54 protein-coding genes and 1 pseudogene (1 of these 55 only partly in view) are annotated in these 56374 nt (G+C 59.3%); 33 read left to right on the top strand and 22 right to left on the bottom strand.

Annotated elements, in window-relative coordinates:
- Positions 1 to 267 carry the 3' end of a DUF899 domain-containing protein gene (locus tag JFU37_RS01320; RefSeq protein ID WP_201112073.1) on the top strand. It extends 498 nt beyond the left edge of the window, so only the last 267 of its 765 coding nucleotides appear in the window; its start codon lies off the left edge, out of view; it ends in the stop codon at positions 265 to 267.
- Positions 268 to 370: 103 nt separating this feature from the next.
- Here the strand turns inward: JFU37_RS01320 and JFU37_RS01315 are convergent, their stop codons facing one another.
- Complete coding sequence (locus JFU37_RS01315) at positions 371 to 973, bottom strand: hypothetical protein (RefSeq protein ID WP_201112071.1); 603 nt, start codon at positions 971 to 973, stop codon at positions 371 to 373.
- Between the two features lie 383 nt (positions 974 to 1356).
- Between JFU37_RS01315 and katG the strand changes: the two genes are divergently transcribed.
- A complete protein-coding gene (gene katG / locus JFU37_RS01310) occupies positions 1357 to 3612 on the top strand; it encodes a catalase/peroxidase HPI (RefSeq protein WP_201112069.1) in 2256 nt (751 codons plus the stop codon).
- 129 nt (positions 3613 to 3741) lie between these two features.
- Here the strand turns inward: katG and JFU37_RS01305 are convergent, their stop codons facing one another.
- Positions 3742 to 4830: a helix-turn-helix transcriptional regulator gene (locus JFU37_RS01305; RefSeq protein WP_201112067.1), complete on the bottom strand. Its 1089-nt coding sequence runs from the start codon at positions 4828 to 4830 to the stop codon at positions 3742 to 3744.
- 102 nt (positions 4831 to 4932) lie between these two features.
- On the opposite strand from JFU37_RS01305, the gene JFU37_RS01300 reads away from it, so the two are divergent.
- Positions 4933 to 5802, top strand: coding sequence for a hypothetical protein (locus JFU37_RS01300; RefSeq protein ID WP_201112065.1), 870 nt, complete (start codon positions 4933 to 4935; stop codon positions 5800 to 5802).
- 96 nt (positions 5803 to 5898) lie between these two features.
- On the top strand, positions 5899 to 6261 hold the full coding sequence (locus JFU37_RS01295) for a hypothetical protein (RefSeq protein WP_201112064.1): 363 nt from the start codon (positions 5899 to 5901) through the stop codon (positions 6259 to 6261).
- 95 nt (positions 6262 to 6356) lie between these two features.
- Here the strand turns inward: JFU37_RS01295 and JFU37_RS01290 are convergent, their stop codons facing one another.
- On the bottom strand, positions 6357 to 7319 hold the full coding sequence (locus JFU37_RS01290) for an isopenicillin N synthase family dioxygenase (RefSeq protein ID WP_201112063.1): 963 nt from the start codon (positions 7317 to 7319) through the stop codon (positions 6357 to 6359).
- A 415-nt stretch (positions 7320 to 7734) separates the two neighbouring features.
- On the opposite strand from JFU37_RS01290, the gene hutH reads away from it, so the two are divergent.
- The 10 genes from hutH to JFU37_RS01240 all read left to right on the top strand — a co-directional run bounded on the left by hutH (position 7735) and on the right by JFU37_RS01240 (position 18037).
- The gene (gene hutH / locus JFU37_RS01285) at positions 7735 to 9264 is read left to right on the top strand and encodes a histidine ammonia-lyase (RefSeq protein WP_201112062.1); all 1530 of its coding nucleotides are present in this window, start codon (positions 7735 to 7737) and stop codon (positions 9262 to 9264) included.
- 96 nt (positions 9265 to 9360) lie between these two features.
- Positions 9361 to 10557, top strand: a complete 1197-nt coding sequence (locus JFU37_RS01280; RefSeq protein ID WP_201112060.1) for an alpha-hydroxy acid oxidase — start codon at positions 9361 to 9363, stop codon at positions 10555 to 10557.
- 4 nt (positions 10558 to 10561) lie between these two features.
- On the top strand, positions 10562 to 11938 hold the full coding sequence (locus JFU37_RS01275) for an FAD-binding oxidoreductase (RefSeq protein ID WP_201112059.1): 1377 nt from the start codon (positions 10562 to 10564) through the stop codon (positions 11936 to 11938).
- Between the two features lie 128 nt (positions 11939 to 12066).
- Entirely contained in the window at positions 12067 to 12903 is an 837-nt protein-coding gene (locus tag JFU37_RS01270) for a transporter substrate-binding domain-containing protein (RefSeq protein WP_201112058.1), read from the top strand.
- Positions 12904 to 12978: 75 nt separating this feature from the next.
- Complete coding sequence (locus JFU37_RS01265; protein ID WP_090322620.1) at positions 12979 to 13638, top strand: amino acid ABC transporter permease; 660 nt, start codon at positions 12979 to 12981, stop codon at positions 13636 to 13638.
- The gene (locus JFU37_RS01260; protein ID WP_201112057.1) at positions 13635 to 14306 is read left to right on the top strand and encodes an amino acid ABC transporter permease; all 672 of its coding nucleotides are present in this window, start codon (positions 13635 to 13637) and stop codon (positions 14304 to 14306) included. The genes JFU37_RS01265 and JFU37_RS01260 overlap by 4 nt, the downstream gene beginning before the upstream one ends.
- Before the next feature lie 140 nt (positions 14307 to 14446).
- Positions 14447 to 15247 (top strand): amino acid ABC transporter ATP-binding protein, encoded by an 801-nt coding sequence (locus JFU37_RS01255; protein WP_201112636.1) that lies wholly within the window; start codon positions 14447 to 14449, stop codon positions 15245 to 15247.
- Positions 15244 to 16380, top strand: coding sequence for a histidinol-phosphate transaminase (gene hisC, locus JFU37_RS01250; RefSeq protein ID WP_201112056.1), 1137 nt, complete (start codon positions 15244 to 15246; stop codon positions 16378 to 16380). Before JFU37_RS01255 ends, hisC begins: the two co-directional genes overlap by 4 nt.
- Positions 16380 to 17117, top strand: a complete 738-nt coding sequence (gene hutC / locus JFU37_RS01245) for a histidine utilization repressor (protein ID WP_201112055.1) — start codon at positions 16380 to 16382, stop codon at positions 17115 to 17117. Before hisC ends, hutC begins: the two co-directional genes overlap by 1 nt.
- 560 nt (positions 17118 to 17677) lie before the next feature.
- Positions 17678 to 18037, top strand: a complete 360-nt coding sequence (locus tag JFU37_RS01240) for a DUF6124 family protein (protein WP_201112054.1) — start codon at positions 17678 to 17680, stop codon at positions 18035 to 18037.
- A 132-nt stretch (positions 18038 to 18169) separates the two neighbouring features.
- Here the strand turns inward: JFU37_RS01240 and sorB are convergent, their stop codons facing one another.
- Complete coding sequence (gene sorB, locus JFU37_RS01235) at positions 18170 to 18817, bottom strand: SorB family sulfite dehydrogenase c-type cytochrome subunit (RefSeq protein WP_201112053.1); 648 nt, start codon at positions 18815 to 18817, stop codon at positions 18170 to 18172.
- A 10-nt stretch (positions 18818 to 18827) separates the two neighbouring features.
- Positions 18828 to 20069, bottom strand: coding sequence for a SorA family sulfite dehydrogenase catalytic subunit (gene sorA, locus JFU37_RS01230; RefSeq protein WP_201112052.1), 1242 nt, complete (start codon positions 20067 to 20069; stop codon positions 18828 to 18830).
- A 611-nt stretch (positions 20070 to 20680) separates the two neighbouring features.
- On the opposite strand from sorA, the gene acnB reads away from it, so the two are divergent.
- Positions 20681 to 23281 carry a bifunctional aconitate hydratase 2/2-methylisocitrate dehydratase gene (gene acnB / locus JFU37_RS01225; protein ID WP_201112051.1) on the top strand — a complete coding sequence of 867 codons (2601 nt, stop codon included), beginning with the start codon at positions 20681 to 20683 and terminating at the stop codon, positions 23279 to 23281.
- Between the two features lie 296 nt (positions 23282 to 23577).
- On the opposite strand, the gene JFU37_RS01220 is transcribed toward acnB, so the two are convergent.
- Entirely contained in the window at positions 23578 to 25560 is a 1983-nt protein-coding gene (locus JFU37_RS01220; protein WP_201112050.1) for a methyl-accepting chemotaxis protein, read from the bottom strand.
- A gap of 312 nt (positions 25561 to 25872) precedes the next feature.
- On the bottom strand, positions 25873 to 26787 hold the full coding sequence (locus JFU37_RS01215; RefSeq protein WP_201112049.1) for a LysR family transcriptional regulator: 915 nt from the start codon (positions 26785 to 26787) through the stop codon (positions 25873 to 25875).
- 135 nt (positions 26788 to 26922) lie between these two features.
- Here JFU37_RS01215 and JFU37_RS01210 point away from each other — a divergent pair, with 135 nt between their 5' ends.
- The 11 genes from JFU37_RS01210 to JFU37_RS01160 all read left to right on the top strand — a co-directional run bounded on the left by JFU37_RS01210 (position 26923) and on the right by JFU37_RS01160 (position 36631).
- Positions 26923 to 27621, top strand: a complete 699-nt coding sequence (locus JFU37_RS01210; RefSeq protein ID WP_201112048.1) for a CoA transferase subunit A — start codon at positions 26923 to 26925, stop codon at positions 27619 to 27621.
- 35 nt (positions 27622 to 27656) lie between these two features.
- Positions 27657 to 28322, top strand: coding sequence for a CoA transferase subunit B (locus tag JFU37_RS01205; RefSeq protein WP_201112047.1), 666 nt, complete (start codon positions 27657 to 27659; stop codon positions 28320 to 28322).
- A gap of 186 nt (positions 28323 to 28508) precedes the next feature.
- Positions 28509 to 29528: an AbrB family transcriptional regulator gene (locus JFU37_RS01200; protein WP_201112045.1), complete on the top strand. Its 1020-nt coding sequence runs from the start codon at positions 28509 to 28511 to the stop codon at positions 29526 to 29528.
- Between the two features lie 251 nt (positions 29529 to 29779).
- A complete protein-coding gene (locus JFU37_RS01195; RefSeq protein WP_201112043.1) occupies positions 29780 to 30370 on the top strand; it encodes an amino acid synthesis family protein in 591 nt (196 codons plus the stop codon).
- A 43-nt stretch (positions 30371 to 30413) separates the two neighbouring features.
- The gene (locus tag JFU37_RS01190) at positions 30414 to 31247 is read left to right on the top strand and encodes an alpha/beta fold hydrolase (RefSeq protein WP_201112041.1); all 834 of its coding nucleotides are present in this window, start codon (positions 30414 to 30416) and stop codon (positions 31245 to 31247) included.
- Positions 31244 to 32725 carry an aldehyde dehydrogenase gene (locus JFU37_RS01185; RefSeq protein ID WP_201112039.1) on the top strand — a complete coding sequence of 494 codons (1482 nt, stop codon included), beginning with the start codon at positions 31244 to 31246 and terminating at the stop codon, positions 32723 to 32725. The genes JFU37_RS01190 and JFU37_RS01185 overlap by 4 nt, the downstream gene beginning before the upstream one ends.
- A 12-nt stretch (positions 32726 to 32737) precedes the next feature.
- Positions 32738 to 33223 carry a flavin reductase family protein gene (locus JFU37_RS01180; RefSeq protein ID WP_201112037.1) on the top strand — a complete coding sequence of 162 codons (486 nt, stop codon included), beginning with the start codon at positions 32738 to 32740 and terminating at the stop codon, positions 33221 to 33223.
- A 139-nt stretch (positions 33224 to 33362) separates the two neighbouring features.
- The gene (locus JFU37_RS01175) at positions 33363 to 34838 is read left to right on the top strand and encodes an NAD-dependent succinate-semialdehyde dehydrogenase (protein ID WP_201112035.1); all 1476 of its coding nucleotides are present in this window, start codon (positions 33363 to 33365) and stop codon (positions 34836 to 34838) included.
- The gene (gene pcaC / locus JFU37_RS01170; RefSeq protein WP_096510322.1) at positions 34835 to 35224 is read left to right on the top strand and encodes a 4-carboxymuconolactone decarboxylase; all 390 of its coding nucleotides are present in this window, start codon (positions 34835 to 34837) and stop codon (positions 35222 to 35224) included. The genes JFU37_RS01175 and pcaC overlap by 4 nt, the downstream gene beginning before the upstream one ends.
- Positions 35225 to 35312: 88 nt before the next feature.
- The gene (locus JFU37_RS01165; protein WP_201112033.1) at positions 35313 to 36065 is read left to right on the top strand and encodes a GntR family transcriptional regulator; all 753 of its coding nucleotides are present in this window, start codon (positions 35313 to 35315) and stop codon (positions 36063 to 36065) included.
- Positions 36066 to 36067: 2 nt separating this feature from the next.
- Entirely contained in the window at positions 36068 to 36631 is a 564-nt protein-coding gene (locus JFU37_RS01160) for an NUDIX hydrolase (protein ID WP_090185190.1), read from the top strand.
- 132 nt (positions 36632 to 36763) lie between these two features.
- Here the strand turns inward: JFU37_RS01160 and JFU37_RS01155 are convergent, their stop codons facing one another.
- On the bottom strand, positions 36764 to 37174 hold the full coding sequence (locus JFU37_RS01155; protein WP_201112031.1) for an SRPBCC family protein: 411 nt from the start codon (positions 37172 to 37174) through the stop codon (positions 36764 to 36766).
- A 428-nt stretch (positions 37175 to 37602) separates the two neighbouring features.
- On the opposite strand from JFU37_RS01155, the gene JFU37_RS01150 reads away from it, so the two are divergent.
- Together JFU37_RS01150 and JFU37_RS01145 are read left to right on the top strand one after the other, a co-directional pair.
- Positions 37603 to 38706 carry an RHS repeat-associated core domain-containing protein gene (locus tag JFU37_RS01150; protein WP_201112029.1) on the top strand — a complete coding sequence of 368 codons (1104 nt, stop codon included), beginning with the start codon at positions 37603 to 37605 and terminating at the stop codon, positions 38704 to 38706.
- 111 nt (positions 38707 to 38817) lie between these two features.
- Positions 38818 to 38991, top strand: a pseudogene (locus tag JFU37_RS01145) (LysR family transcriptional regulator); the annotation flags it as partial.
- Between the two features lie 55 nt (positions 38992 to 39046).
- Here JFU37_RS01145 and JFU37_RS01140 read toward each other — a convergent pair.
- Positions 39047 to 39640 (bottom strand): DinB family protein, encoded by a 594-nt coding sequence (locus JFU37_RS01140; RefSeq protein WP_201112027.1) that lies wholly within the window; start codon positions 39638 to 39640, stop codon positions 39047 to 39049.
- A 203-nt stretch (positions 39641 to 39843) separates the two neighbouring features.
- Between JFU37_RS01140 and JFU37_RS01135 the strand changes: the two genes are divergently transcribed.
- Positions 39844 to 40158: a DUF2388 domain-containing protein gene (locus JFU37_RS01135; RefSeq protein ID WP_201112025.1), complete on the top strand. Its 315-nt coding sequence runs from the start codon at positions 39844 to 39846 to the stop codon at positions 40156 to 40158.
- 43 nt (positions 40159 to 40201) lie between these two features.
- Here JFU37_RS01135 and JFU37_RS01130 read toward each other — a convergent pair whose 3' ends face one another.
- Positions 40202 to 41134 (bottom strand): pyridoxal-phosphate dependent enzyme, encoded by a 933-nt coding sequence (locus tag JFU37_RS01130; protein WP_201112023.1) that lies wholly within the window; start codon positions 41132 to 41134, stop codon positions 40202 to 40204.
- Positions 41135 to 41237: 103 nt separating this feature from the next.
- Positions 41238 to 42029 carry an SDR family NAD(P)-dependent oxidoreductase gene (locus JFU37_RS01125; RefSeq protein WP_201112021.1) on the bottom strand — a complete coding sequence of 264 codons (792 nt, stop codon included), beginning with the start codon at positions 42027 to 42029 and terminating at the stop codon, positions 41238 to 41240.
- A 123-nt stretch (positions 42030 to 42152) separates the two neighbouring features.
- Here JFU37_RS01125 and JFU37_RS01120 point away from each other — a divergent pair, with 123 nt between their 5' ends.
- Both JFU37_RS01120 and JFU37_RS01115 read left to right on the top strand, forming a co-directional pair.
- A complete protein-coding gene (locus JFU37_RS01120) occupies positions 42153 to 43091 on the top strand; it encodes a GlxA family transcriptional regulator (RefSeq protein WP_201112019.1) in 939 nt (312 codons plus the stop codon).
- A 127-nt stretch (positions 43092 to 43218) separates the two neighbouring features.
- Entirely contained in the window at positions 43219 to 43878 is a 660-nt protein-coding gene (locus JFU37_RS01115) for a methyltransferase family protein (RefSeq protein ID WP_201112017.1), read from the top strand.
- 121 nt (positions 43879 to 43999) lie between these two features.
- Here the strand turns inward: JFU37_RS01115 and JFU37_RS01110 are convergent, their stop codons facing one another.
- The gene (locus tag JFU37_RS01110; RefSeq protein ID WP_201112015.1) at positions 44000 to 44668 is read right to left on the bottom strand and encodes an HAD-IA family hydrolase; all 669 of its coding nucleotides are present in this window, start codon (positions 44666 to 44668) and stop codon (positions 44000 to 44002) included.
- A gap of 150 nt (positions 44669 to 44818) precedes the next feature.
- Positions 44819 to 45220 carry a response regulator gene (locus JFU37_RS01105; RefSeq protein WP_201112013.1) on the bottom strand — a complete coding sequence of 134 codons (402 nt, stop codon included), beginning with the start codon at positions 45218 to 45220 and terminating at the stop codon, positions 44819 to 44821.
- Between the two features lie 270 nt (positions 45221 to 45490).
- Between JFU37_RS01105 and JFU37_RS01100 the strand changes: the two genes are divergently transcribed.
- A complete protein-coding gene (locus JFU37_RS01100) occupies positions 45491 to 46366 on the top strand; it encodes a LysR substrate-binding domain-containing protein (protein ID WP_201112011.1) in 876 nt (291 codons plus the stop codon).
- 116 nt (positions 46367 to 46482) lie between these two features.
- Here the strand turns inward: JFU37_RS01100 and JFU37_RS01095 are convergent, their stop codons facing one another.
- The 7 genes from JFU37_RS01095 to JFU37_RS01065 all read right to left on the bottom strand — a co-directional run bounded on the left by JFU37_RS01095 (position 46483) and on the right by JFU37_RS01065 (position 53011).
- Positions 46483 to 47847, bottom strand: coding sequence for an MFS transporter (locus JFU37_RS01095; RefSeq protein WP_201112009.1), 1365 nt, complete (start codon positions 47845 to 47847; stop codon positions 46483 to 46485).
- Between the two features lie 166 nt (positions 47848 to 48013).
- Entirely contained in the window at positions 48014 to 49447 is a 1434-nt protein-coding gene (locus JFU37_RS01090; protein ID WP_201112007.1) for an NAD-dependent succinate-semialdehyde dehydrogenase, read from the bottom strand.
- Positions 49444 to 50478 (bottom strand): aldo/keto reductase, encoded by a 1035-nt coding sequence (locus JFU37_RS01085; RefSeq protein ID WP_201112005.1) that lies wholly within the window; start codon positions 50476 to 50478, stop codon positions 49444 to 49446. Before JFU37_RS01085 ends, JFU37_RS01090 begins: the two co-directional genes overlap by 4 nt.
- Positions 50479 to 50488: 10 nt before the next feature.
- Positions 50489 to 51001, bottom strand: coding sequence for a formaldehyde-activating enzyme (fae, locus tag JFU37_RS01080; RefSeq protein WP_008043405.1), 513 nt, complete (start codon positions 50999 to 51001; stop codon positions 50489 to 50491).
- A 248-nt stretch (positions 51002 to 51249) separates the two neighbouring features.
- Positions 51250 to 51537, bottom strand: coding sequence for a pentapeptide MXKDX repeat protein (locus tag JFU37_RS01075; RefSeq protein WP_201112003.1), 288 nt, complete (start codon positions 51535 to 51537; stop codon positions 51250 to 51252).
- Positions 51538 to 51608: 71 nt separating this feature from the next.
- Positions 51609 to 52394, bottom strand: a complete 786-nt coding sequence (locus JFU37_RS01070; RefSeq protein ID WP_201112001.1) for a molybdopterin-dependent oxidoreductase — start codon at positions 52392 to 52394, stop codon at positions 51609 to 51611.
- Complete coding sequence (locus tag JFU37_RS01065) at positions 52391 to 53011, bottom strand: cytochrome b/b6 domain-containing protein (protein ID WP_201111999.1); 621 nt, start codon at positions 53009 to 53011, stop codon at positions 52391 to 52393. The genes JFU37_RS01070 and JFU37_RS01065 overlap by 4 nt, the downstream gene beginning before the upstream one ends.
- A 262-nt stretch (positions 53012 to 53273) precedes the next feature.
- Between JFU37_RS01065 and JFU37_RS01060 the strand changes: the two genes are divergently transcribed.
- Complete coding sequence (locus tag JFU37_RS01060) at positions 53274 to 54215, top strand: class I SAM-dependent methyltransferase (RefSeq protein WP_201111997.1); 942 nt, start codon at positions 53274 to 53276, stop codon at positions 54213 to 54215.
- A 576-nt stretch (positions 54216 to 54791) separates the two neighbouring features.
- Here the strand turns inward: JFU37_RS01060 and JFU37_RS01055 are convergent.
- The gene (locus JFU37_RS01055; protein WP_201111995.1) at positions 54792 to 55481 is read right to left on the bottom strand and encodes a GNAT family N-acetyltransferase; all 690 of its coding nucleotides are present in this window, start codon (positions 55479 to 55481) and stop codon (positions 54792 to 54794) included.
- 267 nt (positions 55482 to 55748) lie between these two features.
- Entirely contained in the window at positions 55749 to 56051 is a 303-nt protein-coding gene (locus JFU37_RS01050; protein ID WP_201111993.1) for a hypothetical protein, read from the bottom strand.
- Between the last annotated feature and the right edge of the window lie 323 nt (positions 56052 to 56374).

Raw genomic sequence — 56374 nt, 5'->3', positions numbered from 1 at the left:
GGCCACGCCATGGACGCCACGCAGGTCCCGGAGCCCGTCACCCGCTTTGCAGCCACCTGCGGCACCGACGCGCCCACCTACTCGCGTGACCGACCGGGCTTGAGTGCGTTTGTGCTTGAGGAGGGTGTGGTTTACCACACCTATTCCACCTATGCGCGGGGGCTGGACGGGTTATGGAGCATGTACCAATGGCTTGATCGGGCTCCCTTGGGGCGCAATGAATCGGGACCGTGGTGGCGGCGACATGATGAGTATGGCGCGGGTTGATTTGAATACAGATGGATCAAAAGATCGCAGCCTTCGGCAGCTCCTACAGGGTTTATCACATTCCCATGTAGGAGCTGCCGAAGGCTGCGATCTTTTGATCTTTTTAGCCTCCCCACCGCATGTCGAGGCTTGCCAGGTCATTACCGTGCAGCACCGGTGATTCCCCGGTGACCTCGCACAGCAGCGCCGTAATCACTTCCCCGCTCACTGAGCCACGCGCTTGTAGAAGATCCGCCAACGCGGTGACAGCCAGCCAGTAACGACGCACCAGACAACTGGACCGGGCGATGGCTTGGGATTCGGCGTCGAGCAGCTTTCGGGCGGGCAGCAAACTGATCAATGCGTAACCCCGGCGTTGGTCCTCTCTCCCGCCGCCGCTGAAACACTGATCAGGTTTTGAGTGCCTGAAGACAGCTTCAGCCACGGGACCCGCGAAGCAATCGATAAGGTCACGTTCAATGGACTCGACCATGGAGGGCAAGCATTCAGCAATACCGGGGGGATCCAGAGAGGGGCATGGGACAAGGTAATCGGCCTCAACCAACCCCTCCGCATTTTGCGGGTTGCCGCGTAGATCAATCATCGGGCCGGTGAGTGCTTCTGTCTGGGTGCGCACCGTGACGCGCGCGATGTGCTGACCATTCCACCAAAAAGCCAGGGCATGGCCGGCTTCATGGATAGCGGTGCGGCGCAGGCGCTTGTTCATGGTCGGATCTTCTCCCGTGACAGCTCGCCCTATCGTCTGCCCCGCCCCAGGGCTCAGATAAAAGATTATAGCTATCAAGTACCAATAGTCCGCCTATTAGCTGACTTCAAAACCGACGTCTAACCTTAATCCACCGCTGGCGCCATAAGCTGGCCGGTTTAGTGCTGATAAGGAGACAGGAATGAGTCCGAAGCTTGACTAGGCCACCCGTGGGCCACCGCGCAGGTCACTCGATTGCTGCTATTGAAAATTCCCGTGTGGTCAAAACAATCAGTTGATCCAACTGCTGGCCCTGAAGCTTAAGTCATTGATTCCGCTCGTTGCTATTCAACGCCCATCCCGGGCGGGATAGCCGGATAAACACGACCAAAGGTAGCTCACACATGGCAAATGAATCGAAATGCCCGTTCAATCACGCCGCTGGCGGCGGCACGACGAACCGCGATTGGTGGCCGAACCAACTGAATCTGAAGATCCTGCACCAGCACTCGTCGCTGTCCGACCCCATGGACGAGAACTTCAACTACACCGAAGCGTTCAAAAGCCTGGATTTTGCGGCGGTCAAAAGAGACCTGACCGCGCTGATGACCGATTCGCAAGACTGGTGGCCGGCGGACTTCGGTCACTATGGGCCGCTCTTCATTCGCATGGCCTGGCACGCCGCCGGTACGTACCGCACCGGGGACGGCCGTGGTGGCGCCGGTTCCGGCCAACAGCGCTTTGCACCGCTCAACAGTTGGCCGGACAACGTCAGCCTCGACAAAGCGCGCCGGCTGCTTTGGCCGATCAAGCAAAAATATGGCCGCAACATCTCTTGGGCGGACCTGATCGTTCTCACCGGCAACGTCGCGCTGGAGTCCATGGGCTTCAAGACTTTCGGGTTTTCCGGGGGCCGGCCGGACGTCTGGGAACCGGATGAAGACGTCTACTGGGGCTCCGAAAACAAGTGGCTCGGTGGCGATACCCGTTACGGCAAAGACAACGAACCCATGCAAGAGCCCGGCGACGTACCACTCGTTGCCGAGCCGGGGAGAAATGAGGAGAGCCGTACCGATCAGGGGCGCAACCTGGAAACCCCGCTCGCAGCCGTGCAAATGGGCCTGATCTATGTCAACCCGGAAGGTCCTGAAGGCAACCCGGACCCGGTCGCTTCGGCCATAGACATCCGCGAGACCTTTGGCCGCATGGCCATGAATGATGAAGAAACCGTGGCACTGATCGCCGGCGGCCACGCTTTTGGTAAGACCCACGGCGCCGGCCCAGCCGACAATGTCGGCGCCGAGCCCGAAGCGGCTGGCCTCGAAGCTCAAGGGTTTGGCTGGAAGAACAGCTTCGGCACCGGTAAAGGCCCGGACACCATCACCAGCGGCCTGGAAGTGACCTGGACCACCACGCCAACGAAGTGGAGCAACAACTACCTGGAAAACCTGTTTGGGTTCGAGTGGGAACTGAGCAAAAGCCCGGCGGGCGCGAACCAGTGGGTGGCGAAAAACGGCGCTGGCGCTGGCACCATTCCGGATGCGCACGACCCGTCAAAACGGCGTAATCCGACCATGCTGACCTCGGACCTGGCCCTGCGACTTGACCCGATCTATGAGCCGATTGCCCGGCGCTTCCTGCAGAATCCGGATCAATTGGCCGACGCATTCGCTCGCGCCTGGTTCAAGCTGATCCACCGTGACATGGGGCCAATCTCACGCTACCTCGGCCCGGAAATGCCTGGCGAAGAACTGCTGTGGCAAGACCCGATCCCAGCGGTAGACCATGCCTTGGTCAACGACAGCGACGTCGCCGCACTCAAGAGCAAAGTACTCGCCTCCGGGTTGTCGGTCTCGCAGCTGGTGTCTACGGCGTGGGCGGCGGCTTCTACCTTCCGTGGTTCCGACAAACGCGGCGGTGCCAACGGCGGACGCCTGCGTCTCGCTCCGCAGAAGTCCTGGCAGGCCAACCAGCCTGAGCAACTGGCCAACGTGCTGGCAAAACTTGAAAGCATTCAGCGCGAGTTCAACAGCGGCGGCAAGAAGATCTCGCTGGCAGACCTGATCGTGCTGGCCGGTAACGCCGGTGTCGAACAGGCCGCGAAAAATGCGGGCCACAGCGTCACGGTTCCGTTCACACCGGGGCGGATGGATGCCTCGCAAGAGCAGACGGACGTCGAGTCTTTCGGCTTCCTCGAACCCATCGCCGATGGCTTCCGTAACTACCTCAAAACCCGCTACCGCGTGCCGGCCGAGCAGTTGCTGATCGACAAGGCGCAACTGCTGACACTCACCGCACCAGAAATGACGGCGCTGGTGGGTGGGCTGCGTGTGCTGAACACCAATGTCGGACAAACCAGGCATGGCGTGTTCACGAAGCAGCCTGAGGCGCTGACCAACGACTTCTTCAAGAACCTGCTGGATATGGGCGTGGAATGGAAACCGACCTCGGAGGCGAATGAGGCGTTTGAAGGGCGTGATCGCAAAACGGGTGAAGTGAAGTGGACCGGGACGCGTGTGGATCTTGTCTTCGGCTCTAATGCGCAGTTGCGAGCCTTGGCTGAGCACTATGCAAGCAACGACGTGAAAGACAAGTTTGTTAAAGACTTCGTTGCCGCGTGGACCAAGGTGATGAACCTGGACCGGTTTGATGTGAGGTAATCGTCGCTTTTGACGTGTGATGCCCGAAATGAGCCACCTCAACCTGCCCTGCAGGTTGGGGTGGTCTTGGGAATTTCCTTGGGTTTTGACGGAACGGATTCAGATCAACGCCAAAGTTCTTCCCCTTCGCTAATCAGCGTATTGCGCCAGCGCGTCCTTGAGCTCACCTCGTATGTGGTCACGCAATTGGGAGGGCGCAATGACCTCAATGTCCGCGGCGTTACTGAGCAGGAAAAGGCGAAGCCCTTGGGTGTCCAGGATCTTGCAGCGGAGGCGCCACCGTGCCCCCACGCGTTCGACAACTTGGTCAGCAGCCAGGGCGTTCTCTGTCAGGCGGTTGTGAAGGTTATCGCTAAGCCGTAACTCAAGATCGATCGGTACTTCTGCATGAACGGTCATCAGGTCACGCTGCGCGCTCGGCGATCGCACGTCATAGTTAGCCGGCTCCGAAACATCCTCCCGCGCCACTGTGACATTGAGCATCCGGTGCAGCATCAAGGCACACGTGGTGCCCGGGCCGTTACTGCTGTACTTGCCACGCTTAGCATCCGGGGATGGTTCAGCCCCATGCCATTCCTCCCGGGCCACGAATGCCGACAGGTACACGTTGCTGTCCTGATAGGCCAGCGCGAGTGGTTTGAGGAGGTAGGTGCATTCAATACCACCCGACCCCCGGGGGTTGTAGTGCACCTTCAGGCTACGGCCGTCGATCATTGCTTTCTGAATCAAAGCAAGATGCGCAGGTCTGTACTGTCCTGGCAGCAGCACCGTAAAGCGTGTCCCAGTGCTAATCCTGCCATCCGCTATCAGGCGCTGTGCCGAATGAGATTTGATTTCGCCGGCAGCATAGTCGCGCAGCTTGGTGAGTTCATCAGAGGTAGTCCAGAACCCGAAACGCTCTGCGTGCTGGAAAATCGCCGTTAAGGTCATCGACTCTTCGGGGGAGAGTGCCAGGTCGAAACTCCCCCTGCCGAGCGCCCAGTATCTAGACCGCCGATTTGGCCCAGAGCCTTTCGGTAGCCCGATCAGTAATCCGGCCTCAGCTAATTCCGCCAAGTCCCGACGAGTGTTCCTGGGATATACCTTGCTACTCGACCACTCCACTAATTCCTCATGCAACTCCTCGGTGGCCATTGGGGTTCCCGCGCGCTGGAGGATTTTGCGCAGATGAATGCGGCGTTTCTCTCGGTGTTCGGTTGCATCAGAAAGATTTTTCATCGTGATTCGCACGTGGCCAAATAGTGACCGCGTAAGGGTGCACCATCGCTTCACTGGCACGCAATACCGCGATCAATTATTTGCCAGTCCACTGGAGCAACCATGAAATCCAAACAAGCTTATGCCACCCTCCCCCACGTCCCAGAGTTCATCGGCTGGCTCGCCACCCAACTCGATTCCACCACACTCTTCAAGCACGAGTATGTTGATCGCCGCACAGGCGCGAAGTGGTCCTGCGACAGCTTGTACGGAGCGTACGCGGCATACGCCTGGAATCACCCTGGCAACAAACGTCTGGCTTACAACCCAGGATCTTGCTCGGTGAGTAACGACAAGGCGCTCGATGCCTTGCGTGCAGATCTGATCACCGCCGGCACCGATGACTCGAAGGTGCTGCAGTCAACTCGCGACATCATGGCCTGGGGCGGTGTAACCGCCCGCAACGCAAAGTGGTTGGAGCAGAACGAAGTAGACCTGGGCCGCATGATCCACGATGTCGCTGCAGCCCTGGTCAAGAAAGACCCTGATCATCCCGTGCTGAAATCGAAGGCCTTGCGCTTCAATTCGGGCATGACGAAGGTCTACTCTCTGCTCTGCCCCGACTTTGTCATTTACGACTCTCGCGTGGCAGCCGCTATGGGCATGCTTGTAGTGCGCTACTGCCAATTCAAGGGGCTTAGCACAGTTCCTGCAGCACTGAACTTCCCATGGGCGGCAGCGAAGGAAGCTGAAACCGCGGTAGCGCCGAAGCGCCGTAATCCGAATACCGGAACTCTCCAGTTCAAACGCCTGCGCTCCGGCTCCCACCACGCCTGTTGGAACATGCGCGCCAGCTGGATATTGAGCCAGGTCGCCCAGCACCCTCTGTGCTCGAACAGCCCTTTGCGAATTGGCAAAACCCACGCGCAAACTCTGCGCGATATCGAGAAGTCTTTGTTTTCCATAGGGTACGACCTCTCTAACTTTGCGTAACCGCTGCTACCAAGGTGAAATTTCAATCTCATATGGACTGAAATTTCACTCAATCAGAATCCAAATTTCATGGTGTTTGAATTCCCGGGGTCTGAAATGACTGAGTTGACCGCAATGCAAAAGTTGATCGTGCACCTGGCTCACGAGGGTAAAGAGTCCAGCGCGCTGCGCTATGCAGTATTTGAAGCCTATCCCGCGGCCACCGAAGGTGAGTATTTATCTGATTTGCTCGCTCTTCAGAACTGCAAGCTGCTCGACGGAGGTGAGGATAACGGCGCTTGGATATATACCTCGGTAGCTCCGGAGGACATCGTTGAGCTTGAATACAGCCCAGCGTTCGCGGAGAAGATCATCGCAGCTGATTGCGGTAAGTGGACTGAAATAGATCCGGATGAACTGATCGCAGATCTTGAAGTGATGATCAAGAAGGCGATCGACCGTCGCGCCGGCAAGGGATAGGTTGCTGAGTCGTCGGGCCTGTGATGCCTAAAATAAACCACCTCAACCTGTCGTGCAGGTTGGGGTGGTCTTGGGAGATTGAGCCCCACTCGGCACTAGTGTTTTTTACGGTAGGCCATTGAGTCATCTATACGCTTGAGTATGTAGTCTCCCGCGGCTACCGGCTCATACAGGCTCTGCGTCCGGTCGATACCCAGATCGCAAGGGTCGACTCTGGCGCTGTAAGTCGGGTCGTAGAACGTCGCAATGGAGTAGCGCTCATGGCCTGAAGCGTTGATCACCCGGTGCAGAGTCGAACGAAAACGATCGTTGGACCAATGCGCCAACAAGTCTCCGACGTTCACCACCAGGCTGCCCGGAATCGGCGTGGCCTCGATCCAGCGATTGGAGCCCAACTCGCGCACCTGTAAACCACCGCTGTTGTCTTGATACAGCAACGTTATGCAGCCGTAATCCGTATGAGGCGCTACCCCAAACTGATCAGCCTCGGCTTGCGGCGGTTGCGGTGGGTAATAGACCATCTGCGTGCGCTGCAATGGCTTGGTGTACTTATCCGTGAAGAAACCTTCTTCGATGCCCAGCCCAACGGCCACCGCCCTCAGCAGATCCGCTCCGGCCTTTGCAATTTCCGCATAGTACTCAGTGAGCGCATCTCGCAGCTGCGGCATGAAGGCTGGCCACTGGTTCGGTCCACGCAGCGCCTCACCGGCGAGTACACAAGGATCATCCTCCGTTAGCTCCAGGCCAATACTGAAGAACTCCTTGTGATCAGGTTTAGTAGCGCCATACATGGTCGCACCGCCCAGCGCATGCCAGCCTCGGTGCCGCGTATTCACGGCCACCTGGCGTTTGACCTCGGTCGGGTAGGCAAAGAACTGCGTGGCTGCCGACATGGCTGTGTCGATCACCGTTTGCGGCACACCGTGATTGATGATGTAGAAGAAGCCGGTTTCGCTACAGGCTTTTCGGATGGCGTCACCGGCTCGACGAATACTCGCCTGATCACCTTCGCGGACACCGGACATATCGATCAACGGCAGATTGATGCTAGAGATCATGCTCACTCCTGAGTACGTCGTGCATACAGCAGCGGGATGAAGGTTTCGCCAGCGAATGACGAACCGGTATATACAGGTCAAAGCATTTACTGTGCCGCCCAACCAGGCACTCACTTGCAAGCCTCGGACTAAAGCGAATACCCCTTTTCAATCTCGATATACAACCGAAAACAATCTGTTACCCAGTGGTTTCCCTTCGCCCCAGCAGGGGGCAGAGTGAGCGAACCTGGTGCAACCTTTGGTTACAGCATTGAACAAGGTGCCGCCCTTGCTTGATTTCTTCTCTTGGACAAACCGGGTCTGGAACGCTACTCAGCGACCGAAACCAGAATTCTGGCCTGCATTTTGCTCTACCTGTATATACAGGAGCATATAGCTACTCTACTTCCCACCACCTGACCTCAGGACACTCTCAATGTACGCATCGCTGCAGCTCAAACCCGGTCAACTCACCCTCGATCAATTGCGCGCCATTTACCAGTTGCAAAGCCCTTTCGAACTGGACCCGGCTGCACGCGATGTGGTCGATGCGAGTACTCGTACGGTAGACGACATTATCGCCAACCAACGCACGGTGTATGGCATCAACACGGGTTTCGGCCTGCTGGCACGGACCTCTATCGCCACCGAATCGCTGGCCAAGCTGCAACGTAACCTGCTGCTGTCGCACTGCACTGGCACCGGCCCGTTACTCGATGACGCCAGTGTCGGCCTGATCATGGCGCTCAAGGTCGGCTCCCTTGCCCGTGGCTTTTCCGGGATCCGCTGGGAAGTCATTCAGGCCCTGAGCAAGCTCTATGCCGCCAGGGTTTATCCGTGCATACCGTCGCAAGGGTCCGTCGGCGCTTCGGGCGATCTGGCGCCGTTGGCGCATATGTCCGCCGTGCTGATCGGCGTCGGCCGGGTGCGTCATGAAGGTCGTGAAATGGATGCCGTCGAAGGCCTGGCGATTGCCGGCCTGGAGCCGATGGTGCTGGGTCCGAAGGAAGGTCTGGCGCTGATCAATGGCACTCAGGTTTCAACGGCGCTGGCCTTGCGTGGCCTGTTCGCCTGCGAAAAGCTGTTCAGCGCTGCGGTAGTCGCCGGCAGCCTGAGCGTTGAAGCACTGAAAGGCTCAGACGTACCGTTTGACCCACGGATCCAGGCGGTTCGCGGACAACCGGGGCAAATCGACGTGGCATTGTTCTACCGCGAACTGCTGGCCACGAGCGAGATTCGTGAATCCCATCGCGACTGCGACCGGGTGCAAGACCCGTATTCGCTGCGCTGCCAGCCGCAGGTCATGGGTGCCTGCCTGGATCACATGCGTTTCGCCGCCGGGGTGTTTCTGCGTGAAGCCAACGCCGTTTCGGATAACCCGTTGGTGTTCTGTGCCGACGGGGACGTGCTCTCCGGCGGCAACTTCCACGCCGAACCGGTCGCCATGGCCGCCGATGTACTGGCCTTGGCCATTTCCGAAATTGGTGCCTTGTCAGAGCGCAGGATCGCCCAACTGGTTGATCCGGCACTCTCGGGTCTGCCGGCCTTTCTGGTGCGCGAAGGCGGGTTGAACTCTGGCTTCATGATCGCTCAGGTCACCGCGGCCGCCCTCGCTTCGGAGAACAAGACCCTCGCCCATCCAGCCTCGGTGGATAGCCTGCCGACATCGGCCAACCAGGAAGACCACGTCTCAATGGCGACCTTTGCGGCACGTCGTTTGCTGGACATGGCCGGTAACAGCAGCGCCGTCGTCGCCATCGAACTGCTGGGTGCCGCTCAAGGGGTGGACTTGCATGCGCCTTTGCAGACCTCGGAAAAACTCGGCGAAGTGCTGACGATGATTCGCCGCGAAGTCGCGCATTACGATGAAGACCGCTACTTCGCACCCGACATCGCCGCCGCACGGGCCTGGGTCGAAAACGCGGCGTTCACTCGCTGGTTGCCTGCCGAACGTCTATACGCCTGATGTGTACACCCCCGGCTCTGTACACCTGAGCCGAACCCGTTCGCTGCAGCGCTGCTGCGGCGAACACTTATTCTTTCGTAGCCGATGGGAAGTGCCATGCGTCGCTATTACTCAGGCCCCGATTTTCGTCGAGCACAGAGCATTGCCGAATTAGCGGCGATGGCCCGTCAACGCTTGCCGCATTTCGCCTGGGAATACCTGGAGGGCGGTGCCGAGGAAGAACTGACCTTGCGCCGCAACCGTCAGGGCTTTGCGGATATCGCCCTGCTGCCCCGGACCCTGGTGCCCTGCTGCGTGACGCAACCCCAGCGCTCACTGTTTGGCCGAGACCTGACGCTGCCCATCGCCATCGGCCCCACCGGCTACAACGCCATGCTCTATCGCGATGCCGATATTCACCTGGCCCGGGCCGCTACGGAGCTCGGCCTGCCCTTCACCCTGAGCACCGTCTCCACCAGTTCCCTGGAACAAGTGGTGGCGGCAGTGCCTGAGGTGAATCTCTGGTTCCAGCTGTATTGCCTGCGCGATCCCAAGGTCCAGGAAGACCTGTTGCTACGCGCCAGCGCCGTGGGCTGCACGACCTTGTTGTTGACCAGCGATGCCGTGCTGCTGGGCAATCGGGAGTGGGATAAACGCAACTTTGTCCGCCCCCGGCAACTGAGCCTGCGCAACAAGCTCGACGTGTTGAATCATCCACGCTGGATGGCCCAGGCGCTGTGGCCCCATGGCCTGCCGAACCTGGGCAACATCGAACGTTATCTGCCCCCCGAGCAACGCAACATCGAAGGTGCCGCCCATTTCATCGGCAGCCAGATGGACACCGGGCTCGACTGGGATGCCCTCGCCCGACTGCGCGACCGCTGGCCACAACGGCTGCTGCTCAAAGGCGTGTTGCACCCGGCCGATGCCGAGAAAGCCGTTGCGCTGGGCCTCGATGGGTTGGTCGTGAGCAACCACGGCGGTCGGCAACTGGACGGCGTTCCCGCCAGCATCGACTGCCTGCCGGCGATTGCCGCCGTAGCCAAGGGCAAGCTGACACTGCTGCTCGACAGCGGCGTGCGCCGTGGCACCGACATTCTCAAAGCCTGCGCCCTCGGTGCCGATGCAGTTTTGCTCGGGCGCGCTACTTTGTATGGAGTGGCTGTCGGTGGCCAAGCGGGTGCCCGCCATGCTCTCGACCTGCTCGCACAAGAGTTACGTTTAGCCCTGTCATTACTCGGTACGCCGGACCTGAACCAGCTCGACTGTCGCCAACTGTGCGCGATGCCTTCCACTTCCCTCACCGTGAGTTGAACCGATGAACGATCTGCAACAAACCCTGGAACAGTTGCGCCAAGCACTGGGTGATGCCGCGGTGGTGACCGGTGCCGACATCAGTCAACGGCATTACAGCGACTGGACCGGCCACGCACCGGCCTGCCCTGCCGCGCTATTGCTGCCGCGCACCACCGAGCAGGTCGCGAGTGCCTTGCGCATCTGCCACAACGCACAGCAATCGGTGGTCCCCCAAGGCGGGATGACTGGCCTGGCGGGTGGCGCAGTGCCTCGTGAGACGGACATTGCCCTGTCCCTTGAGCGCCTGCGCGGCATCGAAGAAATCGACCCGGCGGCGGCGACCATCAGCGTCTGGGCCGGCACCACCCTGGAGGAAATCCAGCAAGCGGCGATCGAGGCCGGTTTTCTGTTCCCGCTGGATCTCGGCGCTCGGGGTTCATGCCAGATTGGCGGCAACATCGCCACCAATGCGGGCGGCAATGCGGTGATCCGCTACGGCATGACCCGCGATCTGGTACTCGGGCTGGAGGTGGTCCTGGCCGATGGCCGGGTGCTCAACCTGCTCAACAAAATGATCAAGAACAACTGCGGTTATGACCTGAAACAGTGCTTCATCGGCAGCGAAGGCACCCTTGGGGTGATTACCCGTGCGGTATTGAAACTGGCCCCGACACCGGGCGAAACCACCACATTGCTCTGCGCCCTGCCCGATTATGCCAGTGCGGTCAGCCTGCTGCGCCGGGTGCAGCGCAGCGTCGGTACTCCGCAAGCTTATGAACTGATGTGGCAAGACTTCTTCCGCCTGGGCGTTTCCTGGCTGGAAAACCCGAGCGCGCCTATGTCGCTGGATCATCCGCTGTATGTGCTGCTCGAGTCCGCCAGCCCTCGGGAGCTACTTGAACAAACGCTGGAAGAGGCCTTTGCCGCCAATGAAGTGGTCGATGCGGTATTGGCCAGTTCCCAGACCCAGGCCCGGGCACTCTGGAAAATCCGTGAAGCGACCGGCGAATTTCCCCAACGCATGACCCCGTTGAATTTCGACGTCAGCCTGCCCATCGGCTTGATCGGCGACTTCGCCGAACGCTGTCGCCAGCGTCTGGAGCAGCGCTGGCCGGGCAACCGCAGCGTGTATTTCGGACACATCGGTGACAGCAACCTGCACCTGACTGTCGACTGCGCTTCCTTGCCCCAGCCCGCCCCCATCCTTGAAGTCGAGGAACTGGTCTATAGCGCGGTCGGCGAACTGGGCGGCTCGGTCTCCGCCGAACATGGCATCGGCCTGCTCAAGCGCGAGTTTCTCCATCACTCGGTCAGCCTCGAGGCTCGCCAGGCCATGCAGCAACTCAAGGATTGCTTCGACCCCAAGGGCATTCTCAATCCGGGAAAAATCCTCGGCTGAGTACCCGTTCAAGCTGTATATACCGCCATGGCACGTTAACTGCTGTAGCGCTAATGAATCACCCGCAACACATAACTAGAACCAACACACACCATAAGCCTCACTGCATCTGATGAAGGAGTTACACCATGCAACTCGATTCTCTGTTCAGTAAAAAATTCAATGGCCTGTGTATCGCTTTGGCCCTGGCTGGCGCCTGTATGGCCGCCCAGGCTGATCAACTTGCCGATGTGAAAAAGGCCGGTGAACTGGTGGTGGGCACCGAACTGCAATTTGCGCCTTTCGACTTCACCGAGAACGGAAAACAGAAAGGCTTGAACTCGGAGCTGTTCGAGCAGTTGGGCAAAGAGTTGGGGGTCAAGGTCAGGTTCATGGACCTGCCATGGCCAAGCGTATTGCCGGGGCTGGAAGCGAAGAAATTCGACGTGGTTGCAGGTCCTATCATCGTCACCAAGGCGCGTAAGGAGCGTTACCACTTCGTGATGCCGATCGCCGAGGCGACGGTAGCGTTGCTGGTCAGCGCCAAGGATAGCCCCATCAATAAACCTGAAGACATCGCCGGCCAGGCCGTGGGCGCAGGCAAAGGCTCGGCGCAGCTCGAAGAGCTGAAAACCTTCGCCGCCACCCTGCCGAAAAAAGTCGATGTGCGTGAATACATCGATAACAACCAGGCCTACGCCGAGCTGGGTACCAAACGCATCGTTGCGGTCGCTAACTCCTTGCCGAACATTTCCTATGTGGCCGCCCAGCACCCAGACAAGTACAAAGTGGTGATGCCTCCGTTCGGCAAAAAGTCCTACTTCGCCTACCTGGGGCGCAAGGATGACGACGCCAACAGCCTGATCGCCGCCCTCGATTCCGCGATGCTGAAAATGCACGAAGACGGTCGTCTCGCCGCCCTGCAAAAGAAATGGCTGGGGGCCGAAATGGACGTGCCAAAAGCTGACTTCGACCCTACCTGGTAAACCAGGCTTGCGGGTTCGATGAACGGATCGCCGGCTCAGCCGAGCCGGTGATTTATCCATGCTGGAGGCACGACGATGTTCGATTGGCCTTTACTACTACAAAACCTGCCCCTGCTGCTCGACAGTCTGCTGGTGACCCTGGAGATTTCCGTCGCGGCACTGGCCATTGGCTTTGTCATCGGTGTAATCGTCGGCAGCCTGCGTCTGTCGCCCCTGCCATTGCTCAGACGTCTGGGTGGCGCCTATATATTCGTGTTCCGCGGCATTCCACTGCTGGTGCAATTGCTGTTCATCTATTACTTCCTGCCGCGTATCGGCCTGCCCAACGTGTCGCCCATGGTGGCGGCGGTCATTGGCCTGTCGCTGGCGGCAGGCGCCTATATCGCTGAAATCATGCGCGGTGGCTTTCTCGCCATTCCCGGCGGCCAACTGGAAGCCGCCGGCCTGCTGGGCCTGAGCTCAGGACAAATGCTGGTGCGCATTCGTGTCCCTCAAGCCGTGCGCCTGACCCTGCCGGCACTGGTCAATGAAATGATCCTGCTGATCAAGGCGTCGTCGCTGGTCTCAGTGGTGGGGCTGGCCGACCTGACCCGCACGGCGCAGAACATCGCGGCCAGTGACTACATGTTCGTTCAGGACTACCTGATGCTGGCGGGCTTCTATTGCCTGATCAACATCCCGCTGGCGTTCTTCGGCGGCCTGCTGGAACGCCATCTGAAGGAGCGCACCGCATGATCTTTGACCCCACGATCATCACCGATCACCTGGCAGATATCGGCCAAGGCTTCATGGTCACCCTCGGTACCTGGTCCGCCGGGGTCACGCTGGGTCTACTGTTGGGCCTGTTGATCGCCGTTGCGCAACTGTTCGGCAACAGTCTGGTGCGCGCGCCGTTGCGGGCGTTCATCGAGATGATTCGAAGTACGCCGTTTCTGGTCCAGTTGTTCCTGGTGTATTACGGCGGCCCGTCTTTTGGGTTGAGCCTGGACCCCATTCCGGCCGGTATTCTCGGCTTGGGCATTTATGGCAGCGTCTATTTCGCGGAAATTTTCCGTACCGGTTTTGAGTCCGTCGCCCGAGGACAACTGGAAGCCGCCGACTGCCTGGGCATCAGCCGCCTGCAATGCATCGTGCGCATTCAGATTCCGCAAATGCTGGTGATCATCCTGCCGGCGCTGGTCAATCTGGTCACCATCCTGTGTAAGGAAACCGCCGTGTTGTCGATCATCACCATCCCTGAACTGACCATGGTCCTGACCGGCATTGGCTCGGAAACCTTCGCCTTCGTGGAAACCCTGCTGGTGCTGTGCATCGGCTACCTGCTGCTGGTGGAAGCCTGCTCACGGTTGGGCATGTTGCTGGAAGTGCGCGTCGGGCGTTTCATGCAGAAGCAGCCGCGATGAAAGGCCTCCATTCTGCCGCCGTGGACCTGCGCGCGAAGTCAGTCCCTTCGACGCCAACAGCCCCGCCACACTCATCCGTATTGAAACAATCAGGTGAAGCGATGAAGACTTCCAAGCCACTCTCCGACAACAGCGAGCCGATGCTGAAACTGCACAACGTCGGCAAGAGCTTCGGCAACCTGCGTGTACTCAAGGGTATCGATTTGCAGGTCCGGCATTCTGAAGTGGTGTGCCTGATTGGCCCCTCCGGCTCAGGCAAAAGCACCCTGCTGCGCAGCATGGCGTTCCTTGAGGAATACGACGAGGGTGAGATTTATATCGAAGGCCAGTTACTTGGCTGGGTGCCGGAAAACGGCAAGGGCCGCAAGCGCGCGGCGCAGTCGCAAATCAATCTGGTGCGGCGCAATGTCGGCATGGTCTTCCAGCAGTTCAACCTGTGGCCGCACATGACCGCCCTCGGCAATGTGAGTGAAGCCTTGCTGCGCGTGCGCAAGCTGTCTGCCGATGACGCTCGTCAACGGGCCATGGCGATGCTCGATAAAGTCGGGTTGGCTCACAAGGGCGCGGCCTATCCGGCGCAGCTGTCGGGTGGTCAGCAACAGCGCGTGGCGATCGCCCGAGCGCTGGCAATGGAACCGCACATCATGCTGTTCGACGAACCCACTTCTGCCCTCGACCCGGAACTCGTCGGCGAAGTGCTGCAGGTCATGAAAACCCTGGCCAAGGAAGGCATGACCATGGTGGTGGTCACCCATGAAATGGGCTTCGCCGCCCAGGTTGCCGATTCGGTGGTGTTTCTCGATCAGGGTCAGGTGGTCGCTCAAGGCACGCCCCACGAAATCTTTCACAACGCCGAACAGCCGCGCCTGCAGCAATTCTTGCAGAACTACCTGGATCGCAATGCCTTCTGGCAAGACACCAAAGAGGTCAGCCCTGTATGAATGCCAACGATCTGAATCTGTTAGCCCGAGCCGAAGTACGTGACCTGGCCAGCTACAACGCCGGCCTCGGTTCGGATGCGGTGCGCAAGCGCTTCGGTCTGACCCGCGTGGCCAAACTGGGCAGCAATGAAAACCCGATGGGCCCGGCACCCGCCGTTACCGCCGCAATGGCCCGGGCTTGCAGTGAAATTGCGCTGTACCCCGATGCCGGTTGCCAGGCATTACGCGCCGCACTGTCGAAAAAACTCGACGTACCGGAAGATCACTTGGTGTTCGGCAATGGCTCGGAAGATTTGCTGAGCGTCATCAGCCGGGTGTTTTTGGACCACGACGATGAAGTCGTCACCGTGGTGCCGTCCTTCGGCTTGCACTTTATCTACCCCATGGCAGCCGGTGCCCGGGTGGTAGGCGTACCCATGACCGCCGAAGGCACCTTCGACGTGGCGGCGATGGTCGCCGCACTCACGCCACACACGCGCCTGCTGATGTTTTCCTGCCCGTCCAATCCGGTGGGCTGCACCCTGAGCGCCGACGAGTTGCAGCAGGTGCTCGACGCATTGCCCGCGCAATGTTTGCTGGTGTTCGATGAGGCCTATTATGAATACGCCCGACAGGAGGCCGACTATCCGGATTGCCTGGGCTTGATTCAGGCCTGCGGCAAACCGTTTGTCCTGCTGCGAACCTTCTCCAAGGCTTATTCCCTGGCGGGTTTGCGCGTTGGCTACGGTATCGTCAGCGATCCGCTGCTGGCCGATCTGATCAACCGTCTGCGCACACCCTTCAACGTTAACCGCGTGGCCCAGGCCGCGGCGGTTGCGGCGCTGGCCGACGATGAACATCTGCAAGCCTGCCTGTCCCATGTCGCCAGCGAACGCCGGCGGCTGGTGGTCGCGCTGCAGGAACAAGGCATCCGGACCGCACCCTCCATGACCAATTTCCTGTACTTCAGCACCCCTTATCCTGCCGAAATTATCAATCAGGCACTGCTACGTGAGGGGGTGATCATCAAGCCCTGGCGCGAAGCCGGATACGCTCGGCACTTGCGGGTATCCATCGGAAGCTGTGACGATAACGACCTTTTCCTCCAAGCCCTGGCAAGCGTCCTTGCCGTACAAGAGACACGGACCGACTAATGATTAAAAATGCACCGCAAGCGCTCTATCGGCGCGCGAAGGATTTTGTGCAAGGCCAGCTTCGCGCGGGCGTTTGGAAACCCGGCGACCTGATCCCTTCAGAGAACCGTTTGGTGCAGGAACTGGGCATGTCGCGCATGACCGTCAACCGGGCATTGCGCGAGCTTACCGAAGAAGGCCATTTGGTGCGGATCTCGGGCGTAGGTACCTTCGTGGCCGAAAGCAAACCACAATCGAACCTGCTGCGAATCACCAACATTGCCGACGAAATCCTCGCTCGGGGTCACAGTTACACCTGCCGCGTCCTGCACCTGGGACGCGAGGCGGCCTCAATGCCGGTAGCCTCCGCCCTGTCGCTGGCCACCGGCTCTTCGGTTTTTCATCTGGTCTGTGTGCATTGCGAAGAAGGCGTACCGGTGCAGCTGGAGGATCGTTACGTCAATCCCGAACTGGTGCCGGAATTTCTGCAGCAAGATTTTGGCGAGCACCTGCAATCGGCCAGGTACCTGTTGCAGGTCATCAGGCCCGATGAAATGGAACATATCGTCGAAGCCAGCCACCCCAGCAGCGATGAAAGCAAACACATGCAAATCGATGCCAATGAACCCTGCCTGGTCCTCATGCGCCGGACCTGGAGCCAGGGCAAAATCGTCACCTATGTCCGCCTGATCCATCCCTCCTCACGCTATCGCCTGGGCAGTCGCCTGCCGGTGAATGGCGCGCACAGAGACAGCTGAGGCTCGCCGAAAAATTCACCCGTTTAACGTAATGCCAGTCTAAGAAAATCTCACGCGAAACACGCGTCCTGTAGCAGCTGGCGAAGCCTGCGTTCGGCGGCGCAGCCGTCGTGAAATCAGGCGATGCGGTGTTTCAGGAAGACCTCGTGCACAGGTTTTACGACTGCTGCGCAGCCGAACGCAGGCTTCGCCAGCTGCTACAGATCGCGGACAGGCATTACCCGTTTAACGCGCTTGTTTAATGACGCTCTGTGTTACCTCCTGAGAGCTACAACACCTTGCGTCATTGCCTACGGTTAAGACAGAATCCGCCGGCTTGTGCGCCTTGACCCCGACCTCTACTGTTTCCCTGTCGCTGAACATCAGTGATCGGGTTTGGTAGCCCGGTTTCGTATCATGGCGCATGGCGTCACCTATTATGGTGGCCATGCGCGGGGCCCTTTCGAGGGCGCCGGGTTCTGATACGACCGGTCTACCAACCCGCGTATGGCCGCCACCCTTCGTTTGGTAGCGAGTGTGATGGCTCTTCTTAAAATAAACTCGTATCAGGAGTTTGATTTATGTTCAAAGTTACACCCAATCCGCCGGACACCGATCCGGCATCGCCGTACGAAGGCCTCGGTTCAAACAAACTCAACGACGCTGCCGAGCGCGCCCTCGATTTCCATTTCCCCTCTGCCGCCGACATTAAAGCGACTCCCCGCACGCCCGACTCCATGTTCATCGTCAACCCGGAACTCAGTATCGAAACCCTGCTGGCCCACGCATGCGAGTCACTGGCATCAGCCAATGTCATGACCATGGATTTGGCGGACCATACCGAGGGACCAGGTCGCAACACCCTGTTGGGCATTGCGCAAGTCATCATGCTGGGTGAGCTCGCGGTGAACCGAGCGCTGGACCAACTCGACCCACCTTAGTCGTCACTCTGCCTTTGTGGCGAAGGGGCTTGTCGGAATGCCGCACCGCCCCGTTCGGCTGCGCAGCAGTCGCAAAACCGGGAAACGCAAGGCACCGGTTTTGCGACTGCTTTTAAGCGAGTGAAAGACGGCTTACTGATGCAGGATAAAAGTCGCCAGGGTTTGCAGGTCATCCGGGCTTAATTGCGCGTAAGGCGGCATTGGGATTTCCCCCCATTTACCGGTCCCGCCGCTCTGAATACTGGACGTTACCCTGGTCAGTGCCTGCGGATCATTTCCATACTTGGCAGCCACCTCGTGATAGGCCGGGCCTACCACCTTATGATCGATCGCGTGGCAGGACAGGCAGCCGTTGTTCTGGAGCAAGGTCATGGCGTCGACTTTTGCTACCGGCGCTGCCGGGGGCTGGCCCGCCGCCGGGTTCGAGGCAGCCTGCACATCGGCATCGCTGGCATGGGCACTGCCGTAGGTCGCCGCCAGGTAGGCGCCGATAATGTTCACGTCCTGATCGTTGATCGGAGCACCGTACACGTGCTGCATCTTGCTCGCCTCGCCAGTCCACTGCACCAGGCTCATGCCAGGGGGCTGGAAGTTGATGTAATCGGCAGAATGGCAGGTGGAACACTTCTGCTGAGCCAATGGGTAGCCAGGCAGCGCACTGGGTTTGAACACAGCCGTTTCGGGCGGCAACGTGATCGATAGGGGCGCTGCGCTAACCATGCCGGCCAAGCAAACCTGAGCCGTGCACAGCACGGTGGTCATGAATTTCATGAGTGTCATGCGGCCCTCCTCAGGCAACGATCACGTGGCTGGTTTCTACGACGTGGCGGCGGTAGCCACCGGGGTTCCAGTCGGCTTGCAGCGGTTGCGTCTCGCCCGCACTGTTACTGGCTCGCACCATCAACTGCGTAGCACCCTTGCTGGTAAAGGTGATGGCCAGCGTCCACTCACGGAAGGAGAAACGGCCCAGATCCTGCCCCAGCCTGGCTTCGCGCCAGGTTTTACCGCCGTCGATCGAAATGTCCACCTTGTTGACCCCTGCGCCGCCGTCGAACGCTATGCCCTTGAGCACCACGCTTTTTTTCAGCGGCAATACATCACCGTGTTTAAGGCTGGTGATGAAGCTGCGCACCGGCAACTTGGAAATCGGCTGAGTCTGCGCGGCAGTGGTGCCAGGGGCGATGCAGAAACAATCGTTGTCCGGAACCCGGTAGCCTTTAGCCATGAAGAAACCGTCATAGGTGTGGTCGACGACTTCGATCTCACTCAGGTGCTTGACCCAATACGTGCCGAAATAGCCTGGCACCACCAGACGTATCGGGTAACCGTTGAGGAATGGCAAATCGGCACCGTTCATCGACCAGGCGATCATCGGCTCGCCATCCATGGCATGGCTGATATCCAGGGCCTTGATGAACTCCGGCGTGGTCGGCAGCACCGGCTTATCGAGCCCACGGAATGTCACTTGTCTGGCGTCGGCCTTCACCCCCGCCTTTTCCAATACTGCCTTGAGCGGTACCCCCACCCAACGGGCATTGCCCATTGATCCATTGCCCAACTGAGCGCCGAACACCCGCGGCATCGAAAAACCACGGCTATTACCCGAACACTGATTGACGGCCACCACCTCTACCGGTTCGGCGAGGGTCTTGAGTTCTGCAAGGGACAATGACAGCGGGGTGTTGACCGAGCCCTTGATCGTCAAACGGTAGTTGTCCGGATCGATGCTGGTCGGGAAATTGGCCAGGTGGTAACGCACGAAAAAGGCGTCATTGGGCGTGATAGGCCCTTGATTGAAGACAGAGAATGGCGTCTCCAGATGCGGTGGGCGAGTGGTCACCAGGGTCAATGGTCGTTTTTGCGGGTATTGCACCAGCGGCCGCGGGCCAGCAGCAAAAGTCACGTCTTCGGCATTTTCGTCGGCCGCCCTGGCGAGGCTTGCCAACGGAGAGGACGCCAAGGCCAGGGTGAAGGCATCGCGTAGAACACGCCGACGGCTCGGCTTGCTGTTATCTACAAAACTGAACTTCATTCTGCACTCTCTATGTTTGTTTTATTGAGATGCAACGGACAACCTCCCGTCAGGGCAGAGAGGCATTGGGCTTAATCTGTCAGGGGTTTCGCTTAACGGTTCGACGTCAATGAGCAAACCAGTATCGTGATGCGTAAGTCGGCTGCTTTTCATTAAGCGTCAATTACTTAGCATTTGATGCCAGCGACTGCTGCACGTGCGTTATCGCTAGCCCGTCATTAAAACAATGCCTTCAAAGCGTCTCATCAGACGACAGCGACTTTCCATTTCATGGCAAACGACACACCGCCTTCCTCACCGCTCCCAAAACACTGAGGACATTGCTACTCGCAAAGAGTAGCAGATCAGCCCCAAAAAAGTGTCAACAATAGTATTGATAAAGGCGATGGATACCATTAGATTCCACGCAAACAACGTCAATGTGTCGACAATCAATCGACACAGGACGCCAGAACCGCTTTCGTAGGAGCCGATTCACTTTTCGACCGTGCGGGTGGTCACCCTCCACGGCCGAACAGAGCGGCGCCTACTTTTTTCTCATAACACCGCTCCAGCGATTCATCTCACCCCGGCGCACTTAGCGAAGTGCGCAAATGACAGGAGATCCCTCCGTGCTAAAAGCTTATGCCCGACACGTCCATGCACGCGCCGAGGAAGGCCTGCCGCCACTCGCGCTTAACGCCGAACAAACTGCAGGCCTGGTCGAACTGCTGAAAAATCCCCCGGCTGGCGAAGAGGCCTTACTCGTCGACCTGTTCACCCACCGCGTTCCGTCGGGTGTGGACGAAGCCGCTTACGTCAAGGCCGGCTTCCTTTCTGCCGTGTGCACAGGGGAAGCCACGACCCCGCTGATCGACAAAAAGCGCGCCGTCGAGCTGCTGGGCACCATGTTGGGCGGTTACAACATCGTCACCCTGGTTAACCTGCTGGACGACGCCGAGCTGGCCAGCATTGCCGCCGAACAGCTCAAGCACACCCTGCTGATGTTCGATGCGTTCCACGATGTGGCCGAGAAAGCCAAGGCGGGCAATGTCTACGCCAAGGCTGTCGTGCAGTCATGGGCTGATGCCGAGTGGTTCACCAGCAAACCGGCAATCGCCGACAAGTACACCCTGACCGTGTTCAAGGTTGCGGGTGAGACCAACACCGATGACCTGTCCCCTGCCCCGGACGCCTGGTCCCGTCCAGACATCCCGCTGCATGCCCTGGCCATGCTGAAAATGGCCCGTGACGGCATCGTGCCTGAGCAACCGGGCGTCATCGGCCCACTCAAGCAAATCGAAGCGGTGAAAGCCAAGGGCTTCCCGGTGGCCTATGTCGGTGACGTGGTCGGCACCGGTTCTTCGCGCAAATCGGCGACTAACTCGGTGCTGTGGTTCTTCGGTGACGACATTCCTTACGTGCCGAACAAGCGCGCCGGCGGCTTCTGCTTCGGTGGCAAGATCGCGCCGATCTTCTACAACACCATGGAAGATGCCGGCGCCCTGCCGATCGAGTTCGATGTATCGAGCCTGAACATGGGCGACGTGATCGACCTGTACCCACATGCCGGTAAAGTCTGCAAACACGGTACCGACGAAGTCCTGACCACCTTCGAAATGAAGACCCCAGTGCTGTTGGACGAAGTCCGTGCTGGCGGTCGTATCCCACTGATCATCGGCCGTGGCCTGACCGAGAAGGCGCGTACCGAGCTGGGCCTGCCAGCGTCCGAGCTGTTCCAGAAACCCGACCAGCCTGTCGACACCGGCAAGGGCTTCACCCTGGCGCAGAAAATGGTCGGCAAGGCCTGCGGCGTAGCGGGCGTTCGTCCGGGTACTTACTGCGAACCGAAGATGACCACCGTCGGTTCCCAGGACACCACCGGCCCGATGACCCGTGACGAACTGAAAGACCTGGCGTGCCTGGGCTTCTCCGCCGATCTGGTGATGCAGTCGTTCTGCCACACCGCGGCTTACCCCAAACCCGTGGACGTGACCACCCACCACACCCTGCCCGACTTCATGCGCAACCGAGGCGGGGTTTCGCTCAAGCCCGGCGACGGCATCATCCACAGCTGGCTGAACCGCATGCTGCTGCCGGACACCGTCGGTACTGGTGGTGACTCCCACACCCGTTTCCCGATGGGCATTTCGTTCCCGGCCGGTTCCGGTCTGGTCGCCTTCGCTGCCGCCACCGGCGTCATGCCGCTGGACATGCCGGAGTCGATCCTGGTGCGCTTCAAAGGCAAAATGCAACCGGGCGTCACCCTGCGCGACCTGGTGCATGCCATCCCTTACTACGGCATCAAGAACGGCCTGCTGACCGTCGAGAAGAAAGGCAAGAAGAACGCCTTCTCCGGCCGCATCCTGGAAATCGAAGGCCTGGACAACCTGAGCATCGAACAGGCTTTCGAGCTGTCCGACGCCTCGGCCGAACGTTCGGCTGCCGGTTGCACCATCAAGCTGTCGAAAGAGTCGATCACCGAGTACCTGAGCTCCAACATCACCCTGCTGCGCTGGATGATCGGCGAAGGCTACGGCGATGCGCGCACCCTGGAACGTCGTGCTCAAGCAATGGAAGCCTGGATCGCCAACCCTGAGTTGATGGTGGCCGATGCTGACGCCGAATACGCCGAAATCATCGAAATCGACCTGGCCGACATCAAGGAGCCTGTGCTCTGCGCGCCAAACGATCCGGACGACGCCCGTCTGCTGTCCAGCGTTGCTGGCGAGAAGATCGACGAAGTGTTCATCGGTTCGTGCATGACCAACATCGGTCACTTCCGCGCGGCCGGCAAGTTGCTGGAACAGGTCAAGGGTCAGCTGCCAACCCGTCTGTGGCTGTCGCCGCCGACCAAGATGGATGCTCACCAGTTGACCGAAGAAGGCTACTACGGCATCTACGGCAAGGCTGGCGCACGCATGGAAATGCCAGGCTGCTCGCTGTGCATGGGTAACCAGGCCCGTGTAGAGCCAAACTCCACCGTGGTGTCGACGTCGACCCGTAACTTCCCGAACCGTCTGGGTGACGGCGCTAACGTCTACCTGGCCTCGGCCGAGCTGGCGTCTGTTGCTTCCATCCTGGGTCGCCTGCCGACCGTCGAGGAGTACATGGAATACGCGGGCAAGATCGACAGCATGGCGGCCGATGTTTACCGCTACCTGTCCTTCGACCAGATCGCCGAGTTCCGTGAAGCCGCTGCGAACGCCAATATTCCGGTCGTTCAAGCCTAACGTTACGACGCGATAAAAAACGCCGCCCCTTTTGCGAGGGGCGGCGTTTTTTTTATATCCCTGAATTGAATATATCCCCTGTGGGAGCGAGCCTGCTCGCGAAAAACTTCAGAACAACGCGGTTATTCAGGCTACTCGCGTCATCGTTGACGACCATCGCGAGCAAGCTCGCTCCTACAGGTTAAGTGCAAGCATCCCCGGAAGACTTAAGTGCTTGCTGCACCGCACCGTCGAAACTCAAACCACTGAGAATCACCTGCCCCAGCTCCTGCCCCGGCAACAGCGCATCCCGCCTCTCAATCCCTGAATTGAGTCAACTGCTGGTTCAACGAGCCAGCCTGGTCGCGCAATTGCAGCGACTGATCGAGCAAACTGCGGATCGCGTGATCGTTCTGCTCGGAGATGCGGCTGACACCCTGGATAGCGACGGACAGTTGTTCACCCGTTGCGGCCTGACTTTGCGTCTGGCGCGCCACTTCGCTGATGCGCGTGAGAATGTCCTGGGCGTGTTGGCGGATTTGATCGACGCCTTGCGCCGAAGTCGTCAGTTGCACGACGCCTTGGCGCACGGCTTCGCCGACTTGCTGAACGTTGGCCACGGTGTTGCGCACATCGGAGCCGATGGCACCAATCATCTCGCCGATTTCCCCGGTCGAACGACTGGTGCGCTCCGCCAGTTGCCGCACTTCGTCCGCCACCACGGCAAATCCTCGCCCCTGCTCCCCGGCCCGTGCCGCTTCAATCGCCGCGTTAAGGGCGAGCAGGTTGGTCTGATCGGCGATGCTACGAATCACCGCGATGATGCCCGCGATTTGTTGTGAGCGTTTTTCCAGATCGCCCACGGCGCCTGCGACGACGTCCATGGTCTGATCGATATGGGTGATTCCCGCCAGGGTCAGGCTCATGTCGCCGGAAATGTGGGTGGTCAACACCTCGGTGTTGCGCGCCAGTTGCTCCACGTCTTCAGCTTGTTGGGACATCTCGGTCACCGAGTGCGCCAACGCCGTGACGCCACTGGCCATTTCCTCGGTGGCAGTGTGCTGCGAGGTCGCCCGTTCGGCGACGGCCTGGGTGGTATCGCTCAAGTGACTGGATATTTGCGTCAACGCCGCACTGCTGTGGCGAATCGAGCCCACCAGATCGCCCAGGCGCTGGATGAACTGATTGAACGCTCCGGCCAATTTTCCGGTTTCATCGCCACTGCGTTGTTCGAAACGCAGCCCCAATTCGCCACCCCAGGCTTGAATACCAACCGTCAAACCTGACAGTGGGCGAATCTGCCACGCCAGCAAATGCCAGAGCACAATGGACAATACCAGCAGCGCCACCAGCCCAATGACGACGGCGATATAGAGAAAATGATTGATGCCCGCCATCGCTTCCGCGAGGGGGTAGGCCACCATCAAGGCCCAGGTGTTTGGCGCATCGCCAATACGCACCGGTTGCAGCACATAACCCCAGCCATCGCGCTGGAAGTTGTAAGGCTTACCCGCCTTGATCGCGTCCTTGGCGGCGTCCGATAAGTCGTCGGCCGGCTGGCTCAAGCGCTTGGCATCAGGGTGGCTGGCGTACAAGCCATTGCTGGAAACGAGCGCGCCATAGCCTTTATAGGCATCGATTTTCGCCAGTTGGCGGTTGATGCTTTCCAGCGGAATGTCCACACCCGCTACGCCCAACGCTTTGCCACCTTGTAACAGCGGCACCATGAGGGACACCATCATGACTTTCTGGCCGCTGCCCGTGCTGTAGGCAAAGGGTTCGGACGCCCACGGTTGACGGGTGTGCAACGGCTGATAGTAATACTGGTTATCGGCGTTTTCCGGGACATAACCGGTCAATGGCTCAGACTTCACCGAGCCACTGGCACGGTTCCAGTAGGTCAAGTAACGGCCCGTGGCATCGTGATTCGGCTGGTTAACAAAATCACTGTCTTTGCCATCGAACGCGTTCGCTTCCCAATATTGCCCAAGGCCCAACAGTTTTGGATTGGCCTCAAACAATTGGCGGGTCAAGGCATCGGCGGTTTTGCGGTCGACGTGCTGTTGTTGCATCGCCGTGGCGACACTGGCCAGGGACTGGGCAACGGTAAAACCGGTACCGAGTTCAACTTCGACTTCCTTGGCATTGGCCTTGACGATCGTTTCGACCAGGGCGGATGTTTCTTTGACCGACGAGCCATAAGCGATATAGGCGATGGAGCCGAGAAGTAGCGCCATGACCACGACAGTGCCAATCAGGGATGTCCAGAACAACTTGAAGTGCAACGAGCGATTAGGCATGAGCATTCTCGAAGGGTCGATACGTCGACCAGCACGGACCACTCAAAGGTGAGAATGCAGCAGCCCTGCTGGCAGATTTCTGTAGCTGATATTGTTGTGCCACTATACCGATACGCACTTCATTGGTGCAAATCGGCCTGCCCCTTTCGTTCGGTGCGTCAAGATCAAAAGATCGCAGCCTTCGGCAGCTCCTACAGGGGAATGCGTACGCTCTGTAGGAGCTGCCGAAGGCTGCGATCTTTTGATCTTGATGTTGCTTCGGCTTCAGATCTGCTGCCCCCCGGAGCAATCCCAAACCCAATCCCCCCTGATTCAACGAGCTCCTGACGCACCATTGAACCGTTCCCCAAGCCTCTCCCCATACAAACTGTCAAACATAGCCTGGGCCGCCGCCGACAACTCATGGCCAGGCTTGGTCAGCACACCAATGGCCCGCTCCACAACCGGCTCATGCAAGGTGATGCAATGGGCACCGAGTTCTCGCATTTGCTCGGCGCACAGGGCCGGTACCACGCTGACACCGAGCCCGCTGGCGACCATGCGGCCGACCGTGGCCAGTTGATGACTTTCGAACTCCACCGGCAATTTCATTTGCCGCGCCTGTAAATGCTCTTCAAGCAGCACCCGCACTGCGGAAGGTCGTTGCAGCGTAATGAACGGCTGCTCGAGCAGCGTTTTCCAGTCAATGATCGAGAGCCCGGCCAGCACCGAATCAATGGGCACCACGGCGACAAAGCGATCGAGATACAGCGGGGTAAAGGTCAGCGATGAACCTGACGTCGGCTCGAAAGCCACACCCAGTTCCACCTGGCGATCGCGGACCATCTCCAGCACTTGCTCGTTGATCACATCGTTCACCGTGACATTGACCCTGGGGTAGCGCACGCGAAAGTTCTTGAGGATCGGCGGCAACAGGTTGCAAGAAAACGACGGTATGGCCGCCAGGGTCACGCGCCCACGTTGCAGGGTGAACAATTGCCGCAGCTCATCCTCGGCGTTGTCCCAGTCCGCGATCAGCCGGCGGGCCAAGGGCAACAGTGCCTCACCTTCCGGCGTCAGTGCCACATTGCGCGTGGTGCGGCTGAACAATCGCCCGCCGAGGCCTTCCTCCAGCGCCTTGATCGTCAGGCTCAAGGCCGACTGTGATAAGTGCAGGCGTTCGCAGGCCACGGCAAAACTGAGACTCTGGGCCACAGCGAGGAAAGCACGGATCTGTTTGACGGTCATGGGTGTGGTCTCCCGGTTAATTATTTTATTTTATCTATTAATAAACCGAAAAAATCAACTTAACAAATCAATGCCCCGGAGTAACACTCGCTGCAAACGGCTAACCCCCGCCCACAAAAAATAAAAGAGGTGCATATGGCAGGTTTCGACAAGCGCGTGAGTTCTTACGAAGAAGCTCTGGCCGGTCTCGAAGACGGCATGACCGTGATCGCCGGCGGCTTCGGCCTGTGCGGGATTCCGGAAAACCTGATCGCCGAGATCAAGCGCAAAGGCACTCGCGACCTCACCGTGGTCTCCAACAACTGCGGCGTCGACGGCTTCGGTCTCGGCGTCCTGCTGGAAGACCGGCAGATCAGCAAAGTGGTGGCCTCCTACGTCGGCGAGAACAAGCTGTTCGAAGAGCAACTGCTGAGCGGTGCAATCGAAGTGGTCCTGACCCCCCAAGGCACCCTGGCCGAGAAAATGCGCGCTGGCGGCGCCGGCATCCCGGCGTTCTTCACCGCCACCGGCGTCGGTACCCCGGTGGCCGATGGCAAGGAAGTCCGCGAATTCCATGGCCGCCAGTACCTGATGGAAGAATCCATCACCGGCGACTTCGCCATCGTCAAAGGCTGGAAAGCCGACCATTTCGGCAACGTCATCTACCGCCACACCGCGCAGAACTTCAACCCGCTGGCCGCCACCGCCGGCAAGATCACCGTGGTCGAAGTCGAAGAAATCGTCGAACCCGGCGAGCTGGACCCGGCGCAGATCCACACCCCTGGCATCTACGTCGACCGGGTCATTTGCGGCACGTTCGAAAAGCGCATCGAACAGCGCACCGTGCGTAAGTGATCCCCTGCCCCGGACCGAATGAAGGAATAATATCAATGGCACTTTCCCGCGAACAAATGGCTCAACGCGTTGCCCGCGAAATGCAGGACGGCTTTTACGTGAACCTGGGCATCGGCATCCCGACCCTGGTCGCCAACTACATTCCTGAAGGCATGGAAGTCATGCTGCAATCGGAAAACGGCCTGCTCGGCATGGGCCCCTTTCCGACTGAAGAAACCATCGATGCCGACATGATCAACGCCGGCAAGCAAACGGTGACCGCGCGTATCGGCGCGTCGATCTTTTCCTCGGCCGAGTCCTTCGCGATGATTCGCGGTGGTCATGTCGACCTGACCGTGCTCGGTGCCTTTGAGGTCGACGTGCAAGGCAACATCGCCTCGTGGATGATTCCCGGCAAGCTGGTCAAGGGCATGGGCGGCGCCATGGACCTGGTGGCCGGCGCAGACAACATCATCGTCATCATGACCCACGCCTCCAAGGACGGTGAGTCCAAGCTCCTGTCCCAGTGCAGCCTGCCGCTGACCGGCGCCGGGTGCATCAAACGCGTACTGACCGACCTGGCTTACCTGGAAATCAAAGACGGCGCGTTCATTCTGAAAGAGCGTGCGCCGGGCGTCAGCGTTGAAGAAATCGTCGCCAAGACCGCCGGTAAACTGATCGTCCCGGATCACGTCCCGGAAATGCAGTTCGCTGCTCAGTGAGGAATCATTCCATGCAAGAAACAGCCAGCGTTCGGATCCACGACATCTGCACGCTGGCTGGCAATACCCCCTGCGTGACTTCGGTCACGCAGGGGCTTTTTTTGCCCGCTGTTTGTGGCCACTGCTGCGCATAGAACACCTCGCCACAGGTTGTGTTGGGGATTGCCAAGGAAGAGCACCAGCCCGATGAAAACCCTTTTGTGTCTATTGATCGCCACCGGCGTTGGCACGGCGTTGCAATACGCCGGTATCCCCCACGGGCTGCTGCTGGGCACGATATTCACCACCGCACTGATCGTCAGCAACATGCGTGTTTCTCTCACGCTGCGCTTCGGCCTTGGCTACGTGCAAATCGTCTTGGGAATCGCGACTGGCTTGATGTTCAAGTCGTGGGACAGCCAAACGGTGGCGGCCATGTTGCCCAGTCTGGGCGTGATGTTGCTGTGCCTGACAGTCCAGAGCGCGCTGGCCGGTTTCTGGTTGTTCAGCGTCTCGGGCTGGAACCGCAAGGATTCGCTGCTGGCCGTCTATCCCGGCGCACTGGCTGCCGTGTTCGATTTGCTCGAGTCCGAGCGTGCGTCCAGCAAAGTCATCGTCGTGCACCTGATCCGGCTGCTGTCGATCACCGTGCTGGTCAGCGTTTGCATTCCCGGGCAGAGCGACGCCGTGCTTGCCGATAACAGCCCGCTGGTCATGAGCACGGTGCTCACCCTGCTGTCACTGATCGCCTTGTGCATCTTGCTTGGCCGCGTGCTGTTGAACGTCGGCGTCCCGGCACCGTTCATGCTCACGGCGATCGTCCTCACCGGCGCCTCCATCAAGATGGGCTACCTTCAGGCCTTCCACATGCCGCTTTGGAGTGTCGACGCCGCTGTCGTTCTTCTGGGTGCACTGATTGGCTCGAAATTCAAAGATATCTCTCTGAAAGAGCTGGTTCGCCACGGGCGCGCCGGGCTGATTGCAGTCGCGCTGATGTTGCTGACTGCGGCAGCCTTTGCGGTGGTCGCCGGGCGAGTGTTGGGCAGCGATACCGTGTCGTTGTGGCTGGCGTATATGCCGGGCGCCATCGAGACCATCGCCATCGTCGCGTTCGGTGGCGGGCTGAACGTGGTGTTCATCCTGACTCATCATCTGGTGCGAATGGTCATGCTGCACTTCACACCCGCCTTGATTGTTCAGGCGCGGCGCGGGCAGGAAGAAGCCTGATCAGGCGATAACCCTGGAGGCGCGTGTTCGAGCGCCCCCCGGCTGACCGACATTTCGATTGAATACCCCCGTGATTGCCGCTCCGTGAGCCGTCCTGACGCCTTGCTTACGACGCAAGCGAGCGCCCCAAATACCCCGCCCTCTACGTTTTGTCGCCTTCGTGCGAGAAATTCATTTCGAACGCTTGCACTGCCGGTATTATGGTATACCATCATACGCACAGTCACCTTACGCCTTATACGGAGCAGCTCATGAGTTTCGAAATCCGCAAGATCGTCAGCTATGTCGAAGAAACCTTTATCGAAGGCGGCAAGGCCACCGACACGCCAGTCACCATGGTCGGCTTGGCCGTCGTCATGAAAAACCCATGGCTGGGACGCGGCTTCGTCGAAGACCTGAAACCGGAAATCCGCGCCAACTGTTCAGACCTCGGTGCACTGATGGTTGAACGTCTGGTCGGCATCATCGGCGGCGCCGAAAAGATCGAGGCTTACGGCAAAGCCGCTGTGGTCGGCGCCGACGGCGAGATCGAACACGCTTCGGCAGTCATCCATACCCTGCGCTTCGGCAACCATTACCGCGAAGCGGTCAAGGCCAAGAGCTACCTCAGCTTTACCAACAAGCGCGGCGGACCGGGCACCTCGATCCAGATTCCGATGATGCACAAAGACGACGAAGGTCTGCGTTCGCACTACATCACCCTGGAGATGCAGATCGAAGACGCACCGCGTGCCGACGAAATCGTTGTGGTACTGGGTTGCGCCGATGGCGGCCGCCTGCACCCACGCATCGGCAATCGTTACATCGATCTGGAAGAACTGGCGGCCGAAAAAGCCCAGTAATCAAGGTCGGTAACCAAAACAAAAAGGCATGCAGGAGCGCTCCATGATTCGGCTCACCGCTGAACGCACCCCGGCTGGCACCAGTTACCTGGCGACCGGCCAAGGCCAGCCCGTGGTATTGATCCACGGCGTGGGCCTGAACAAAGAAATGTGGGGCGGCCAGGTTGTTGGCCTGTCCACCAAATACCGTGTGATTGCCTACGACATGCTCGGTCATGGCGCCAGCCCGCGTCCGCAAAGCGGCACGCCGCTGCTCGGCTATGCCGATCAGTTGCTCGAGTTGCTCGATCACCTGCAATTGCCCAAGGCTTCGGTAATCGGTTTCTCCATGGGCGGGCTGGTTGCGCGGGCGTTTGCCTTGCATTACCCGGACCGCCTCCAGGGCCTGGTGGTGCTTAATAGCGTGTTCAATCGCAGCGCCGAACAGCGTGCCGGTGTCATCGCCCGAACGGCACAAGCTGCCGAGCACGGACCGGATGCCAACGCAGAAGCCGCACTGTCGCGCTGGTTCAGCCGCGAATACCAGGCGGCCAACCCGGCGCAGATTGCCGCGTTGCGCCAGACGTTGGCGGACAATGACCCGCAGGGTTATTTGACCACCTATGAACTGTTCGCGACCCAGGACATGTACCGTGCCGACGACCTGGCCAGTATCCAGGTGCCGACACTGGTCGCCACCGGTGAACTGGACCCCGGCTCGACGCCGGAAATGGCACGGCAATTGGCCGAACGCATTCCCGGCGCGACAGTTGCCGTGCTCGATGAGCAGCGGCATATGATGCCCGTAGAATCGCCGCGACTGGTCAACCAGCTATTGCTGGAATTTCTCGACACAGCGCACGCCCGACAAAACCAAATAAAGGGGATCGTTGCATGACACTCGCACGCTTCCAGATGTGCATCGGTGGTGAATGGGTCGATGCCCTCTCCGGTAAGACTTTTGAAAGCCTGAACCCGGCCCTGGCGCAAGCCTGGGCCGAGCTGCCCGACGCTGACGAAGCCGATGTGGAGCGCGCCGTACAGGCTGCGCAGACCGCCTTCGACAGCCCGGCCTGGCGCGGTTTGACCGCCACCGCTCGCGGCAAATTGCTGCGGCGCCTGGGCGATCTGATCGCTGAAAACAAGGAACAACTGGCGCAGCTGGAAAGCCGCGACAACGGCAAGCTGATCCGCGAAACCCGCGGCCAGGTCAGCTACCTGCCGGAGTTTTTCCACTACACCGCCGGTCTGGCGGACAAACTGGAAGGCGGTACCCTGCCACTCGACAAACCGGACCTGTTTGCCTACACGGTGCACGAAGCCATGGGTGTGGTCGCCGCGATCATTCCCTGGAACAGCCCGCTGTACCTGACCGCGATCAAACTCGCCCCGGCCCTGGCCGCAGGCAACACCATCGTGATCAAACCGTCCGAGCATGCCTCCGCCACCATTCTTGAGCTGGCTCGTCTGGCGCTGGAAGCGGGTATTCCGCCGGGCGTGGTCAACGTCGTCACTGGCTACGGCCCAAGCACCGGCGCGGCCCTCACCCGCCATCCGCTGGTGCGAAAAATCGCCTTCACCGGCGGCGCTGCCACGGCGCGGCATGTGGTGCGCAGCAGTGCCGATAACTTCGCCAAGCTGTCGCTGGAACTGGGCGGCAAATCGCCCAACATCATTTTTGCCGACGCCGACCTCGACAGCGCGATCAACGGTGCGATCGCCGGGATCTATGCGGCCTCCGGGCAGAGCTGCGTTTCCGGGTCGCGTCTGCTGGTTCAGGATGAAATCTACGACGAGTTCGTCGAGCGCCTGGTCGAGCGCGCCAAGCGCATTCGCATCGGCAACCCGCAGGAAGACAGCAGCGAGATGGGCCCGATGGCCACCGCGCAACAACTGGCGGTTGTCGAAGGCTTGGTCGCCGATGCCATTGCCGAAGGCGCGCGTCTGCGTCTGGGCGGCAAGCGTCCCGAGAATCTGGGTGATGGCTGGTTCTACGAGCCGACCTTGTTCGAATGCGACAGCAACTCGATGAAGATCATGCAGGAAGAAGTCTTTGGTCCGGTGGCCTCGGTCATTCGTTTCAAAGATGAAGCCGAAGCGCTGGCGATCGCCAACGACTCGCAGTTCGGCCTCGCTGCCGGCATCTGGACCCGTGACCTGGGACGCGCCCACCGCCTGGCCCGAGATGTGCGTTCGGGGATTATCTGGGTCAATACCTACCGTGCTGTGTCGGCCATGGCACCGATCGGCGGCTTCAAGAACAGCGGCTATGGACGCGAAAGCGGCATCGATTCGGTGCTGGCCTACACCGAGCTCAAAACGGTGTGGATCAACCTTTCCCAGGCACCGATGCCTGATCCTTTCGTGATGCGCTAAGAGACCACCGACATGATCGAACCCGGCATTTACAAAGACGTCATGAGCTCGTTTCCGTCCGGGGTCACGGTGGTCACCACCCTGGACCCGGACGGCGGCATCGTCGGCATCACCGCCAGCGCGTTCAGTGCGCTGTCGATTGACCCGGCACTGGTGCTGTTTTGCCCTAACTATGCCTCGGACACGTACCCGATCCTGCGCGACAGCAAGCAGTTTGCGATTCACTTGCTGTCCGCCGACCAGACCGCCGAAGCCTATGCCTTTGCCAGTAAAGGCAAGGACAAGGCCAAGGGCATCGAGTGGCACTTGAGCGCCTTGGGCAATCCGTTGCTGGCTAAAGCGACGGCGATCATCGAGTGCGAATTATGGCGCGAATACGACGGCGGTGATCACGCCATCATCGTCGGCGCGGTGAAGAACCTGATTCTGCCCGAGCAACCGGTGACGCCGATGATCTACCACAAAGGCAAGCTGGGCCCCCTGCCCGCCCTGGCCTGATATGCATTTCATGTAGGAGCGAGCTTGCTCGCGATGGTCGTGAACGATGACGCTGTCAACCTGACACTCCGTGGCGTTCTCGGTTTTTTCGCGAGCAAGCTCGCTCCTACAAGTACCGCCCCATTTTCTAGGAGCCGGCATGAGTCCAGCAGCCTTGCAACTGTTCCGTCAGCAGGCCTATATCGATGGCCAATGGCTGGATGCGCCGGATGGCGCCTATCAGGACATCTTCAACCCGGCCACCGGCGAGTTGATCGGCCGAGTGCCGAACCTTGGCGCCGAGCACGCTCGTCAGGCCATTACCGCCGCCAACAGCGCCTGGCCGGCCTGGCGTGCATTGACCGCCAAGGAACGCAGCAACATTCTCAAGCGCTGGCACGCGCTGATGCTTGAAAATGCTGATGCCCTGGCAGAAATACTGACGCTGGAACAGGGCAAGCCACTGGCCGAAGCCAAGGGTGAGATTCTCTACGCCGCGAGCTTCATCGAGTGGTTCGCCGAAGAAGCCAAACGCATCTACGGCGACACCATCCCGAGCCACAAAGGTGACGCGCGCATCGTCGTCAGCAAAGAACCGATCGGCGTCGTCGCCGCCATCACGCCGTGGAACTTCCCGGCAGCGATGATTACCCGCAAGGCTGGCCCGGCGTTGGCCGCTGGCTGCCCGTGTATCGTCAAGCCGGCGCCGGAAACACCGTTCTCTGCCTTGGCAATGGCTGCGCTGGCTGAACAGGCGGGTATTCCTCCGGGCATTTTCAATGTGATCACCGGTGACGCCGTGGCCATCGGCGCCGAGCTGACCGCCAGCCCTCTGGTACGCAAATTGTCCTTCACCGGTTCCACCGCCATCGGCAAGTTGTTGATGGCTCAGTGCGCGCCGACGCTGAAGAAGGTGTCGCTGGAGCTGGGCGGCAACGCGCCCTTTATCGTCTTCGACGACGCGAACCTGGAACGCGCCGTGGAAGGCGCGCTGATTGCCAAATTCCGCAACGCCGGACAGACCTGCGTCTGCGTCAATCGCTTCCTGGTGCAGGCCGGTATTCACGATGCGTTCGTCACGCGACTGGCAGAGCGTGTGGCGCAATTGAAAGTCGGCAGTGGCTTCGACAACGGCATCACTCAGGGCCCGCTGATCAACGAGCGCGCCGTGGCCAAGGTTGAAGACCATGTACAAGACGCCCTCGCCCACGGCGCACAATTGCTTTGCGGCGGTGAACGCCACGCCCTCGGCCACGGCTTCTTCCAGCCAACGGTGCTGGCCGGCGTCACGTCTTCGATGAAGGTTGCCCAGGAAGAAACCTTTGGCCCGCTGGCCGCCGTGTTCCGCTTCGAGTCTGAAGCCGAGGCGATCCAAATGGCCAACGACACCGAATTCGGCCTCGCCGCTTATTGCTACACCCGCGATCTGGGCCGCGCCTGGCGCATGAGCGAGGCGTTGGAATACGGCATGGTCGGGATCAACGAAGGGCTGATTTCCACCGAAGTCGCGCCATTTGGCGGCATTAAATCCTCGGGCCTTGGCCGAGAAGGGTCGAAGTACGGCATTGAAGATTACCTCGAGCTCAAATACACCCTGATGGGTGGGCTCGACGACTTCGGGAGCACGCAGCGATGAGCAACGAGAAGTATGAACAGGGACTGAAAATCCGCACTCAAGTGCTGGGTGAGGCCTACGTCAACCGCTCCATCGAGAACGCCGACGACTTCACCCGGCCGCTGCAGGAAATGGTCACCGAGTACTGCTGGGGCCACGTTTGGGGCCGTGAGGGTTTGTCGCTTAAAGAGCGCAGCATGATAAACTTGGCCATGATTTCGGCCCTCAATCGGCCTCACGAACTCAAGCTGCATGTACGCGGCGCCTTGCGTAACGGGCTGAGTCGTGAACAAATACGCGAAATTCTGCTTCAGGTCGGTATTTATTGCGGTGTCCCCGCTGCCGTTGACAGTTTCCGGCTAGCCCGTGAAGCGTTCGCTGAAGCCGATGCCGAGGCCTCCAGTTAATCCTTGGCTGTTTTGATTGAATGAGCACGGATGATCCACGGATCGAAGTGCTCTTTTTGCATGGACAGCCACATTCAGAGCGGACCCCATGAAACGCCTGCCACTCGACGACAGCTTCAAGGTCAATCGCAACCCCGTTACCCTGCGCGAAATCGTGCTGGATAAACTGCGAAGCGCCATCATGAACTTCCAGCTCATGCCGGGAGACCGCCTGGTCGAACGCGATTTGTGTGACCGCCTGGGCGTCAGCCGTACGTCCGTACGCGAAGCCTTGCGTCACCTGGAATCCGAAGGCCTGGTGGAATTCGCCGACGCCAAAGGGCCAAGCGTCGCCATCATTACCCTGGCCGATGCCGTCGATATCTACGAATTGCGTTGCGTGCTCGAGGGCTTGATCGTCCAGCTGTTTACCTTGCGTGCCAAGGCCAAGGACATCAAGGCCCTGGAAAAAGCCCTGGAGGAAAACCGCAAGGCCCTCAAGGAAGGCGAATTGCAACAGGTCATCGACTCGGTTCAGGGTTTCTACGATGTCCTGCTCGAAGGCTCCGGCAACCATGTGGCGGCCACTCAGCTGCGTCAGTTGCAGGCACGAATCAGCTACTTGCGGGCGACATCGGTGTCCCAGGAAAACCGTCGTGGCGCCAGTAATCAGGAAATGGAACGCATGGTCGAGGCGATCAAGAGTGGCGATCCGCTGGCCGCGCATCAAGCGTGCGTCGACCACGTCCGCGCCGCCGCCGCCGTCGCTCTGGATTACCTCAAGCGCAAACAGGAAGAGACCGGGAAAATCCCCGAAATCACCCTGCCCATCGCGCTTAAAGAACCGCGCATAGGCCGCTGAAGATGTTCAGCCCGAGCTTTTGTCCAAAGTGCGGCGGCAATGACCTCAAGTCTCAGCTTCCGCCGGGCGATACGCACGAGCGCCTGATGTGCCGCGGCTGCGGCTACATCCATTACGTCAATCCGAAGATCATTGCCGGCTGCATCATCGAGCAGGACGGCAAGTACCTGCTGTGTCAGCGCGCCATCCCACCGCGTCCTGGTACCTGGACGCTACCGGCAGGTTTCATGGAGGGTGGCGAGACCACCGAGCAAGCGGCATTGCGGGAAGTCTGGGAAGAGAGCGGCGTACGCGCGGAAATTCTCTCGCCCTACTCGATCTTCAGCGTGCCGAAGATCAGCGAGGTGTACATCATCTTCCGCGCCATCGCGCTGGAGATCACCGGCCAGTACGGGCCGGAAACCCTTGACTACAAATTCTTCGCGCCCGAGGACATCCCTTGGGACAGCATCTACTATCCGGCGATCCGGCAGATCCTCGAACGCTATATCGAGGAACGCCAGGCCGGGGTTTATGGCATCTACATCGGCAACGACGATACCGGCAAGATCCACTTTATCCGCTAGTGCCTCCCCCACCCCTGTAGGAGCGAGCTTGCTCGCGATGGACGTGAGAGCAACGCGTTTATTCAGAAAGAACGCGTTATCGTTAACGTCCTTCGCGAGCAAGCTCGCTCCTACAGGACAGGGGTGGTGTTGTCAGGTTGGGTAATTCGCCCGCAGCGCTTCGAGGCCACCCTGGTAGATCCCGGTAAACAGCGCCACGACCTCTTCGTCACTCACACCGACAGGCGCAAACCGCCCTGACCACGTCACCCGAGCCCCCTGCCCTTGCGTTTCAACCCGCAGAGTCGCCAGGTAATCGGTGACCGGAAACGGCGCCTGCACAATCGAATAGCTGTACGTCTGCGCGGCGTTATCAAACGACTCAAGCCGCTCAACCACCACCGCGCCATCCACCGTTTGCAACGTGCGCACACGCCCGCCTTCACTGGCCTCGCTGTTCGTGATCATCGGCAGCCAGTCCGGCAGTGAGTTGAAGCCGCCGATCAATTGCCAGACCTTGTCAGCCGAAGCCGGGATATCGATAAATGCTGATGCCGTTGCCATGTCATGTTCTCTCTTAATCAACGAAGTCGGATCGCCAGGCTATCAACCCGCAAAGCCGCGCCCATGCTAGCCGATGACAGCGGCGCGCTGGGACGGGTGGCGTCGGAATGGGGTATCACCATGATCCAGAAAGCCTTGAGCCGCAATGCCCCGTGGCGAGGGGGTTTACCCCCGTTGGGTCGCGCAGCGACCCCAAAACCTGCAACTGCAGTCATTCAGGTAAACCGTGTACACAGGATTTACGACTGCTGCGCGGCCGAGCAGGACGGTGCGGCGTTCCGACGAGCTCCCTCGCCACAGGCGATCGGTAATCCATAGGTTTTTGTACTTGACTGGTACAAGGCAAAACTAGCAGTTCTGCTAGTACCCAACCTGGGCATCACAGCAGATACTCAAGCTCCCAGACCTTGAGAACTTAGAGTGCACCAATGTCGCCCATACTGCCAACTTTGCTCTGCCACTATCGCTACGATCCACTGGATCGCCTGATCAATCACACTCAGTCGGAGATGCCCACGCATCAGCGCTTTTACTGCAAAAGCCGCTTGGCTACCGAGATACAGGGAGCGATGCAGCATTCGATCTTTCAGTACGGCGACCAATTGTTGGCGCAACAACAGCGTCAGGGCGATGGGGGCGACAGCACGCTGCTGGCCACCAATCAGCAACGCTCGGTGATGCAGGCTCTTAAGGCAAATAATGAGAGACGTGCCATTGCCTATTCGCCCTATGGCCATCGCCCCAATGAAAGTGGGTTTCTCAGCCTGGTGAGCTTCAATGGCGAACGGCGAGATCCGGTGACAGGGCACTACCTGTTGGGACATGGGTATAGAGCATTTAATCCGGTATTGATGCGATTTAACAGTCCGGATAGCTGGAGTCCATTTGGAAGGGGCGGACTAAATCCATATGTATATTGTGCAGGCGACCCAGTTAATAAAATCGATCCTAGCGGACACGCCAAAGTCGGCCTCTTCGGCGTAGTTATGGTCAAAGTACACATAAGAAAATGGAGATTGAATGGGATTCTGGACAGACTTAGTTACCCCCCCCACCAAAATTTAACACCAGAAAAAGCACTAGCACTTGCAGAACGCCGGCAAGACGTGATGAATGGGTTCAAAGCCTTAGTATCGCACCAAGCGGCGGTATTTAAATTTGATTATGATAATCGTCTCTCACCAAACTTAAAAAACATCGCAGCAGGCTCTGTCTCCAGACATGAACTGCCCTTGGACAACTTGCCCGTAGCGTTGCAGAACTTTGCAAAAACTCCTCACAGACCAACCAATTCCGCAAAGTTACTAGAAACGCTAATGGAGAGTACGTCCAGAAATGGAAAATATTCTTTCCTCTATGAACTCGCGATGTCGGAGCCTATCATAGATCGCAATGGAGTAGAAATCCCATCAAATATAAAAAAAGGGTACTTCGAAAGAATAGATCACACCGTATCAGCTGCACGTCAAATTCTTTATGACGAAAACGTACGAATCGGCCAAGAAATAAGAGGCATCAACGAATTCGATTAAAGTTACTCAAGTCCAAACAAACAACCGTACAGCCGAATGGGGGAAACTCGCCCAAAGTATGGCTTGAGCTTTATTCAAGGCGCAGCGGGGTAAAACTGCTTTGTCGGTGATTTGTCGGCTACGCCGCGTGGACTGAACCTGCTGGTGATTTTCGAAACCCTGATGTTCGAACAGAACCGGACCCGGGCTGGGGAGAAGCTGTTCCTCGGCCAGCCCGCCGTCAGTGCCTCACTGGCCAAGTTGCGCAATCTGTTTGACGACCGATTACGCCCGCCTCCGGGGAGATTTCCGTCGGAATCAGCTGCACCAACTGAGGCACCGCCAACACTAGTCGCCGGCGTCAACGATAACGACTCGGCAGAACGTTGGTTGCGCTCGCGAATGTCCCGACACAGGTCGGCGCCACTGCCGGTGTATTGCGCGAGTTGAAACCGGAATCGGTCTCGCGCAGGAAGATCGGCAGGTCGGTCGTCGGCGGCATGGCCGGAATGTCGAAATACATCTGGATCACCCAGCCACGGTGATAACTGGCGTGGTTGACCACGTGCAGCAGCATCGCGCCGGCGCTCATGGTGCCGCTTTCTCCCGAGACAAACCTGAACTCGACGGGTTGATCCAGCGAGGCCTCGGTCTGCCGCGCGCTCCAGTCGCAATACCAGTGGTCGATGTCCCTTTGCGCTCGGCGCAGGTCCGGGAGTTCGGCGTGGAGCAGATCATGGGAGGTTTTGAAGCCGTGCCCTCGGCCTTCGAGGTGGGCCTGCCAGATGCAGTCCACCACATAGATGTGGTTCAGGGTGCCGATCATGTTCTTGAACACCGATACCCGCTCTTTTTTGACTTCGCCCGGCGGCAGCGCGGCCAGGCTGTCATAGAGGCGCTGATCGGCCCATTGTTTGTAATCGGCAAGCATACGGGCAGTACGTACGTTGATCATCTTCGGTCTCCCATTGTGATGGGCGCACTGCCAAGCATAGCCCCCCCGGCAAGCAACATCGCAGATGCTGATCATCGGTGTCAGGCATCGGGATTTCCGGCTTTGGACTTATAACGCATCAACAGGGAACTCCTGTCGACCGCCATGCATCCTAAATTATGAAAGACCTTCTTTTTTGCTTCACGCTTTCAGAGGACACCAACATGCGCCGTCTGATTATCATCTCTTCCCTGATGCTGTGTTTACCCTTTGGCTCGGCTATGGCCAAAGTGGATGCGGGCGATGTCGCCACGTCAGCCGGGGTTTCTGCGTCCCTGTACTCGACCTTCAAGAACCACAAACTGGTGATTCCCGCCCGGGATGACGCGTCCAGCTTCGTGGCCAGTGGCGGTGCGATTCGCGGGGTGTATCTGGAGTCGGTTTTAAAACGGATTCGTCAGGAAAATCCTGGCCTCAACGCCAGCGACGAGGACCTGGCCAGAGCTATCCTCGTTCAGGAATCCAATGACGGTCAATAAAAGCAGCGGTGGGGTTCGCGAACACTGGATCGACTTTGCGGCCCTACTTTGCTTCAGCGCTCGCCGATGAGCGCGCCCATCCGGCCACCAACGACGCATTGATGCTGACTCCGCCGCACACCACGATCACCACGTCGTGGGCGTCGGCGATTGCGGGGTGATCCAGGTAGCCGATCGCCAATGAAACGCCACACGCGGGCTCGACCAACTGACGCAAGTCGTTGGCATAACGAACCACGCCCATGATCGCCTGCTCATCACTGAGCACCACGCATTCATGGGGAAAATCGACGATGTGCTGCACCGGCCACGCCGCCACCAGAGTCGCGCCGAGCGACCTTGCGACCGTATCGATCCGGGGGAATATCACCGGATGTCCGGCGCTCACTGCGGCGGCGAATGACGCCGACCCTTGAGTTTCACACGCGACGATCCGGCAATCCATGCGATGGTGGCGGATCAATCCGGTGAGTATCCCTGCCAGCAAACCTCCACCGCCTACCGACATCACGACCGCATCGACTTGAGGACAGTCTTCGAGGATTTCATCGACCATCGTGCTGTGCCCTTCCCACAACACCGGATGATCGAAGGCTGGCACGTATTCGGTGTCCGTGCCCTGCGCAAGCTCCTTGGCCCGTTGATTGGCTTCGTCCCAAACCTTGCCATGGACAATCACCTCGGCACCGGTTTTCCTGATCCGTGCGCGGGTCGCTTCCGGCGTGGTGTGTGGCACCACAATGCAGGCTTTCAATCCCAGGCTGGCGGCAGCCACCGCGGTGGCAAAACCGGCGTTGCCGCCGGAAGGACAGATCACCCGGCGTTTACCCTGCTCCGCGGCCTGGCTGCACAAAAGCCCGATGCCGCGAAGTTTGAACGAACCGCTGGGTTGCAGGTTTTCCAGCTTGAGCCAGATTCGCCGGGATGGAGTCGACAGGTCTGGATGGAGAATCAAGGGCGTTCTGATGTGAAGCATGGTCGGCTCCCTTTGGCTAACCGCCGACTCGTCGAAGGTTCAACGAGTCGGTGGTGAACGGTCCTTATCCCAGTTTAGTTCACCCTGCCCCCGGCTCATCGTCTCAGCGATAGCGCGGCGCTGCCGTGGAGTGAAAGAACAAACCCGAAAGCGTCTGACGTTGGGCTTCGTAGCGGTCCCACTCCTGACCTTCGTGCAGGCTTGGAAGGGTCACCACTTCACCGTTTGCCAGACCCACCAGAGCGGCATCGACCAGGTCTTCCGCGGACATCACGATCTCTTGCGGCAGGTTTTCCACCGGGTTGCCGGCTTCGGTCCAGAAGTCGGTGGCAGTGGCGCCTGGCAACACGGCCTGAATGCGCAGGCCTTGACTGGCCAACTCATGGTGCATTGATTGGCTCAAGCTCAAGACAAACGCCTTGGTCGCGCCATACACACCGTTGAGAATTTCCGGCGCGACAGCAACGATCGAGGAAATATTGATCACCGTGCCGGTGCCGCGAGCGACAAAGCCAGGCACCACCGCATAGGCCAGACGCATCAGCGCGGTGACATTGAGGGTCACCATCTCCTCCATCTCATCCACCGGGCTGGCGACCAGCGGCATGACAGCGCCGACCCCGGCATTGTTGACCAACAGGGTGATGCTCGCATCGTGGCGCAGAATGTCTTCGACCCGCAGCAGGTCAACTTTGTTTTTCAAATCGGCGGCGACCACTTCCACCGTTCGGCCGGTTTCGTTGCTCAAGTGGTTGGCCAGGGCGTTCAGCTTTTGCTGGTTACGGGCCACCAGAATCAGGTTGTAACCCTGCCGGGCGAGGCGGTCGGCATACAGCGCGCCGATGCCGGAAGACGCGCCAGTAATCAATGCGGTGCCTTTGGATGAAAGTGTCATGTCTATTTCCTTCACAGTGAGGCGATAGGTTCGCCGGGTGTGAGCAGTTATAAATCGACTTACGCTCGTCTCAAATGACGTTTAAGATACGTTTTTAGGACATGACCTTTTGAGGACATATCGATGACTTCCGTGGCGTTCTTGGTGTTTGAAGGTTTCCAGTCCATGGCGCTGGCCGCCATGCCGGTGTTTGAGTACGCCAACTTCAGCGCTGGTGAAGCGCTCTATGACGTCAGCGTGCTGTCCGAGGACGGCCGCACGTTGCGCGCTTCCGGTGGCTTGAGCATCGGAACCGAGGCATTCGATGAGCGCGTGTTCGACACGTTGATCGTGGTCGGCGGCGACTGCATCATCGAACAGGCGCCCGAGGGTGTGCTGACGTACCTGCGGGACAACGTGAAAGCCGCCCGTCGTACGGCGTCGATTTGCTCCGGGGCGTTCGTCCTGGCCCAGGCCGGATTGCTCGAGGGACGGCGGGCAACCACGCATTGGGCTTACGCTCGGGAACTGCAAGCGCGATTCCCGACGATCAAGGTCGAAGAAGACCGGATCTATGTGGTCGACGGTTCGATCTGGACCTCCGCCGGGATGACCGCTGGCATTGACCTGGCGTTGGCCATGGTCGAAAAGGATCACGGTGCCGAACTGGCCCGTGCCGTGGCGCAGAAACTGGTGATGTACCAGCGCCGCGCGGGCGGTCAGTCGCAGCACTCGGCGCTGCTGGAACTGGAACCGAAATCCGACCGTATTCAGACCGTCCTCGGCTATGCCCGGGAACACCTCGCGCAGGCGCTGTCCGTGGAGCAACTGGCGGACGTGGCGCGCCTGAGCCCTCGGCAATTCAGCCGGGCGTTTCGCGCAGAAACCGGTCAGTCGCCGGCTAAAGCCATCGAAAACCTGCGCCTGGAAGCGGCACGGCAGATGCTGGAGCGCGGACGACTGACCCTCGATCAGATCGCGGTTGAGGCCGGCTTCAACGACAGCCGCCGCATGCGCGAAGCGTTCCTTCGGGCGTTCGGGCAACCGCCGCAAGTCATCCGACGTAATGCCAGAACCCTGTAGGAGCGAGCTTGCTCGCGATGAATTCGAAGGCGGCGCATTTTTCCAGGCAATACGCGTCATCGTTTACGACCATCGCGAGCAAGCTCGCTCCTACACTGAATGATGTATTCCTGATATGGAGATGCAGATGAAAATCTCGGCCAAACTGGCGTTTTTCGCCGTCGTATCCACCCTCGCCTACCTGGCGCTTGCCGTTTGGGGGCTGGGTGGGTTGGCGGCTTTCTGTTCCCATTCAGCACTGGTGGTCGTTGCACTGGCGACCCTGGTGATGGCGATTGTTTCGTTGTTTAGCGAAGTTAACCTCAGCTCCGGTGAACAAGAGGACCGGGCCAATCGCTGGGTGCTGCCGGCCTTTGGGGTGATCGGGTTATTGAGCGGGTACCTGCCGGCCTACACGGACCGGGTCGACTTCTGGACGTTCGGTGGCGAAGGCGTGCGGTGGCTCGGGGCGCTGTTGTTCATCGTCGGCGGCGCGCTGCGGTTGTGGCCGGTGTTTGTGCTGGGCAACCGCTTCAGCGGCCTGGTAGCGATACAACCGGGACACCGTCTGGTGACTGACGGGATTTACCGAAACCTGCGCAACCCCAGCTATTTGGGGATGTTGGTCATTGCGCTGGGCTGGGCGCTGGCGTTTCGTTCAGGGGTGGGTGTGTTGTTGGCGGTGTTGACACTGATTCCGCTGATTGCTCGTATCCACTCCGAAGAAGCGCTGCTGAGGGCGCGATTTGGTGGTGAATACGAGGCATATTGCAGCCGCAGTTGGCGGTTGATTCCCGGCCTGTACTGAAGCCAACACACTTCCAATGTGGGAGCGGGCTTGCTCGCGAAGGCAGTGTGTCAGTCACCGTTGATCTTGAATGTACCGGCCTCTTCGCGAGCAAGCCCGCTCCCACAGGGGACAGTGTTGATTACGAAGAATGCAGCCATATCCGGCCATCGCCATCGACTCGGCAGGCGACCGAGTCATAGCTGGCCAGCGTCGCATGGGAAGTCTCGATCGGATGATCATGGGTCGAGGTGATGATCAACAGGTCAGCCCCCGCTGCTTCGGCGGCGAGTATGCCCACCGTCGCGTCTTCAAAAATCAGGCATTCGGTCACTTCAACGCCCAGCCGTCGAGCAGCCAGTCGGTAGCCTGCTGGATCGGGCTTGCCGGCGCTGACGTCTTCAGCGGTTACCATCACTTCAGGTGCCGGGATCCCCGCCGCCGCCATCCGACGCAAGGCCAGCGCTTTCGGCGCGGAAGTGACGATGGCCCATTGATTGGCCGGCAACGACATCAGGAAATTCGCGGCGCCTGCCACCTCGACAATCCCTTCCACGTCCTCGATTTCTGCCTCGGTTATCCACGCGGCTTCAACCTCTGCATCCACCCCCGGCAACGCTTGGCGGTTGACAGTGTCGATGGCGCGAGCGCCGTGGATAGTCGGCAGGAACGCCTCGACATCGATGCCGTGGCGCAAGGCCCACGTGGTCCAGATCCGCTCGGCGGCGGCGATGGAGTTGAGGACGGTGCCATCCATATCGAACAGAAAGGCGCGGTACGGGGTATTGAAGACGGATTCTTGAGCAGACAAAGACAGCTTCCTTTCGCAAGGCCTGGCGGATATATCGAGGAATGTACACGATCCGTGTAGGAGCGAGCTTGCTCGCGAAGGACTTGAGAGCAACGCGTTTGTTCAGGAAGAACGCGTTATCGTTAACGTCCTTCGCGAGCAAGCTCGCTCCTACAAGGTACGGTTCGACAGGAATGCGCTTTGCACGCAATCGAGCAACTGCCCAAGTGCCCAGGGTTTCTTGATGAATGAAACGGAATGCCTGACCCCGGCGCTTTCCGGCGTTTCGTACCCGGACATGATCATGATCGGCTTGTCTGGCCAGCGGTCGCCGAACTGATTGGCCAGGTCCGCGCCATTGAGCTTGCCTGGCATGGTGATGTCGGTCAGCAACAAACTCACATCCTGCGCATGTTGTTGCAGATAAATCGATGCGGCGTCCGCACTGATCTGCGGTTCCACCACAAAACCCTCTTCCTGAAGAATTTCGCACAGAAACTCCAGGATCAGCGGGTCGTCTTCAACCACTAGAATCAACCTGCCAGGAACGCCCACCGTCGATACTGGACTCATGACCGTGTTACTCCCTGATTGCATCGCTGTTTTTGGCGGCTTTATCCCGCTACCTATCAGTTATGAGCAGCGGACTTCGCGGAAATTCATTTTTGATACAGCCGGACGCCAAAATCAGGCCTTCAGCGCAATCAGATTGCCACCAGCTCAACAACACTTGCGCGCGGCCTGTGACTGAGCGTCAGATACGCACTACTCAACATTCATCCAAAAAAAACAACCCGGGCCCACGCTTCAACGCGTCGGCAGCAGGTGCGGAGTCAACCTTTCATGCGTCAACTGCCCTCGCTCAACATGCTGCGCGTCTTCGAAGAGGTCGCGCGGCATCGCAGTTTCAGTCAGGCGGCTGTGGGTCTGAACGTTACCCAAGGCGCGGTTAGCCGCCAGATCAAGCAGCTCGAAGACTACCTCGGTGTGACACTCTTCATCCGTACACCGCAGGGATTGTCGTTGACCGAAATCGGCAGCGCCCTCTCGCCGAATCTCAGTGACGCCTTCGATCACATCGAGCGGGCCCTGCAAGCGGTGCGCGTGCCCAACCTGCGCCAGCGCCTGCGCATCCTTGCGCCACCGACCTGGGCGACTCGCTGGTTATCTGCGCACTTGCGCGCGTTCTGTCAACGCTACCCGGACATCAGCCTCAGCGTGACCAACCAGGGCAGCCAGGACAACCTCGCGGAAATAGACTGTCACATCCGCTTTGGCCTCGAAGCGGCCAGCCATTGCAGCAGCCAATTACTGGTGATGGAGCGGCACATCGCGGTGGCCAGCCCGGAGCTGTTCAGCCACGGTCAGCCACCGGATTTGAAGCAGCTTCCACTGCTACATATCCTGCATGACGGCAAGCGATTGAAGGTGTGGGAGAACTGGTTGGCGGCGATGGGCCGCGAGGATGTCGATGCCGGGCAAGGTCTGGAATTCAGCACCCTGGATCAGGTGATCCACACCGCTCTGGCGGGCGGTGGATTGGCCGTGATCGACCGACAGATGATCGAAAAGGAGTTGGCCAATGGCAGCCTGTTGCCCATCACCCCGGTGGAAGTGATCGGGCCGTATGGGTATTGGCTGGATGTGGCGAACGACAAACAGGGATTGTCGAAGGTGCGGTTGTTTACCGAGTGGTTGGAATTGGTCAGCAATCCCTAGAACACCGATGCCCACTGTAGGAGCGAGCTTGCTCGCGATGGTGCGTCAGCTACATTGATGTCGACTGACACTCCATCGCGAGCAAGCTCGCTCCTACAGTTGATCTGTGTAGTTATTTAGATCGGCGCCGCTGCTTTCACAGCCACCGATGCACTCCCCTCCACCGGGCTCTGCGCCTTGCACGCCTGGCTCAGTGTCAGGGACTTGGTTTCCGGCGCCCAGGCCCACGACAGGATCGCCCCCAGTGCCAGGATCGCCGCCAGAATGCCCATGGTCGGACTCAAGCCAATCCCCGCCACGCTCACTGGCAACAGGAACGTACTCACCGCCGAGCCCAGGCGGCTCACCGCCGTGGCCAGGCCGATCCCGCTGGCCCGCACTTCAGTCGGAAAACTCTCCGCCGGAAACACGCCCACCAGGTTACTCACCGCCGACAGCACCAGCGTGAAAAGACCAAACACCAGCACCATCAAAAACGCCGCGCTGCCCGGCAGCACCGCCAGCAAAAACAACGCCACCGCGAGAATGATGAACGAGTTGATCAGGAAGCCCCGGCGCGAAAACTTCACCGTGCACCAAATTCCGATCAGCGCGCCCAGAATCAACAACATGTTCAGCATCAACTCGGTGCCAAAGCCTTCGGCCAGGCCCATCTTCTGCAGGATCGACGGCAGGAAGGTGTAGATGGCGAAGTACGGCATGACGATGCAGACAAAGAACAGGCAGTTGAACGCCGTGCGCTTGCGGTATTCACGGCTGAACAACACCGCGTAGCCGGAACGGGTTTCGGTGGATTGGGTTTCGTCGAGCTCGACGTTGTCGCCCAGGTGCTTCTTGACGATGGCGCGCGCCTCGGCAATTCGGCCCTGATTCACCAACCAGCGCGGCGACTCCGGCGTACCGATGCGGGCGATCAGAATCAACGCCGCAGGAATGGCCGACGACGCGAGCATCCAGCGCCAGGCATCGTCACCGAGGCTCAGCATGGCGGTACCGACAAAGGTCGCGGCGACATAGCCGAAGGTCCAGATCACGCTGAACGAACCGAGCAACACGCCCCGGTGTTTCTTCGGCGAGAACTCGGCGAGCATGGCGTGACCGACACTAAAATCACCGCCCAGGCCAATGCCGATCAGCACCCGGCAGAGAAACAGGCCCATGGCCGTTTCGGCGTAGAACTGCATGACCGAAGCGAGGGTGATCAGCACGAAGCTGACCAGAAAGATCTTCTGCCGGCCCACCTTGTCGGAGATCCAGCCGAAAAACAGGCTGCCAAGGAACAGACCGATCAGCGCCGAGGCCCCGATCAATCCTTGCCAAAACGCGTCCAGGTGCATTTGCGGGCTCAGCAGCGTGAACGCGATACCGATCAGGCCCAGGATGTAGCCGTCGGTGAAATGTGCGCCGAACGTCAGGCCGGCGATTTTCAGGTGAAAGCGCCCGATGGGCAGGTCGTCGATTTTTATCGGTTGGACGGACATGTAAATCTCCAATTTGTTGTTATTGACGGAGAAGTGAAACGTGTAACACCTGTAGGAGCGAGCTTGCTCGCGATGGACCTGAGGGCGCCACGGGGTGCCAGGCTCGCAGCGTTATCGTTGACGACCATCGCGAGCAAGCTCGCTCCTACACAAGGGCGCCGGTGCCTTACAGGCCGCCCATTAACAGGTATTTGATTTCCAGGTAGTCCTCCAGACCGTACTTCGAACCCTCGCGACCGAGGCCCGATTCCTTGATGCCGCCGAACGGCGCCACTTCCGTGGAAATGATCCCTTCGTTGATCCCGACCATGCCGGCTTCCAGGCCTTCGGCCATGCGCCATACACGGCCGATGTCGCGGCTGTAGAAGTAGGCCGACAAGCCGTAGGGCGTGTCGTTGGCCCGTTGCAGCACCTCGGCCTCGTCCCTGAAGCGGAAGCAGGCCGCCACCGGGCCAAAGGTTTCGTCCTGGGCAATCAGCATGTCGCTGTTGGCTTCGACAAGAATGGTCGGCTCATAAAACGTGCCGCCCAGTGCATGACGACGACCGCCGCACAGCAACCTGGCGCCCTTCTCCAGCGCATCACCCACGTGCAGTTCAACCTTGGCCAGCGCCGCCGCATTGATCAGCGGACCTTGCTCGGTTTCACCGTCCAGCGCACTGCCGACGCGCATTGCCGCAACCGCTTCGGCCAACTTGCCGGTGAAGGCTTCGTACACGCCATCCTGAATGAAGAAGCGGTTCACACAGACGCAGGTTTGCCCGGTGTTGCGGAATTTCGACGCCATCGCGCCTTTGACGGCCGCGTCCAGATCGGCGTCGTCGAAGACAATGAACGGCGCGTTGCCGCCCAGTTCCAGCGAAACCTTTTTCAAGGTGTCGGCGGCTTGGCGCATCAGCAATTTGCCGGTGCGGGTGGAACCGGTGAACGACAACTTGCGCACGATGCCGGAGGCTTGCAGCGCACCGCCAATGGCCACGGCGTCGCCGGAAACGATGTTGAACACACCGGCCGGAATGCCCGCCTGCTCTGCCAACACGGCCAGGGCGAACGCCGACAGCGGCGTCTCTTCCGACGGTTTGAGAATCATCGTGCAACCGGCCGCCAGCGCCGGGCCGACCTTGCGCGTGACCATGGCCAGCGGGAAGTTCCACGGGGTGATCGCCGCGACCACGCCGATGGCTTCCTTGACCACGATGATCCGCGCATCGGCCTTGTGGCTCGGGATCACATCGCCGTAAGCCCGCTTGGCTTCTTCGGCAAACCACTCCAGAAAACTCGCCGCGTAGACCACTTCGCCCATGGCTTCGGCCAGTGGCTTGCCCTGCTCGCGACTGAGCAAGATCGCCAGATCCTTCTGGTTGCTCAGCATCAGCTCGCTCCAGCGCTTGAGCTTCTGGCTGCGTTCTTTGGCGGTGAGCTTGCGCCAGGCTGGCAACGCGCGGTTGGCGGCGTCGATGGCGAGGTTGGTTTCCTCAGCGCCGGCCTTTTGTACGTCGGTGATCAACTCGCCATTGGCGGGGTTGAACACCGAATACGTCGAACCACCGCTGGACCATTGGCCGTCGATGTAGTTGCCGTTACGAATCAGCGCGCTCATGCCACCGCCTCGGTCAGGTTGAAGCGCTCCAGGCCCGGGCGGGCCGAACGCAAGATACGTTTGCCAGCGGTGTAATCGTTGATCACGTCGCACGGGGTGTAGTTGCGTTCCAGCTCATGCAGTTCTTCGGCATCGAGCTTGGTCTCCAGTGCCGCCAGGGCGCTGTCGAACTGCGCAGTGGTGTCAGCGCCTACCAACATGCAATCGACACCCGGATGGTTGGCGACCCAGGCCTGAGCAATCTGCGCATTGGACACGCCACGGGCACGGGCCACGCGTTGTACCGAATGCGCGATTTCAAACGAGGCTTCGTCGCTGTACATCTGCTGAGTGAAGAAGTCGGTCTGGTTGCGAGTCGACTGCACATCGCCGGTCAGCAAACCACGGGCCAGCGGGCTGAACACCGAGACGCCGAGGCCTTGATCGCGGCAGAACGGAATCATCTCGCGTTCTTCCTCGCGGTAGGCGCAGTTCAGTTGCAGTTGCATGTTGATCGGCTTGACCCAACCATGGCGCTCGCAGGCCATGAGGATTTTTGCCAGTTGCCCGGTGAGCATGGTCGACACGCCGATGTAACGGGCCTTGCCAGAGCGCACGATGTCGTTCATGGCGCTCATGGTTTCTTCAACAGGGGTGTTCACGTCGAAGTAATGCAGCATGAACACATCGACGTAATCCATGTTCAGACGCTTCAGCGACGCGTCGATGCTGTCCATGATGTGCTTGCGCGAATGGCCGCTGGCGTTGATGCCGGTGCGGGTGCCGTAGCCGACCTTGGTGGTGATCACCAGGTCTTCGCGACGAGCCAGGCGGCTGACGATGCGCCCCACCACTTCTTCGCCTGTACCTGCGGAATAGAAGTCCGCCAGGTCGATGAAGTTCACGCCGTTGTCCAGTGCATGCTTGATGATCGGCTCGCTTTTCTTCTCGTCGAAGATCCACGGTTTCCAGTCCGGGGTGCCCATGTTCATGGTGCCCAGGCACAGGCGGGAGACTTCAAGGCCGGAGTTGCCCAAACGAATGTATTGCATGGTGCGAACCTCAGGCTTTTGGGGTGTAGAAAGGGTTGCTGATGTGATTGACCACATCCGCCAGTTGCGCAGTTTCCGGCTTGCCGGTCAGCGCGGCACGGATGGCCGTGCGGCAGGCGTTGTAGTTGTTCAGGTAGACCGCATCCAGGTCATCGCAGGCCGGGTTGACCCAGTTGGCCGTCACGATGGCCCATTCGTCTTCGGCTTCCGGCGGCAAGGTGCCGTCCAGCAACGCTTCGAGCACAGCCTTGGCGATACCGGCCTGGGACGCGCCCCAGGTGGCGTTACCGTGCAGGTCGCTGCTGATCGCGGCTTTGTTGACGTAAAGGGTCATTGGTTTGACCGGGATGTTCGGTTGCGCAATCACCATGAACGGGCAGTGCCCCTGGCTCGGCGACGCCAGGCTGTTGGCAAACGCCTGCCCCGCCGGACCGTTGCGCGGACCGATCAGAATGTTGATGTGTGCGGCGTTCACGCCAGGGCCTTCGAAACCTTCACCGATGTACAGGTCGAGTTCTTTCATGGGGGCATTTCTCTTCAGGGATTTGGGTTAATCGATGCGCACGCAGACCGTGGAGGTCGCGTGGTAACTGTCGGGGATTGAAGAGCGAAGGACGTGGCGCAGAGAATCAGGCATGGGTGCAAACGCTCTTTTTTGTAGTTGATGAGCTGTGTTTGCGATTTTTTAACACTGGGGGTTTGCGGGGCTGTAACCATTAAAAGTCATGAGGGTATGACTTCAAGTCATACCCTCGAATGACGGTGTGCGGATCAGTAGGACGGCGCGGCTTTTTTCATCGCGTCCTGGTCCTTGGTCATCGCATCTTTCTTCATGGGGTCCTTGGACATGGTGTCTTTCTTCATCGTGTCCTTGCTCATGGAATCCTTGGACATGGCGTCCTTTTTCATGGTGTTTTTCTGCATGGCATCCTTGGACATCGAGTCGTTGCTCATGCTGTCGTTGCTCATGCCGTTGGTCGTTGTAGCCTCGGCGGCGTACACGCTGGCGGCGCCCAGGGCGAGGCACATGGACAGAACGGCGGTGGTTAACTTTTTCATCATGAAACTCCTTGAAGCACAGGTGGCGAGTGAACGCAGCGAACGCTGCGCGTTGAAGTGGGCAAGCGCCGTCAGCTGCCACCGAACCAGTTGTAGCCCTGGTCTTCCCAGTAGCCACCGCTGTAGGTGTTGCTGACGAAAATCGCCTGAATGTGTTTGGGGTTTTTGTAGCCCAGCTTGGTGGGCATGCGCAGCTTCATCGGGAAGCCGTATTGACGCGGCAGCACCGCGCCGTCATAGGTCAGTGTCAGCAAGGTCTGCGAGTGCAGCGCAGTGGCCATGTCGATGCTGGTGTAGTAGTCGTCGGCGCATTTGAAACCGACATATTTGGCCTCCGTGTCGGCACCGACCCGCTTCAGGAAATCGCTGAACCGCACGCCGCCCCAGCGCCCGATCGCGCTCCAGCCTTCGACGCAGATGTGCCGGGTGATCTGCTCGGTCTGCGCCATAGCCCGCAGTTCTTCGAGGCGCCAGCTGCGTTTGTCGGCGACCAGCCCGGTGACCTCCAGTCGATAGCTGTCTTCCTCGACGGTCGGTGCCTCGTCGATGCTGTAAAAAGCATTGAAAGGAAACGGTCGGGTGATCATCGACTCGGGGTAGGTCGGCGCCAGTGCGTTGGGGTTGAACAACCAGCCCTGCACCCGGTCATTGAATCGAGACATGGAGGAAAGTGCCGTCTCGACGCTTTCGTTGTCCGTCAGGTTGCACCCGGACAGCATGGCAACGCCGCCGAGGGTAAGGCCACGCATCAGAAACGAGCGCCGTGAGCGATCCTCGATCTGCGGTGCGATGGTTTTCCGGGCGTCTGTCAGGATGGACGACTCGTCCAGCCCTGAACCGTCTATGCGCTTTTTCATACGGGCTCCTTGCGACCGACAATCATCGCCAACAGCGTTTTTGGAACCACTGCCACCATCACCAGATGAACCGCGACGAAAGCCACCAACAGCGACATTGCGATGAAGTGCACATGCCGTGCGGTGTCGTAGCCGCCCAACAATTCACGCAGCAGCGGGAACTGCACGGATTTCCACAACACCAGCCCGGAAACCACCAGCAGCGCTATGTCGATCATCACGAACAAGTAAGCCACCCGTTGCACCTGGTTGTAATGACTCAGGTCGGCATGCCCCAGCCGCCCCCTCAACGCGGCCCACAGGTCGTGCACGACACCTTTGGGCGAGACCGGGAAAAAGCGCCGCGACAGACGGCCACTGGCAATGTTGATGATCAGGTAGATGAGGCCGTTGATCGCCAGGAACCACATCGCCGCGAAATGCCATTGCAGCGCGCCGCCAAGCCAGCCGCCCAGGGTGATCGACTTGGGAAAACTGAAATCGTAAAGGGGTGAGGCGTTATAGATTCGCCAGCCGCTGGTGACCATCACCAGCACCGCCAGGGCGTTCAGCCAATGGGTCAGCCGCAGCCAGCGCGGATGAGTGTTGACCGTGGGTGGAGCAGGTAATGGCGACATGTCGGGCTCCCGGCGGTTGATCGATGGGGCCAAGTATGGGGGCCTGAAGATCGCCAAATCCTCACGTAAAGTTAAATTAAACGTGATAACTACCCCCCAAATAACCTGTGGGAGCCCAATACCTGTGGGAGCGAGCCTGCTCGCGATGGCGGCATTACATTCAACATCAATGTTGACTGACCTACCGCTATCGCGAGCAAGCTCGCTCCCACAGGTATTGCGTGGTTAAAATGCCGCCCCCTCAAATTGCCGACCCAGCCCGATGAACTCAGACGCCCTCTCCACCCTGCATGCCCATTTGCTGACCGCCCTGGCAACGCCCCCCGCGGAAACCCGCCGGCTGTTCCACGGCCGTGGCCGTTGCTGGCCGGGGCTGGAGCAACTGACAGTGGACTGGTTGCAAGGCGTGGTGCTGGTGTCGCTGTTCAAGGAACCTGAAGCGGCGCAACTGGAGGCGTTGAAACAGCAGCTGTTGGCGCTCACGCGGTCGCCGGTCTGGGAACAATCGGGTGCGCGCACCTTGCTGTTGCAACACCGCTATTTGCTGCAAAGCACCACCGAGTGGTTAGTGGGCGATGAGATCGACGAGCTGACGATCACTGAGGGCGGCCTGCAATATCGGGTGGACCTGGGCCGAAAACAGAACACCGGCCTGTTCCTCGACATGCGTTACGGTCGCGATTGGGTGCGGGCGAATGCCGAGGGTAAGCGGGTATTGAACCTGTTCGCCTACACCTGCGGATTCTCGGTGGCGGCCATCGAAGGCGGCGCGACCCAGGTGGTCAACCTGGACATGTCCAGCCCGGCCTTGAGCCGTGGCCGCGACAATCACCGGCTCAATGGGCATGACTTGAGCAAGGTGAGTTTTCTCGGCCATGACCTGTTCAAGTCATGGGGCAAGGTGATCGGCAAGGGCCCTTACGACCTGGTGATCATCGACCCGCCATCCTTTCAGAAAGGCAGCTTCCTGCTGACCAAGGACTATCAGCGCGTGCTGCGCCGCCTGACGGAATTGCTTAGCCCTCAAGGCACTGTGCTGGCCTGCATGAACGACCCGGCCTTCGGTGCGGACTTCCTCATCGACGGCGTCACCCGTGAAGCACCGAGCCTGCGTTTTGTGCAACGGCTGGACAATCCGCCAGAGTTTCCCGACACGGATGTCGAATGCGGGTTGAAGGCGTTGGTGTTCACGCTCGGGGACTGAGTTGTGCGCTCTGGTTTTTCATGACGGTGAATGCCATCCGCCACGCGATCTGTAGCAGCTGGCGAAGCCTGCGTTCGGCGGCGAAGCCGTCGTGAAATCAGCCGACGCGGTGCATCAGAAACACCTCGTGCACAGGTTTCACGACGGCTTCGCCGCCGAACGCAGGCTTCGCCAGCTGCTACAGGAATGTGTGTTTATTTGGGCTGGGATTTACGGTGATTGTGCCGGCCTCTTCGCGAGCAGGGGATGCGACTAGCGGTACTTGAGCGCAAAACCGCAACTTTCTACGATGGATTTACGCAGCCGCTTGTTGACGCAAGCCGTTGCGTAAGTGGTGAGTGAACTGAACCCCTTCTAAGCTCACCACTTGTTTCATGCGCATCTTGAGCCTCAGGGCTCCACTTCCTCCCCATCAAAGAGCGTTGAGGCTCTTTTTTAATCACCCGACTTCCAGACACCCAAAAGCCCGGCACTGGTCGGGCTTCTGTAGGAGTGAGCCTGCTCGCGAAGGGCCCCTGGCATTCAACATTGATGTTGACTGACACACCGCCTTCGCGAGCAGGCTCGCTCCCACCCTTAACCGCGTGCGCCCAAGCGTTCGCGGACAAATTCATTCGCTTTGCGCGTCATCTGGTCCAGATGACGGTCACGCTGCTTTTCCGCATCGAGCATCGCCCGCTTGCCGTGTTTTTGCAGCAGGTACGTATGAATTTGCCGCACCTCCAGCGAGCTGTAGATCGACGCGACATCCAGCAGCCCCATCAAGCCGTCGGAGCCATGATCGCGGGTATTCATCAACACCTGAGTCCCGCGCACGCCCACGACCTGAAACCCCATCGACTCAAACCAGGAAACCTTGGCAACCGCGCACGTCAGCTCGGCGTGAGGGTAACGGCCGACCATTTCCCGTAGCAGGCGCCGCGCGACGCCCTGACGCCGATGACCGGTCTGCACCGCCATATAGGCCACGCCACACGCCTCGGGATCGTCCTTGATCGGCAGGAACAGCAAAAAGCCAACGACCGTGTCCGGATCGTCGACTTCCGTCGCGACCAGCAACTCCACGGCAATCCCTTTCGCCCCGTTCAACGCCTCCAGATAGAGATGAACCTCATAGCCAATCGCGTACTGGTACACGTTGTACAACAGGTTGCTCGGCGGGATGGCGACCATGCTGATATCGGTCAGGTTGTCGACGACCATCTGCAGGATCTGGCTGTTGAAGTGTTCGGGGCACGGCGTTTTGAAATGGGTGATCTGGGGCATTGTGGCTCTGACTTTGAGGGCGGACGTGCCAATCATAACGTGCCGGCGCACATTGCGGCGTCGCCGGCTTTTGCTTTGTTGTTGGACGCGCTGCGATATCGGGGATGAGACCGGGTTGTGTGTCAGGTGACAGATGTGCGTCACCTGCCGGCCTCATCGCGAGCAGGCTCGCTCCCACAGTGGATCTTCGTCGTACACAGATTTTGTGTTCACTGAAGATTCACTGTGGGAGCGAGCCTGCTCGCGAAGGGGCCGGAGGCACCACCGCTAAACCGTCGCCTTGAACCCCTCCTCCCGTTGCAACGCCCGCGCCTGAAGCACATCCAGTATCGCGCACCCTTCACGCATGAGCAGATGCACGGCACGGGTAACGCGCGTCAGATCGCAATCGGAAATACCTTTGAGGTTCAAGCTGGAAAAGGTGTCCGCTAAATCGCGAACCACTGTGAAGCGATGCATGGCGCAGGCGGCCATGTCGCTGAGTTCTTTGTGAGTGTTGATGAAGAGCACCGGGTTTTCGGCGTCGTAGGTGTCGATGGGGAGGTAACGGGGCATGACTTGGTCGAACATGGGTGTAGGTCCAAATAGAGCTACCACCGTTCGCGGCCAAGCGAATAAAGGTGGCAGCTGTGTGCGGGTTGGCCGACCGGTACCCAGAACTCCGGCACACCCGAAGGTGTCCCGCGCACAGCTGCCATAACACGAAGCCCAGACATGAAGTCGGAACAATGACGGCGTTGCGTTTTGGGTAATCGACCGGCCAAGGTCGTTCGCGGTGTTTTCCGCGAGCCCGAACTATAGGGGTCGATGCCGAAACGCGGCAACAGGGTACGTTGTAGGAAACGTCTTGGAAAGTTGTGCGCTACTGAATGATCATTCCAATGCGTGGGAAA

Origin of the sequence: Pseudomonas sp. TH41, from assembly GCF_016650695.1 — a bacterium.
Lineage (GTDB): Bacteria > Pseudomonadota > Gammaproteobacteria > Pseudomonadales > Pseudomonadaceae > Aquipseudomonas.
This window is presented reverse-complemented; position numbering and strand designations above follow the sequence as displayed.

Coding starts and splice junctions, on each gene's coding strand:
- hutC (WP_201112055.1), top strand. CDS start 16,380: ATGATTAAAAATGCACCGCAAGCGCTCTATCGGCGCGCGAAGGATTTT.
- JFU37_RS01255 (WP_201112636.1), top strand. CDS start 14,447: ATGCTGAAACTGCACAACGTCGGCAAGAGCTTCGGCAACCTGCGTGTA.
- JFU37_RS01060 (WP_201111997.1), top strand. CDS start 53,274: ATGAACTCAGACGCCCTCTCCACCCTGCATGCCCATTTGCTGACCGCC.
- JFU37_RS01095 (WP_201112009.1), bottom strand. CDS start 47,847: ATGTCCGTCCAACCGATAAAAATCGACGACCTGCCCATCGGGCGCTTT.
- sorA (WP_201112052.1), bottom strand. CDS start 20,069: ATGAAGTTCAGTTTTGTAGATAACAGCAAGCCGAGCCGTCGGCGTGTT.
- JFU37_RS01150 (WP_201112029.1), top strand. CDS start 37,603: ATGTCGCCCATACTGCCAACTTTGCTCTGCCACTATCGCTACGATCCA.
- JFU37_RS01090 (WP_201112007.1), bottom strand. CDS start 49,447: ATGAGCGCGCTGATTCGTAACGGCAACTACATCGACGGCCAATGGTCC.
- JFU37_RS01055 (WP_201111995.1), bottom strand. CDS start 55,481: ATGCCCCAGATCACCCATTTCAAAACGCCGTGCCCCGAACACTTCAAC.
- JFU37_RS01195 (WP_201112043.1), top strand. CDS start 29,780: ATGAGTTTCGAAATCCGCAAGATCGTCAGCTATGTCGAAGAAACCTTT.
- JFU37_RS01190 (WP_201112041.1), top strand. CDS start 30,414: ATGATTCGGCTCACCGCTGAACGCACCCCGGCTGGCACCAGTTACCTG.
- JFU37_RS01130 (WP_201112023.1), bottom strand. CDS start 41,134: ATGCTTCACATCAGAACGCCCTTGATTCTCCATCCAGACCTGTCGACT.
- fae (WP_008043405.1), bottom strand. CDS start 51,001: ATGAAAGAACTCGACCTGTACATCGGTGAAGGTTTCGAAGGCCCTGGC.
- JFU37_RS01140 (WP_201112027.1), bottom strand. CDS start 39,640: ATGATCAACGTACGTACTGCCCGTATGCTTGCCGATTACAAACAATGG.
- JFU37_RS01070 (WP_201112001.1), bottom strand. CDS start 52,394: ATGAAAAAGCGCATAGACGGTTCAGGGCTGGACGAGTCGTCCATCCTG.
- JFU37_RS01135 (WP_201112025.1), top strand. CDS start 39,844: ATGCGCCGTCTGATTATCATCTCTTCCCTGATGCTGTGTTTACCCTTT.
- JFU37_RS01275 (WP_201112059.1), top strand. CDS start 10,562: ATGAACGATCTGCAACAAACCCTGGAACAGTTGCGCCAAGCACTGGGT.
- JFU37_RS01270 (WP_201112058.1), top strand. CDS start 12,067: ATGCAACTCGATTCTCTGTTCAGTAAAAAATTCAATGGCCTGTGTATC.
- JFU37_RS01210 (WP_201112048.1), top strand. CDS start 26,923: ATGGCAGGTTTCGACAAGCGCGTGAGTTCTTACGAAGAAGCTCTGGCC.
- katG (WP_201112069.1), top strand. CDS start 1,357: ATGGCAAATGAATCGAAATGCCCGTTCAATCACGCCGCTGGCGGCGGC.
- JFU37_RS01215 (WP_201112049.1), bottom strand. CDS start 26,787: ATGACCGTCAAACAGATCCGTGCTTTCCTCGCTGTGGCCCAGAGTCTC.
- JFU37_RS01305 (WP_201112067.1), bottom strand. CDS start 4,830: ATGAAAAATCTTTCTGATGCAACCGAACACCGAGAGAAACGCCGCATT.
- JFU37_RS01065 (WP_201111999.1), bottom strand. CDS start 53,011: ATGTCGCCATTACCTGCTCCACCCACGGTCAACACTCATCCGCGCTGG.
- JFU37_RS01185 (WP_201112039.1), top strand. CDS start 31,244: ATGACACTCGCACGCTTCCAGATGTGCATCGGTGGTGAATGGGTCGAT.
- JFU37_RS01260 (WP_201112057.1), top strand. CDS start 13,635: ATGATCTTTGACCCCACGATCATCACCGATCACCTGGCAGATATCGGC.
- JFU37_RS01100 (WP_201112011.1), top strand. CDS start 45,491: ATGCGTCAACTGCCCTCGCTCAACATGCTGCGCGTCTTCGAAGAGGTC.
- pcaC (WP_096510322.1), top strand. CDS start 34,835: ATGAGCAACGAGAAGTATGAACAGGGACTGAAAATCCGCACTCAAGTG.
- JFU37_RS01280 (WP_201112060.1), top strand. CDS start 9,361: ATGCGTCGCTATTACTCAGGCCCCGATTTTCGTCGAGCACAGAGCATT.
- JFU37_RS01165 (WP_201112033.1), top strand. CDS start 35,313: ATGAAACGCCTGCCACTCGACGACAGCTTCAAGGTCAATCGCAACCCC.
- JFU37_RS01160 (WP_090185190.1), top strand. CDS start 36,068: ATGTTCAGCCCGAGCTTTTGTCCAAAGTGCGGCGGCAATGACCTCAAG.
- JFU37_RS01290 (WP_201112063.1), bottom strand. CDS start 7,319: ATGATCTCTAGCATCAATCTGCCGTTGATCGATATGTCCGGTGTCCGC.
- hutH (WP_201112062.1), top strand. CDS start 7,735: ATGTACGCATCGCTGCAGCTCAAACCCGGTCAACTCACCCTCGATCAA.
- JFU37_RS01220 (WP_201112050.1), bottom strand. CDS start 25,560: ATGCCTAATCGCTCGTTGCACTTCAAGTTGTTCTGGACATCCCTGATT.
- JFU37_RS01240 (WP_201112054.1), top strand. CDS start 17,678: ATGTTCAAAGTTACACCCAATCCGCCGGACACCGATCCGGCATCGCCG.
- JFU37_RS01075 (WP_201112003.1), bottom strand. CDS start 51,537: ATGAAAAAGTTAACCACCGCCGTTCTGTCCATGTGCCTCGCCCTGGGC.
- JFU37_RS01085 (WP_201112005.1), bottom strand. CDS start 50,478: ATGCAATACATTCGTTTGGGCAACTCCGGCCTTGAAGTCTCCCGCCTG.
- JFU37_RS01175 (WP_201112035.1), top strand. CDS start 33,363: ATGAGTCCAGCAGCCTTGCAACTGTTCCGTCAGCAGGCCTATATCGAT.
- JFU37_RS01120 (WP_201112019.1), top strand. CDS start 42,153: ATGACTTCCGTGGCGTTCTTGGTGTTTGAAGGTTTCCAGTCCATGGCG.
- JFU37_RS01300 (WP_201112065.1), top strand. CDS start 4,933: ATGAAATCCAAACAAGCTTATGCCACCCTCCCCCACGTCCCAGAGTTC.
- JFU37_RS01115 (WP_201112017.1), top strand. CDS start 43,219: ATGAAAATCTCGGCCAAACTGGCGTTTTTCGCCGTCGTATCCACCCTC.
- sorB (WP_201112053.1), bottom strand. CDS start 18,817: ATGACACTCATGAAATTCATGACCACCGTGCTGTGCACGGCTCAGGTT.
- JFU37_RS01155 (WP_201112031.1), bottom strand. CDS start 37,174: ATGGCAACGGCATCAGCATTTATCGATATCCCGGCTTCGGCTGACAAG.
- JFU37_RS01295 (WP_201112064.1), top strand. CDS start 5,899: ATGACTGAGTTGACCGCAATGCAAAAGTTGATCGTGCACCTGGCTCAC.
- JFU37_RS01200 (WP_201112045.1), top strand. CDS start 28,509: ATGAAAACCCTTTTGTGTCTATTGATCGCCACCGGCGTTGGCACGGCG.
- JFU37_RS01180 (WP_201112037.1), top strand. CDS start 32,738: ATGATCGAACCCGGCATTTACAAAGACGTCATGAGCTCGTTTCCGTCC.
- JFU37_RS01050 (WP_201111993.1), bottom strand. CDS start 56,051: ATGTTCGACCAAGTCATGCCCCGTTACCTCCCCATCGACACCTACGAC.
- hisC (WP_201112056.1), top strand. CDS start 15,244: ATGAATGCCAACGATCTGAATCTGTTAGCCCGAGCCGAAGTACGTGAC.
- JFU37_RS01205 (WP_201112047.1), top strand. CDS start 27,657: ATGGCACTTTCCCGCGAACAAATGGCTCAACGCGTTGCCCGCGAAATG.
- JFU37_RS01105 (WP_201112013.1), bottom strand. CDS start 45,220: ATGAGTCCAGTATCGACGGTGGGCGTTCCTGGCAGGTTGATTCTAGTG.
- JFU37_RS01125 (WP_201112021.1), bottom strand. CDS start 42,029: ATGACACTTTCATCCAAAGGCACCGCATTGATTACTGGCGCGTCTTCC.
- JFU37_RS01265 (WP_090322620.1), top strand. CDS start 12,979: ATGTTCGATTGGCCTTTACTACTACAAAACCTGCCCCTGCTGCTCGAC.
- JFU37_RS01315 (WP_201112071.1), bottom strand. CDS start 973: ATGAACAAGCGCCTGCGCCGCACCGCTATCCATGAAGCCGGCCATGCC.